Annotated in this window: 45 protein-coding genes and 2 tRNA genes; 23 read left to right on the top strand and 24 right to left on the bottom strand. The window is 35.9% G+C overall.

The window, feature by feature from the left end; translation table 11 throughout:
• The 3 genes from ACRD62_RS17435 to ACRD62_RS17445 form a co-directional block, all read right to left on the bottom strand.
• On the bottom strand, positions 1–148 hold a 148-nt coding region (locus tag ACRD62_RS17435; RefSeq protein ID WP_430821436.1), incomplete at its 3' end, for a GIY-YIG nuclease family protein.
• 53 nt (positions 149–201) lie between these two features.
• Positions 202–274 (bottom strand) — tRNA-Phe (locus tag ACRD62_RS17440).
• A gap of 105 nt (positions 275–379) precedes the next feature.
• Positions 380–455 (bottom strand) — tRNA-Phe (locus ACRD62_RS17445).
• A 177-nt stretch (positions 456–632) separates the two neighbouring features.
• Here ACRD62_RS17445 and ACRD62_RS17450 point away from each other — a divergent pair.
• From ACRD62_RS17450 to ACRD62_RS17460, 3 genes are read left to right on the top strand one after another with little or no spacing between them, the layout of a single operon-like run.
• The gene (locus tag ACRD62_RS17450) at positions 633–1,853 is read left to right on the top strand and encodes a M16 family metallopeptidase (RefSeq protein WP_430821388.1); all 1,221 of its coding nucleotides are present in this window, start codon (positions 633–635) and stop codon (positions 1,851–1,853) included.
• A gap of 2 nt (positions 1,854–1,855) precedes the next feature.
• On the top strand, positions 1,856–2,500 hold the full coding sequence (locus tag ACRD62_RS17455) for an O-methyltransferase (RefSeq protein ID WP_430821389.1): 645 nt from the start codon (positions 1,856–1,858) through the stop codon (positions 2,498–2,500).
• Positions 2,501–2,548: 48 nt separating this feature from the next.
• On the top strand, positions 2,549–3,043 hold the full coding sequence (locus tag ACRD62_RS17460) for a flavodoxin (protein WP_430821390.1): 495 nt from the start codon (positions 2,549–2,551) through the stop codon (positions 3,041–3,043).
• Here ACRD62_RS17460 and ACRD62_RS17465 read toward each other — a convergent pair whose 3' ends face one another.
• Positions 3,044–3,295, bottom strand: coding sequence for a hypothetical protein (locus ACRD62_RS17465; RefSeq protein WP_430821391.1), 252 nt, complete (start codon positions 3,293–3,295; stop codon positions 3,044–3,046). It abuts the gene before it with no gap.
• Positions 3,296–3,484: 189 nt separating this feature from the next.
• Here ACRD62_RS17465 and ACRD62_RS17470 point away from each other — a divergent pair, with 189 nt between their 5' ends.
• Positions 3,485–4,195, top strand: a complete 711-nt coding sequence (locus tag ACRD62_RS17470; protein WP_430821392.1) for a YebC/PmpR family DNA-binding transcriptional regulator — start codon at positions 3,485–3,487, stop codon at positions 4,193–4,195.
• 54 nt (positions 4,196–4,249) lie between these two features.
• Here ACRD62_RS17470 and ACRD62_RS17475 read toward each other — a convergent pair whose 3' ends face one another.
• Together ACRD62_RS17475 and ACRD62_RS17480 are read right to left on the bottom strand one after the other, a co-directional pair.
• Positions 4,250–4,846: a helix-turn-helix domain-containing protein gene (locus ACRD62_RS17475; protein ID WP_430821393.1), complete on the bottom strand. Its 597-nt coding sequence runs from the start codon at positions 4,844–4,846 to the stop codon at positions 4,250–4,252.
• A gap of 2 nt (positions 4,847–4,848) precedes the next feature.
• Entirely contained in the window at positions 4,849–5,673 is an 825-nt protein-coding gene (locus tag ACRD62_RS17480) for a hypothetical protein (protein WP_430821394.1), read from the bottom strand.
• 219 nt (positions 5,674–5,892) lie between these two features.
• Between ACRD62_RS17480 and ACRD62_RS17485 the strand changes: the two genes are divergently transcribed.
• Both ACRD62_RS17485 and ACRD62_RS17490 read left to right on the top strand, forming a co-directional pair.
• On the top strand, positions 5,893–7,263 hold the full coding sequence (locus ACRD62_RS17485) for a dipeptidase (protein WP_430821395.1): 1,371 nt from the start codon (positions 5,893–5,895) through the stop codon (positions 7,261–7,263).
• A 303-nt stretch (positions 7,264–7,566) separates the two neighbouring features.
• Positions 7,567–9,756: a glutamine synthetase III family protein gene (locus tag ACRD62_RS17490; RefSeq protein WP_430821396.1), complete on the top strand. Its 2,190-nt coding sequence runs from the start codon at positions 7,567–7,569 to the stop codon at positions 9,754–9,756.
• A 72-nt stretch (positions 9,757–9,828) separates the two neighbouring features.
• On the opposite strand, the gene elbB is transcribed toward ACRD62_RS17490, so the two are convergent.
• Complete coding sequence (elbB, locus tag ACRD62_RS17495; RefSeq protein ID WP_430821398.1) at positions 9,829–10,485, bottom strand: isoprenoid biosynthesis glyoxalase ElbB; 657 nt, start codon at positions 10,483–10,485, stop codon at positions 9,829–9,831.
• A 75-nt stretch (positions 10,486–10,560) separates the two neighbouring features.
• Between elbB and thpR the strand changes: the two genes are divergently transcribed.
• Positions 10,561–11,142 carry an RNA 2',3'-cyclic phosphodiesterase gene (gene thpR / locus ACRD62_RS17500; protein WP_430821399.1) on the top strand — a complete coding sequence of 194 codons (582 nt, stop codon included), beginning with the start codon at positions 10,561–10,563 and terminating at the stop codon, positions 11,140–11,142.
• Here thpR and ACRD62_RS17505 read toward each other — a convergent pair.
• From ACRD62_RS17505 to ACRD62_RS17525, 5 genes are all read right to left on the bottom strand, one after another.
• Positions 11,132–12,976 (bottom strand): alpha-amylase family glycosyl hydrolase, encoded by a 1,845-nt coding sequence (locus ACRD62_RS17505; protein ID WP_430821400.1) that lies wholly within the window; start codon positions 12,974–12,976, stop codon positions 11,132–11,134. The two genes, thpR and ACRD62_RS17505, sit on opposite strands and share 11 nt — an antisense overlap.
• A 166-nt stretch (positions 12,977–13,142) precedes the next feature.
• Entirely contained in the window at positions 13,143–15,455 is a 2,313-nt protein-coding gene (locus ACRD62_RS17510) for a family 65 glycosyl hydrolase domain-containing protein (RefSeq protein ID WP_430821401.1), read from the bottom strand.
• Between the two features lie 68 nt (positions 15,456–15,523).
• Positions 15,524–16,180, bottom strand: a complete 657-nt coding sequence (gene pgmB / locus ACRD62_RS17515) for a beta-phosphoglucomutase (RefSeq protein ID WP_430821402.1) — start codon at positions 16,178–16,180, stop codon at positions 15,524–15,526.
• Positions 16,181–16,194: 14 nt separating this feature from the next.
• On the bottom strand, positions 16,195–17,595 hold the full coding sequence (locus tag ACRD62_RS17520; RefSeq protein WP_430821403.1) for an MFS transporter: 1,401 nt from the start codon (positions 17,593–17,595) through the stop codon (positions 16,195–16,197).
• Between the two features lie 559 nt (positions 17,596–18,154).
• Positions 18,155–19,183 (bottom strand): LacI family DNA-binding transcriptional regulator, encoded by a 1,029-nt coding sequence (locus tag ACRD62_RS17525; protein ID WP_430821404.1) that lies wholly within the window; start codon positions 19,181–19,183, stop codon positions 18,155–18,157.
• 531 nt (positions 19,184–19,714) lie between these two features.
• Here ACRD62_RS17525 and ACRD62_RS17530 point away from each other — a divergent pair.
• The 6 genes from ACRD62_RS17530 to ACRD62_RS17555 all read left to right on the top strand — a co-directional run bounded on the left by ACRD62_RS17530 (position 19,715) and on the right by ACRD62_RS17555 (position 31,982).
• Positions 19,715–22,654 carry a SusC/RagA family TonB-linked outer membrane protein gene (locus ACRD62_RS17530; RefSeq protein WP_430821405.1) on the top strand — a complete coding sequence of 980 codons (2,940 nt, stop codon included), beginning with the start codon at positions 19,715–19,717 and terminating at the stop codon, positions 22,652–22,654.
• Between the two features lie 19 nt (positions 22,655–22,673).
• Positions 22,674–24,296 carry a RagB/SusD family nutrient uptake outer membrane protein gene (locus ACRD62_RS17535; protein ID WP_430821406.1) on the top strand — a complete coding sequence of 541 codons (1,623 nt, stop codon included), beginning with the start codon at positions 22,674–22,676 and terminating at the stop codon, positions 24,294–24,296.
• A gap of 11 nt (positions 24,297–24,307) precedes the next feature.
• Positions 24,308–25,348: a SusE domain-containing protein gene (locus ACRD62_RS17540; RefSeq protein WP_430821407.1), complete on the top strand. Its 1,041-nt coding sequence runs from the start codon at positions 24,308–24,310 to the stop codon at positions 25,346–25,348.
• 46 nt (positions 25,349–25,394) lie between these two features.
• Complete coding sequence (locus ACRD62_RS17545; protein WP_430821408.1) at positions 25,395–27,239, top strand: hypothetical protein; 1,845 nt, start codon at positions 25,395–25,397, stop codon at positions 27,237–27,239.
• 130 nt (positions 27,240–27,369) lie between these two features.
• Positions 27,370–29,199: an alpha-amylase family glycosyl hydrolase gene (locus tag ACRD62_RS17550; RefSeq protein WP_430821409.1), complete on the top strand. Its 1,830-nt coding sequence runs from the start codon at positions 27,370–27,372 to the stop codon at positions 29,197–29,199.
• The gene (locus ACRD62_RS17555) at positions 29,196–31,982 is read left to right on the top strand and encodes an alpha-amylase family glycosyl hydrolase (RefSeq protein ID WP_430821410.1); all 2,787 of its coding nucleotides are present in this window, start codon (positions 29,196–29,198) and stop codon (positions 31,980–31,982) included. The genes ACRD62_RS17550 and ACRD62_RS17555 overlap by 4 nt, the downstream gene beginning before the upstream one ends.
• Positions 31,983–32,017: 35 nt before the next feature.
• Here ACRD62_RS17555 and ACRD62_RS17560 read toward each other — a convergent pair whose 3' ends face one another.
• Complete coding sequence (locus tag ACRD62_RS17560; protein ID WP_430821411.1) at positions 32,018–33,439, bottom strand: sugar transferase; 1,422 nt, start codon at positions 33,437–33,439, stop codon at positions 32,018–32,020.
• A 66-nt stretch (positions 33,440–33,505) separates the two neighbouring features.
• Here ACRD62_RS17560 and ACRD62_RS17565 point away from each other — a divergent pair, with 66 nt between their 5' ends.
• The 4 genes from ACRD62_RS17565 to ACRD62_RS17580 all read left to right on the top strand — a co-directional run bounded on the left by ACRD62_RS17565 (position 33,506) and on the right by ACRD62_RS17580 (position 38,958).
• Positions 33,506–34,153 carry a protein-L-isoaspartate(D-aspartate) O-methyltransferase gene (locus tag ACRD62_RS17565; RefSeq protein ID WP_430821412.1) on the top strand — a complete coding sequence of 216 codons (648 nt, stop codon included), beginning with the start codon at positions 33,506–33,508 and terminating at the stop codon, positions 34,151–34,153.
• A gap of 12 nt (positions 34,154–34,165) precedes the next feature.
• Positions 34,166–34,807, top strand: a complete 642-nt coding sequence (locus ACRD62_RS17570) for an MBL fold metallo-hydrolase (protein ID WP_430821413.1) — start codon at positions 34,166–34,168, stop codon at positions 34,805–34,807.
• 137 nt (positions 34,808–34,944) lie between these two features.
• A complete protein-coding gene (gene gcvP, locus ACRD62_RS17575; protein WP_430821414.1) occupies positions 34,945–37,809 on the top strand; it encodes an aminomethyl-transferring glycine dehydrogenase in 2,865 nt (954 codons plus the stop codon).
• Between the two features lie 132 nt (positions 37,810–37,941).
• A complete protein-coding gene (locus ACRD62_RS17580; RefSeq protein WP_430821415.1) occupies positions 37,942–38,958 on the top strand; it encodes a DUF4097 family beta strand repeat-containing protein in 1,017 nt (338 codons plus the stop codon).
• Between the two features lie 139 nt (positions 38,959–39,097).
• Here the strand turns inward: ACRD62_RS17580 and ACRD62_RS17585 are convergent, their stop codons facing one another.
• The 7 genes from ACRD62_RS17585 to ACRD62_RS17615 all read right to left on the bottom strand — a co-directional run bounded on the left by ACRD62_RS17585 (position 39,098) and on the right by ACRD62_RS17615 (position 44,867).
• On the bottom strand, positions 39,098–40,078 hold the full coding sequence (locus tag ACRD62_RS17585) for a D-alanine--D-alanine ligase (protein WP_430821417.1): 981 nt from the start codon (positions 40,076–40,078) through the stop codon (positions 39,098–39,100).
• A 17-nt stretch (positions 40,079–40,095) separates the two neighbouring features.
• On the bottom strand, positions 40,096–41,145 hold the full coding sequence (locus ACRD62_RS17590; RefSeq protein ID WP_430821419.1) for an RluA family pseudouridine synthase: 1,050 nt from the start codon (positions 41,143–41,145) through the stop codon (positions 40,096–40,098).
• A 3-nt stretch (positions 41,146–41,148) separates the two neighbouring features.
• Positions 41,149–42,030 carry a PASTA domain-containing protein gene (locus tag ACRD62_RS17595; protein ID WP_430821421.1) on the bottom strand — a complete coding sequence of 294 codons (882 nt, stop codon included), beginning with the start codon at positions 42,028–42,030 and terminating at the stop codon, positions 41,149–41,151.
• 192 nt (positions 42,031–42,222) lie between these two features.
• Complete coding sequence (rpmH, locus tag ACRD62_RS17600; RefSeq protein WP_321408830.1) at positions 42,223–42,381, bottom strand: 50S ribosomal protein L34; 159 nt, start codon at positions 42,379–42,381, stop codon at positions 42,223–42,225.
• 131 nt (positions 42,382–42,512) lie between these two features.
• Positions 42,513–43,133 carry a 16S rRNA (guanine(527)-N(7))-methyltransferase RsmG gene (gene rsmG / locus ACRD62_RS17605; protein WP_430821422.1) on the bottom strand — a complete coding sequence of 207 codons (621 nt, stop codon included), beginning with the start codon at positions 43,131–43,133 and terminating at the stop codon, positions 42,513–42,515.
• A gap of 16 nt (positions 43,134–43,149) precedes the next feature.
• Entirely contained in the window at positions 43,150–43,758 is a 609-nt protein-coding gene (locus ACRD62_RS17610; RefSeq protein ID WP_321408835.1) for an RNA polymerase sigma factor, read from the bottom strand.
• Positions 43,749–44,867 (bottom strand): glycosyltransferase, encoded by a 1,119-nt coding sequence (locus ACRD62_RS17615; protein WP_489672250.1) that lies wholly within the window; start codon positions 44,865–44,867, stop codon positions 43,749–43,751. Before ACRD62_RS17615 ends, ACRD62_RS17610 begins: the two co-directional genes overlap by 10 nt.
• A gap of 210 nt (positions 44,868–45,077) precedes the next feature.
• On the opposite strand from ACRD62_RS17615, the gene tgt reads away from it, so the two are divergent.
• The 4 genes from tgt to ACRD62_RS17635 all read left to right on the top strand — a co-directional run bounded on the left by tgt (position 45,078) and on the right by ACRD62_RS17635 (position 49,443).
• Positions 45,078–46,208 carry a tRNA guanosine(34) transglycosylase Tgt gene (gene tgt / locus ACRD62_RS17620; protein WP_430821424.1) on the top strand — a complete coding sequence of 377 codons (1,131 nt, stop codon included), beginning with the start codon at positions 45,078–45,080 and terminating at the stop codon, positions 46,206–46,208.
• Positions 46,209–46,312: 104 nt separating this feature from the next.
• Positions 46,313–47,395 (top strand): LptF/LptG family permease, encoded by a 1,083-nt coding sequence (locus tag ACRD62_RS17625; RefSeq protein WP_430821425.1) that lies wholly within the window; start codon positions 46,313–46,315, stop codon positions 47,393–47,395.
• A gap of 165 nt (positions 47,396–47,560) precedes the next feature.
• Positions 47,561–49,105 carry an acyl-CoA carboxylase subunit beta gene (locus ACRD62_RS17630; protein ID WP_430821427.1) on the top strand — a complete coding sequence of 515 codons (1,545 nt, stop codon included), beginning with the start codon at positions 47,561–47,563 and terminating at the stop codon, positions 49,103–49,105.
• Between the two features lie 11 nt (positions 49,106–49,116).
• The gene (locus ACRD62_RS17635; protein ID WP_430821428.1) at positions 49,117–49,443 is read left to right on the top strand and encodes a biotin/lipoyl-containing protein; all 327 of its coding nucleotides are present in this window, start codon (positions 49,117–49,119) and stop codon (positions 49,441–49,443) included.
• A 63-nt stretch (positions 49,444–49,506) separates the two neighbouring features.
• Here ACRD62_RS17635 and ispE read toward each other — a convergent pair whose 3' ends face one another.
• A complete protein-coding gene (gene ispE / locus ACRD62_RS17640; RefSeq protein ID WP_430821429.1) occupies positions 49,507–50,325 on the bottom strand; it encodes a 4-(cytidine 5'-diphospho)-2-C-methyl-D-erythritol kinase in 819 nt (272 codons plus the stop codon).
• Positions 50,326–50,512: 187 nt separating this feature from the next.
• Between ispE and dnaB the strand changes: the two genes are divergently transcribed.
• Positions 50,513–52,048, top strand: coding sequence for a replicative DNA helicase (dnaB, locus tag ACRD62_RS17645; protein WP_430821430.1), 1,536 nt, complete (start codon positions 50,513–50,515; stop codon positions 52,046–52,048).
• Between the two features lie 114 nt (positions 52,049–52,162).
• Entirely contained in the window at positions 52,163–53,023 is an 861-nt protein-coding gene (locus ACRD62_RS17650; protein WP_430821431.1) for an SDR family NAD(P)-dependent oxidoreductase, read from the top strand.
• 32 nt (positions 53,024–53,055) lie between these two features.
• On the opposite strand, the gene rlmD is transcribed toward ACRD62_RS17650, so the two are convergent.
• The 3 genes from rlmD to ACRD62_RS17665 form a co-directional block, all read right to left on the bottom strand.
• Positions 53,056–54,465 (bottom strand): 23S rRNA (uracil(1939)-C(5))-methyltransferase RlmD, encoded by a 1,410-nt coding sequence (rlmD, locus tag ACRD62_RS17655; RefSeq protein WP_430821432.1) that lies wholly within the window; start codon positions 54,463–54,465, stop codon positions 53,056–53,058.
• Positions 54,466–54,639: 174 nt separating this feature from the next.
• A complete protein-coding gene (locus ACRD62_RS17660; RefSeq protein WP_430821433.1) occupies positions 54,640–54,831 on the bottom strand; it encodes a hypothetical protein in 192 nt (63 codons plus the stop codon).
• Between the two features lie 19 nt (positions 54,832–54,850).
• The coding region (locus ACRD62_RS17665; protein ID WP_430821435.1) for a DUF8693 domain-containing protein at positions 54,851–56,917 on the bottom strand (2,067 nt) is incomplete at its 5' end.

Genomic DNA, 56,917 nt, shown 5'->3' on the forward strand with positions numbered 1-56,917 from the left:
ATACCCAGTCATTGGTAAATTTGGTTGATGAGTTTGAGAAAAAGCCAGAGTTGTGCTGTTCAATTCTTAACTTTAGGTTTTGAGTTTGACCAATATAAAATCTGTCAAATTTCTCAGAATAAATTATATAAACGTGGTATTTGACCATGACTAAAAATACAAAAAAAAAAGGTTGACTTCTTTCGAAATCAACCTTTTAAGTGGTGCCACCTGGAATCGAACCAGGGACACACGGATTTTCAGTCCGTTGCTCTACCAACTGAGCTATGGCACCTTGTTATTTCTACCGAAGTAAAAATAACGAACAATAACCCTTTACCCTTTAATATTAGTTCTGTCCTCACAGAACTAACAAACCCTAAAATCAGTCTCTCAAGACTGGTGGTGCCACCTGGAATCGAACCAGGGACACACGGATTTTCAGTCCGTTGCTCTACCAACTGAGCTATGGCACCATTCTTTAAAAATCCCCATTTTTCGGGGCTTTCAGGAGCATTTCGTTCAAATGCGGTGCAAATATACGGAAAGATTCTTTACTACAAAATCATTTTTGAAAAATTACTTTTTCTTTTTTTGATGAGGTGTGCTAATTTACTTGATATTTAGTAATTTTGCGCCTCATAAATTTTTTAATGGAATATCAGAATTTCACTTTGCCAAATGGCATTCGCATAATTCATAAGCAGGATAAGTCACATGTAGGGTATTGTGGGTTGATCATAAATACCGGATCGAGAGATGAGGAAGAAAAAGAACATGGTATGGCTCATTTTATTGAGCATGTTGTGTTTAAAGGTACCAAAAAAAGAAAGGCTTATCATATTTTAAGCAGGTTGGATGACGTTGGAGGAGAATTAAACGCTTATACAACCAAAGAAGAGACATGTATTTACGCCTCTTTTCTGAAACAGGATTTTCAACGAGCCATTGAATTAATTCATGATATTACTTTTAATTCGGTTTTTCCGGCTAAAGAACTGGAAAAAGAGAAAGAGGTGATTGTTGATGAGATTAATTCATATAAGGATAGTCCGGCTGAATTGATATATGATGAATTTGAAGAAATGGTGTTTGCCAATGATCCAATGGGTAGAAATATATTAGGTACGCCTAAACATTTGAAGTCATTTGGAAAAAAACACATTCAGCAGTTCATTGATCGTAATTACAATACCGATCAGATGGTGTTTGCCAGTGTTGGTAATGTATCATTCAAAAAAATTGTAGCCTGGGCTGAAAAATATCTGGGTACAGTACCTACAAATCTGAGACAGTACAATCGGCCTGAGGTGTGTAAGTATATTCCTAAATCTTTGACAATTGAAAAGGATACCCATCAAAGTCATGTAATCATCGGGAATGTTGCTTACGATTTTAATAACCCCAGTCGATTACATCTTCATTTGTTGAATAATTTATTGGGTGGGCCTGGAATGAATTCAAGATTGAATATGGCATTGCGCGAAAAAAATGGAATTGCATATAATGTTGAGTCGAGTTATACACCTTATTATGGAACCGGAATTTTTTCGATATACTTTGGAACCGATCCGGAAAATCTTTATCGTTCCTTTTCAATTATTGACAGAGAGTTAAAGAAATTAAAAACGAAAGAATTAGGATCGCTGCAACTTCATAAAGCTATAAGGCAATTAAAGGGACAGATGGCTATTTCGGCTGACAATCGTGAAAACCTGATGTTGAATATGGGTAAAAGCTACCTTTTGTACGATCAGGTCGATAGTCTGTATGATGTGTATAAGAAAATTGATTCAATCACAGCTAAAGATTTGCTCGATATAGCCAATGAGATACTGGCAGATAATCAATTGTCGTATTTAATTTATCAGTAGAAATGGATTATTCTATAGAACTGGAACAATATATTTTAGATCATATAGACGAGGAAAGTGATGTATTAAAAGAGCTTAATCGTCAGACCCATATAAAGATGCTACAGCCACGTATGTTGAGTGGTCATGTTCAGGGACAGATTCTGAAGATGTTGGTGCAGATGATTGCTCCGTTAAATGTACTTGAAATTGGAACATTTACAGGTTATTCTGCTATCAGTATGGCACAAGGTCTGGAAAAAGAAGGAGCACATATCGATACCATTGAAATTAATGATGAACTCGAGCCATTTGTTGTTCCTTTTCTTCAAAAATCAGGTTTTGATAAAAAAATCACCATGCATATTGGGGACGCCTTGGATGTTATTCCAAAGCTTGAAAATAAATATGATTTAGTATTTATGGATGGTGACAAACGCGTCTATCCACAGTATTACGATTTAGTTTTTGATAAATTGAATCCTGGTGGCTATATTCTGGCAGATAATATATTATGGGATGGTAAAATAGTTCAGGAATTAAAAAAGAATGACCGTTATACTAAAGGAATTCTTGAGTTTAATAATAAGGTTAAGAACGATAGCAGGGTTGAAAAAGTAATACTGCCAATACGCGATGGAATTTTTATGATTCGGAAAAAAGCCTAAACTTTTTTAGGTAGAATATGTTTTCATCTAACATTAACCATTGAAATTATGAAAACTGCAATTTTTTACGGTTCATCACTTGGAAATACTCATTTTGTTGCTGAAAAAATTCAGATGCAATGGCCGGATGCTGATTGCAGATCGGTTATTGATTTGCGAAGTGATGATATTCTGAAATATGATTTTATTATTTTAGGAACATCTACCTGGGGAGTGGGTAATTTACAGGATGACTTCGAACTTTTTGTTGATTTATTATTGTCACTCGACCTGAGAGATAAAACTTTTGCTCTTTTTGGATGTGGAGATCAACAAACCTATCCCGATACTTTTTGTAATGGCATGGGTAAGCTTTATCATCTTATTGACGTAAAAGGGTGGAAGATTATTGGAGATTGGTCAACTGATGGGTACGATTTTTCTGAATCAGAAGCAGTGATTGATGATCGTTTTGTTGGTCTTGCTTTGGATGAAGATAATGAACCGGATATGAGTGATTACCGAATAAAGCATTGGGTTGCTAAATTACAGCAAGAGTTGTAATCAGGTGATTAATTTGTCAAGGTCCTGTTTTTCAAAAAGAGTAGGATAGTCTTCTAGAAAGTTTTCCATAACGATACGCATAACGGCCTCTCTCATAAATTTAGACTTATTGCCAATTTTGTACTTTTTGCAGTAAATTTCTATTGCCTGGTTCTCTTTGTCGTTCAGTAAAAAGGTGGCCTTGTGTTTTCTAATCAAAGCCTTATCGCGATTTAATATAGCTAATTCCTTCTTCTTGTCTATTTTAGTCATGCACTCATTCGCTTATGCTTCACAAAAATAGTAAAATACCTGCTATCTGAAAATTTCAATCGCTTTACCTGCCAGCAGAAATCCGACACCTGTGGTTTTTGAGTCAATAAATTTATTTTTGGAGTTTAAAAATTAAAAAATCAAACTTAAATTTGCATTTTTATTTAATACATCATTAATAATATATAAATGGGACGCGCATTTGAATATCGTAAGGCCACCAAGTTAAAGCGCTGGGGAACGATGGCCAAGACTTTTACAAAGATTGGAAAGCAAATTACAATGGCTGTTAAGCAAAGCGGCCCTGACCCGCAAAGTAATTCTCGTTTGCGTGTGTTAATGCAAAATGCCAAGGCTGCCAATATGCCAAAGGATAATGTGGAAAGAGCTATAAAAAAAGCTACTGCACATGATTCAGGTGATTTTAAAGAAATTGTTTACGAAGGATATGGACCATTCGGAACAGCTTTTATGGTTGAAACTGCTACTGATAACACTACCCGTACTGTAGCTAATGTTAGAAGTTACTTTAATAAATATGGAGGTTCGTTAGGAACAACTGGCTGTGTTGACTATATGTTTGAACACCAGTGTAACTTTAAAGTAGTTATGAAGGAGGGAATAGATCTGGAAGAGCTGGAACTGGAAATGATCGATTGTGGTATTGATGAGATTTTCGAAGATGAAGGATCTATCATGATTTATGGTGGTTTTGAATCATTCGGACCGATACAGAAATATCTGGAAGAAAATGGGTTTGAAATCGAAAAGGCTGAATTTGAGCGTATTCCTCAGGATACAAAAGAATTAACTGAAGAGCAAATGGTTGAAATTGATAAACTCTTAGCTAAATTTGAAGAAGACGATGATGTAACTAACGTTTTCAATAATATTAAGTAAGTTATCACTCAAAATATTTTGAAAGGCGGTAATCGAAATTCGGTTATCGCCTTTTTATAGATAATCAATCATGTTGAGTTGAATCAGTTCATTGATGATGTCTATAATTTCATTCATGTTTTCGTTTGGGATAGATGCTTTGTCTGAAATTTCTTCAATCGTTAAATACTGTCCGTCGGGGAAAGGCAGGTTGTAAAGAAAAAGTCCCTGGTGGGTTGTCAGGTGAATTTTCTTTTCTTTTCTATTTCTGTTTGAGCCAGAAACAATGGTAACACTACTGAATAATTTACCATTCCTTGCCAATGAAAATTGCATACCTGCATTTTGTTTTTCCCGAATTCTTACAGTTTTTATCCATTCAGTTTCTGTGTTACCAAACTCTTCCTCCAAATCGAGAGTAAATTGTATTTTGCTATGTGCTAGTTCGTAACGAAAGTATGGTCTTTTGCCTTCGTTCACCTCTTTTTTCGATAATATTTCAAGTTCAGACAAGGCCTCCAGAAATTCCTGTATTGTTTGAATGTGAAGTCCCAGTCTGGAAGCTGCTTCAGATGCAGATATCGTTTTGTAATTTATTAATAACCTGAATATGTCTTTTGCAAAACTCTTCGAAAGGTAATTGCCTAATATGGCCGCTTTTTCAAATTTCATAATTAGGAAAATAAACCAATTTTTACCGAATTTAATCTGTCTAAAATTCTAACCTTACTGCCATTCATATAAAAATCGGCAAATGTTATCATTAATTTACCTAATGATTCACACAGGTTATCAAAGGCAAGATCATCCCTGTAATCCAGATAATCTTTTTGAGAGATATGAACTGATACTTCACCATCAAAATCAAAAGCTATCCAGGTTTCTTTTAAATAATCGAATCCTGGGTTATATAAAATGGGATATTCTTCACCCATCTTAACCGGAACTAATACTATTCTGTTGGATTCAACATAGGTCATGCAAACCAGTATTTTTTTCAGGTAGTTTCCAAAATCTATCAAATCATATTTCGAATAGTTAACCTTGCCTGCTGGACGTGGCCTCTCTGTGTAGGAAGCGGAGCCTTCTTCAACATCCCATGCAGCTAATTCCATTATTTCCCTTCCTCTGTATTTAAGTTTTTTCTGAAAAACAAGATACATCAGCCAAAACAAGAAAATGTATACAAAAAGTAATCCCAGTTTAAATTCAATATTGAAGGATGGGGCAGGACCATTTAAATTTTCAGGCACCTGAATTGAAAGCATTACCAGACCAAGGGTAAGTAAATAGAAGGTACTTATCAGTAAATAGTAATTGTTTGTTTTATAAAACGACCAAAATCCGAAGAGAAATGCATAAATAATCATAAGAATTCCCAGGATCTTAAATGCTGTTTGGAGGTTAAAAACAATCAAACAAAAAAAGAAAACAATAAACGATACGATGGCAGGTACTAATCCTTTAATACTTCTGTCTGGTTTTAACTTGCGTGTCATGACTTTATAATTTAAAAATTATAAACTATATTATTAATGAACTATATAAATTTAATACTATATGATTAGTCTTGTCAATATATAATTAGAGTTATTTAGAGTTGAAAAATTATTTAGAATAATTTTAAAGAAGGTGTCAGAATATGAGATAAGTCCTAGGATGTTCTGTTTGATATTCTTAATTTTCAGGTTTTAGAAATAACAAGTAAACCAAATAATATGCAAGACTTAAAACAATACATTGAAGATAATAAACAACGGTTTCTGGATGAACTGTTTGAATTAATTCGTATACCTTCAATTAGTTCCATTGCTGATCATAAACCTGATATGATGAAGGCTGCGGAACAATGGAAAAAGATATTGCTGGATGCGGGTGCTGATAAGGCAGAAATAATGGAGACAGAAGGGAATCCGGTTACTTATGGAGAAAAGATTATTGATCCTTCGTTTCCAACTGTAATGGTTTATGGTCATATGGATGTAATGCCGGTTGATCCAATCAGCTTATGGGATACACCGCCTTTCGAACCTGAAGTACGCAATGGTAAAATCTATGCACGGGGTGCAGATGATGATAAAGGGCAAGCGTTTATGCATGCAAAAGCTTTTGAATATTTGGTTAAGACCAATCAGTTGAAATGTAATGTTAAGTTTTTAATTGAAGGCGAAGAAGAGGTAGGATCTCCAAATCTCCCAAAGTTTTGTGAAACAAATAAGGATATGTTGAAATCAGATGTTATACTGGTTTCAGATACAGGAATGATAGCGCCGGATGTTCCTACGATTACAACCGGACTTAGAGGATTGGCATATTGGGAGGTTGAAGTTACCGGTCCAAATCGTGATTTACATTCAGGATTATTTGGTGGTGCTGTGGCCAATCCAATTAATGTGCTGGCTCGTATGATTACTCAAATGGTTGATAAGAATGGACATATAACCATACCTGGTTTTTACGATGATGTAATTGAGGTATCTACTGAAGAAAGAGCTTTGATGGCAAAGGCTCCGTACAATCAGGAAGAATATAAAAAGGCCCTTGATGTTAAAGAACTTTATGGAGAAAATGGTTATACAACCAATGAACGCACGGGCATTCGTCCTTCTTTTGATGTATGCGGTATTTGGGGAGGCTATACCGGTGAGGGTGCAAAAACCGTATTGCCATCAAAAGCCTATGCAAAAATTTCCTCGCGTTTGGTTCCCGATCAGGATCATGAGAAAATTGCCGATCTCTTTATCAATCATTTCGAATCGATAGCTCCGGATTATGTAAAAGTTAAAGTGAAATCATTACATGGGGGACAGGCTTACGTTTGTCCGATTGATGTGCCAGCATATAAGGCTGCAGAAAAAGCATGCGAGACAGTATTTGGAAAAAAACCAGTGCCTGTTCGTAGTGGAGGGTCTATTCCAATCATATCAACTTTTGAACAAATTCTTGGTGTAAAATCTGTATTAATGGGATTCGGGTTGGAATCTGATGCCATTCATTCTCCAAATGAGAATTTTTCGTTGGAACAATTTTACAATGGCATTGAAACAATTCCTTATTTCTATAAATATTTTGCAGAAATGAATAAGTAAGTTATAATTTTTATCCCTTTAATTAAAAAAGGGTTTTTGAAATTATTCTAATAATATTTGAAAGTCATCTATCTGTTTTATAGGGTGGATGACTTTTTATTTATAAAAGAAATGAATTTATAATGTTGGTTTAATTACGGGGTTATTTCTTTATTCTTTCAAAAAAATATCTGTTTTGCTTGTAAAATGAAGCTTTTTTATATTGAAAAATAAAAAATTATCAAATTTGACCCTAAAAATGATGGTGATATGATAAAAAAATCTATTTTTGCTCCTGCTAACTCGATAAAAAATTAAGCGAATATGGCAAAACTTAGATTTCAAGCTCTTGGTGAGTTAATGAACAGGGAAGCAAAGCAAGTTGTGTTCCCATCGGCAAAGGCAACCGATTACTATGGAGAATTAGTATTTAACATGGATGCCATGTCAAAGTATCTTGGTAAAGATGCTTATAAAGCAGTAAAAGTAGCAATTGATAAGGGAGAATCAATTGACCGTAAGGTTGCTGATACTGTAGCTTCAGGTATGAAAGCTTGGGCAATGGAGCGTGGTGCTACACACTATACTCACTGGTTCCAGCCATTAACAGATGGAACTGCTGAAAAGCATGATGGTTTTATTGATTATGGGGACAATGGTAATATGATTGAGTCGTTCTCAGGTAAATTATTGGCTCAGCAAGAACCAGATGCATCTTCATTCCCATCAGGTGGTATTCGTCAAACTTTCGAAGCTCGTGGGTATACAGCTTGGGATGTTTCTTCTCCTGCTTTTATTGTAGGTACTACTCTTTGTATTCCTACTGTATTTATTTCTTTTACAGGTGAAGCATTAGATTATAAAACACCATTCTTAAAAGCTCTTTCTGCAGTAGATAAAGCTGCTGTTGGTGTAGCTCAATATTTTGATAAAGATGTTCGTAAGGTTCACACAAACCTTGGATGGGAGCAAGAGTATTTCTTGATTGATACTGCTCTTTACCAAGCTCGTCCTGACCTTATTGCAACAGGTAGAACATTAATGGGACACTCTTCTGCAAAAGATCAGCAGTTAGATGATCATTATTTTGGTTCTATTCCAGAGCGTGTTTCTAAATTCATGATTGAATTAGAAATTGAAGCTCACCGATTAGGAATTCCTGTAAAAACTCGTCACAACGAGGTGGCTCCAAACCAGTTTGAGGTAGCTCCTATATTTGAAGAAGCTAACCTGGCTAACGACCACAACTTGTTGTTGATGGACTTGATGAAGCGTGTTGCTCGTCACCACAAATTTGAAGTTCTTCTTCACGAAAAACCATTTGCCGGAATCAATGGTTCAGGTAAACACAATAACTGGTCATTATCTACTGACACAGGAGTAGTTTTGATGGCTCCGGGTAAAAATCCAAAAGGAAACCTACAGTTCTTAACATTCGTTGTAAACGCTATTGCGGCAGTTTATAAGAGTCAGGATTTGTTGCGTGCATCTATCCTTACTTCTTCAAACAGTCACCGTTTAGGAGCTAACGAAGCACCTCCTGCAATTCTTTCAGTATTTACAGGTTCACAGATAGCTGATACATTAGATAATCTTGCTGAGAAAATTACTGATCAGAAGATGACTCCGGATGAGAAAACAGCCCTTAAGTTGGGTATTGGTCGTATTCCTGAAATTCTTCTTGACAATACAGATCGTAACCGTACTTCTCCATTTGCCTTCACAGGTAACCGTTTTGAGTTCCGTGCGGTTGGTTCTTCATCTAACTGTGCTGCTCCTTTAACAGCTTTAAGTGCTGCAATGGCTCTTCAATTGGAAGAATTTAAGAAAGATGTTGACGAGTTAATAGCTAAAGGTGTTAAGAAAGATGAAGCTATTTTCCAAACTATCAAGAAGGTTATTCTTGAGTCTAACCCTATTCGTTTTAACGGAGACGGTTATTCAGATGAATGGAAAGAAGAAGCTGCTAAGCGTGGTTTAACAAATATCACTTCAGTACCTGAATCATTAACTAAGTATCTGGATGCTAATAGTAAGAAGATTCTTTGTGAAACAGGTATTATGTCTGAGCGCGAGTTAGAAGCTCGTGTTGAGGTTGAGATGGAGAAATTCATGAAGAAGATTCAGATTGAATCTCGTACCTTAGGTGATTTAGCTATCAACCATATTGTACCAACTGCTGTTGCTTATCAAACTGAATTAATTCACAACGTTCAAGGTATCCGTGATATCTTTTCAGAGAAAGAATTCAATGAATTAGCAGCTGCCCGTAAAGAGTTGATCAGAACTATTTCAGGACACATTACGGCTATTAAAGCAAAAGTGGCTGAAATGACTGAAGCTCGTAAAAAATGTAATGTTATTGAGTCTGAGACAGAAAAAGCATTTGCTTATGACAAAGAAGTTCGTCCTTACTTAGAAAACATTCGTTACCATATCGACAAATTAGAATTAATAGTAGACAACGAAATTTGGCCATTACCAAAATATCGTGAACTATTATTCTCTAGATAGTTTTAAAATACTACAAATAAAAAACGCATCGAGATTTATCTTGATGCGTTTTTTTATGGTTTAAATTAAATATTATATCATTTCAAGAGTTGCCTTTACAACATTTTCGGCTCCTTCGGCAATTTGAATAATGTTAGCATCAAGCATATAGCATGGTGTTGTTGCAATTTTATTAACAGTGTCAATAACAACTTCTCCATGGTTAGTTGGTTTGTGTATGGCTCCCATTTTTTCTATTGCATCAGCAGTTCCTTTATCTTCGCCAATTGTTACTTCAATTTTTCCTAATGCTTTGGCAACTACGGCAGGTGCAATACATAAGGCACCAATAGGTTTTTTTGCAGCATGAGTTTCCTTGATGACTCTCATTGTTTCTTCTTCAACACTACTTTCAGCTCCTTCAAAAGCAAAGGTGCTTAAGTTTTTAGCTGCTCCAAACCCTCCTGGCATTAGTATGGCATCAAAATCTTCAGCTTTATAGGAATCTAGAGGTTGAATAGCGCCTCTTGCTATTCTGGCTGCCTCAATCATTACATTGCGTGTCTCATTCATTTCGTCACCAGTAATATGATTGACCACGTGGTGCTGTTGAATATCAGGAGCGAATATTGTGTATTCGGCTCCGTGTTTAGCAATGGCTAACATGGTAAATACTGATTCGTGTATTTCGGCACCATCAAAAACACCGCAACCAGAAAGTATAACAGCTATTTTTTTTGTATCTGACATGTTTTGTATTTTTAGTATTTGATATAAAATTACAATTTTTTGTTTCTAAGATCGCATAAAATACAAACCTGTTCAATGAAAAGTAAAGATGATAATGATCGTAGAATATTTATAGGGGTACCTGTTCTTTTAGAACCTGATTTCATTAAAGACTTTTCTATTCTTAAAAACGACCTGAGAAAAAACAAAATATCATGGGTTAAAAACCATTTAATGCACATCACAATTCGTTTTATTGGTGATATATCGCAAGATAAAGTGATGAAGTTAAAAGATGATTTTGTTCGATTTACTATTGATGACAAATTTGATTTAAATACAGGAGGAATTGGCGTTTTTGAATCGAACAGAATTCCAAAAGTTATCTATGTGAATGTCATTTATCATGCACCTTGGATCAAACTAAATTCAGAAGTGAATAAAATGCTTGAAAAGTATAATATTGCTTCTTCCGATAAGCAATTTACTCCTCATCTAACTTTAGGAAGAGTTAGGTTAATAAAGGATAGTAGGTCATTTCAATTAATCAAAAACAAGTTTCAACCCGGATTTAAGTTGAAGCAGAAAGATCTTAGACTTTGTTTGTATCAAAGTATACTTACAAATGATGGACCTGTTTACGAGATATTGAAATCGGTACCGTTAATTAATCTTTAAGGTGTAAGATTAATATTGACTTTGGTTCGACCAGTAAGTTTGTAAAATCATCGAACGTTGATTCGCTCACAATATCATATCCTTTTGAATATTGACCAAGGATCTCGCTGTATTTTTTATTGTCGATTCTGATAGGTTCTTCCGTATTGTTGAAAAAAACAAATGCTGCTATACTGTCCTTTTGTCTGTAATATGCATATGTTCCATCTTCAGGTGCAAATTGAATAAACTTACCAGAAAACAGTGATTTATTTTTATTTCTCCAGTTGATTGCTCGTACGGCAAAATTGTAAAATTCATTTTCTTGCGGCGAGAAGCCTCTTTGTTCAATTCCGTTTTGACTATCTCCGTCCCAACCTCCCGGGAAATCTTTACGAACAAATCCTTTTCCTTTATTAATTGATCCGTCAAGGAGCCATTCTGTTCCATACAAAACACTGGGAATACCCCGGGTTGTTAGAACATAACCCAACATCATTATGGATTGGTCAAGTTCTTTATCTGCGTTGGAAAACAGGCGGGATAATTGATGATTATCTGCCATCACAATATTACCGAATGGATTCAGGTATTTATGATCCTGAGTTAATATTGAATACATTTTCTGAAGACCCTCATTATTTTCATTGAAAACAGAAAATGCATCAGCAAGAGAATTGGCAACCGGATAATCTGTAATGTGTACCTGTTGTTTATTGAATCCTGAAGATAGGGCAATTTCCTGCCAAAAATTCAAATTTGTATCGGTAGGAGAGTGATCAGAAATGATTGAGAGATTAGGATATTCATTATGAATAGCTGTAAACAATACCTTTAAAAAATCAGGTGTATTCCGATTGATTTCATAAATCTTTAATACGTCGGCATTTGAAGTCTCAATCCACCAAATACAGTTTTGAATTAAAAGGTTTTGTAAATTCTTATCACTTTGATTCAAAACAGGCATGTTTAATTCCTGCCAGGTACCAAAGGCAATATTTTTATCGTATTCAGATGAGTAAGGATCTGTTGAAATTACCTGGTGACTGGATTCATACTTATATTCCGATTTATGAAAGAACGATTTATAGGGTGGTTTCTGACTCCAGGGATGATATTTACCTAACTGGTGCAACACCATCGTTTTAATTACCTTCAGATTATTCTGATGAAATTTCTGAATCAGGTTTATGTAATCTGAATTATTTCCTAATCGTTTATCAATATTGTAATTGTCTGTAATCCCATTTCTTTGGTATGACATCGTCATTAGGTTACTTTCAAAAACCGGAAGAAGGTCAACGCAAGTAAAACCCATATTTGAAATGTAATTAACTGCCTTTGAGATACCTGCTAAGTCACCGCCATGCACTCCCACTGGATTTAATCGATCGTTGACTTCAAAATACCCATTGATTTTATCATTTTTACTATCACCATTAACAAAACGATCGGGAACAATCTGGTATATGATATCCTCGCTGGTTAACGATTGTTGTGTATAAGGTAATCTGTCTGATAATTGAAATTCGAAAGATCCTGTATTTGCTTTTGAATCTCTGAATAGAATAGGAATTTTGCCCGGACTAGCCTGGTTTGATATTTCAATTTCAATAAACAGGTATTCGGTATTATCACCAGAATAAGTTCTGATTAATTTAACTCCGGGATAGTTAATAGTTGCAATTGCATTACCACTGAAAGGAGCATTTGCTATTAGGGTAACTGTATTATTTTTCATTCCTGTCCACCAGTTGGAAGGAGTGACTGTAACATCAATATTTTTTCCAAAAACAAGGGTTGAAAAAAATATTGAAATTAGAGTTATGATGGTTTTTCTCTCTATTCGACTCATGGTTAAAATAGGTTGAAGCACTTTTTCAATATAATCATTATGAGTGAAAAAGTAAATGATATTCCCCGGTGCAATATTAATAAAAAAAGGAGTCAATTGACTCCTTTTTTCTCGAATTGCGTTGAATTTATGACGCTTTGATACTATTATTCATTAATAAGATGCTTTATCCTACATTTATTTCAACAGTTTGCTGAGGCTCAACTTTTATTAATTGATTGTACAAATACATTTCAACAGGATTGTTTGAATGGGATGCTACAGCAACCTTTTCTTTGGAAACAATTACTTCCAGGTCATTATTCATGAAGGTAATGCGGAAAGCATATTTTTTCCATTGACCAGGTATTACCGGATTAAGATAAAGTTTACCATCATAAACTCTTTTGCCACCAAAACCTTCAACAACCGACATCCAGGTCCCGGCCATGGATGTTATGTGCAGGCCTTCATGTGCTTCGTGATTGTAATCGTCAATATCCAGGCGCGAAGTGCGTAAATACATTTCATATGCCTTATCGATCATGCCAATTTTTGCTGCCAGAATAGAGTGAACACAAGGCGACAGAGATGATTCATGAACCGTCCTTGGTTCGTAAAATTCGAAATTCCTTTTAATGGTTTCCAAATCAAACTGTTCTTCAAGTACATAAATACCCTGAAGTGTGTCAGCCTGTTTGATATAACAACTACGAAGAATTCTGTCCCACGACCAGTGTTGGTTGATTGGGCGTTGTTTTGGATCCAGATCTTTCACAAGGATATGCTCCTTATCCATGTATCCGTCCTGCTGCATGAAAACATTTAATTCTTCATTGAAAGGGAAATACATTTTGTCAACTATATCTTTCCACTTTGCAGTTTCTTCTTCTGTTTTGAACTTTGTTTTGTCAACAATTTGGTTAAAAGCATCAATATTATTCTTCTTAACAATTTCAATGGCTTCTGAAGTATACTTCATACACCAGGTTGCCATTTTATTGGTGTACCAGTTGTTATTGATATTGTTTTCGTATTCGTTGGGTCCGGTAACTCCAAGCATTACATACTTTTTCTTTTCACCCGACCAGTTAACTCGCTGACTCCAGAATCGTGATATACCAATCAATACTTCCAGCCCGTACTCTTCAAGATATTTGAAATCGTTGGTGTGACGAATGTAGTTGTGAATTGCAAAAGCAATGGCTCCATTTCGGTGAATTTCTTCAAAAGTAATCTCCCATTCATTATGGCACTCTTCTCCATTCATGGTTACCATCGGATAAAGAGCGGCACCATCTTTAAAACCAAGCTTTCCAGCATTTTCAATGGCTTTGTCTAGCTGCTTATAACGGTAAATAAGTAGATTACGTGTTACGTTTGAAGGTGCTGTTGAAACAAAGAAAGGAATGCAATAAGCTTCTGTATCCCAATAGGTGCTACCTCCGTATTTTTCTCCTGTAAATCCTTTCGGACCAACATTTAATCGTTCGTCTTCGCCTGTATAAGTTTGATTTAGATGGAAAATGTTGAAACGAATACCTTGTTGAGCTGCAATATCACCTTCTATTTTGATGTCGCTATGAATCCATTTCTGTTTCCATTCATTTTTATGAGCCTCAAATAATTTATCAAATCCTTTATCAAATCCAGCCTTGGTAGATTTTTTTGTGGCAACCAGAATATCGTTTTTACTGTAATTTAACGAGCTGGTTACTCCAGCGATTTTCTCAATTGTAAATTGCTCACCTTCTTTAATTACTTTTTCAAAACGGTTTCCTACCCAGGCTTCTTTTTTTAGAATTTCGGGTTTGATACTGATTTCTACTCCCTGAATGAAGGTTTTAACCATCATGCCAAATCCAGCCCTAAAACCCAGCTTTTTTGTTTCAGTCACCAGGTAAGCTTCGCCCGGATGTGCTTCCATTTCTAGTAGATTCCAGAATTTTTCATCGTAATTGGAATCTTCGTTTTCTACATCTCCATCAAGATATGGAGTGAATGATATTTTACCTTCAAAATTAAGAGGAGTAACCGAATAGCGAATGGCACCAACTTCTGTATCGGCCATACTAAGAAAACGTTTAGCTACCACAGCAACTTTTTTGCCATCATCCATTATGGCTGTGAACTCTCTTAAAAGGTAACCTTCCTGCATATTCAGAACTCTTCTGAAATTTTCTGTTTTACAGGTGTATAAATCCAGAAAGTGGCCATCAATCTGAACGTCAATACCAATCCAGTTTGGACTATTTAATACCTTGGCAAAATACTCAGGGTATCCGTTCTTCCACCAACCAACACGAGTTTTATCAGGGTAATAAATGCCAGCCACATAGCTGCCTTGTAATGTGGGGCCGGTATAGGTTTCTTCAAAATTAGCTCTTTGTCCCATCTTTCCATTGCCAAGACTGAAGATACTTTCTGATGATCTGTGATGTTCAGGTTTAAAACCCTCTTCTATAATGTTCCACTCATCGTGAATTAAATATTCTATCATATTGTAAGTTTTTAAGGTTTATCTGTTGATTAAAATTGTATAAACACTTAAATCAATTCTTATCGATCTTAATTTTCGAGGCTCAGTAATTTATTATAATCCATTTGATGTAATCCGTCAATTACAATGTCAGCTTTACCTAATACATCAGTTGAACCAATTCCTACGCACTTCATTTTACCTGCTTTTGCAGCTTCAACACCAGCTTCAGCATCCTCAAAAACAACACATTCTTCTGGCTTAACATTTAGTTCTTCAGCTCCTTTTAAGAATACTTCTGGATCTGGTTTGGCTTGTGATACTTTTGTGCCATCGATGATAGCTTCAAACAAATAGGTGAGTTCCAGTCGATCCAGAATAGTCATTGCATTCTTACTGGCTGAACCTAAGGCTATTTTTATACCTTTTGTTTTTAATTCTTCCAGAAATGATTTGGCTCCGGGAAGGATTTCATCTGGTTGCATTTTTAAAATGAAGGTTCGGTAGTTTTCATTTTTTTTGTCGGCAAAGCGAATCTTTTCTTCTTCAGAAAGAGTTACACCTCCAATTTCTAATAATATCTCAAGAGAAGTCATCCGACTAACTCCTTTTAATCTTTCATTGTCTTCTTCAGTAAAGTCAAATCCAAGTTCCTTAGCAAGTTCACGCCAGGCAATATAATGATACTTGGCTGTGTCCACAATTACACCGTCTAAGTCAAATAGACAAGCTTTTATCTTTCCCATAATTTCGTTTTGATTTATGACTGCAACTGATTATTCGTTTTTACAAAGTTTACGGAGATAGCACCAAGTATCATACTGATCCCTGCTATTACTATCATTGAGATGGCTTCACCATCGAACCAATATTTAATGATTGGTCCGGCTATCAATCCGCTTATAATCTGTGGACCGGCAATGGTGAAATTAAAAATACCCATAAAAACACCCATTTTATCGGCAGGTATAGAGTCCGATAAAATAGCATACGGCATTGCCAGAATAGCGGCCCAGGCAATACCAATTCCTACCATTGGGAGCAACCACATTACGGCACTTGATGGAACATCTACTTGAGTAAATAATAAGTTTAAGTGAACTAAATCTCCTCCTTTTAAAAAGAATGTTGAGATATAGGCAATTCCACCAATAAGTAATGCAAAACCGTATATTGTCTTTCTGCCAAATTTATTGGCAAGGTTTGACATTTGAGTTGAAAAAATGGCTGCAAAGAGACTATAGCCGGCAAATAAAATACCTACCCAATCTCCCGCATCCTGAGCTCCTTTGGTAGCACTCTCACCAATTGCTTCACCCCAAACATGCTGAGATACTGCCGGCGTTGTATACACCCACATAATGTAAAGTGCAAACCAGGAGAAGAACTGAACAACTGCCAGTTGAATCATTGTTTTAGGAGTTATTTTCAACAACCTAAAAAATCCAACAAAGCCTTTGTACTGCGGATCTGTTTCATTTGAATTATCCAGCCCTTTATATTCTGCATATTCTTCAGGAGGATATTCTTTTGTCTTTATAACTGTCCATATTACTGAAAGAAGCAAAACACTTCCTCCAATGTAAAAGGACCAAATTACAGAAGGTGCAACAGTTCCAGGGGCAGAAGTATTGGCAATGTTTAGACCATTGGTTAAAATAAAAGGAAGAATGGATCCCAATACAGCACCGGCATTTATCAAAAAGCTTTGAGTTGAATAACCCAGGTTTCTTTGTTCTGATGGAGTCATGTCAGCCACTAAAGCACGGAAGGGTTGCATCGTAATATTGAATGATCCATCCATTAGAGCAAACATTAGCAAACCAAATAATAAGACTGGCATAAAGGCTACAACTGCTGATGCATTGGGCATCAAAAACATTGAGACTGCCGCCACAATTGCACCCCCTAAAATATAAGGGCCACGTCTTCCAAAACGGTTCCATGTTCTGTCGCTGGCTGAACCAACAATTGGTTGAACAACCAAACCCATTAATGGGGCAGCTATCCAGAATAAAGGTAAAGAATGTAGGTCTGCTCCTAAATTTGAAAGAATTCGACTAACATTGGCACTTTGAAGTGCAAATCCCATTTGGATTCCCAGGAACCCAAAGCTCACATTCCAAATCTGCCAGAATGATAGTTTTGGTAATTTCTTCATGTTATTTATTTATCAATGTTCACGATTTCAAATTGATTTATAATTTGTGCAAGTTAGGATGATCAATTACTAAATTGATAGCCTTGAATGACAAATGTGTAATAAATCAATTACGAATTACATTCACCAAATACTTTTCGTGATTTTAATTGTTGGAAATTTCAACAGAATATTATACCGTTCTCAAAACTGATGTTTTAAGTTAAAGGTATTAGCAGGTAAGTTACTTTCACATAAATCCGATACAAATGTAATCAATATGTATAAATAAGAATTGAAAATTTGTTGCGGTTGTTTTCTGTAAGATGGTAATTTACAGTGTAAATACAGATTGCAAACGATTGCGGAAATTGTAATTCTTTTTGATTTTATTGTTAATTAAATGATCTGCTGATTTTGCAAACGATTGCGAAATTGTGCAAAAACACATTCAAGTGATATTATTTAATAAGTAGAATAGAAAAGTATAGACTATATCTCAGTTCTGATCATTAGAAAGGCTAATGCAGAATTAAAGAACAGTTTCGAAAGGATTAACTGTTATGATTGAATATTTATATTAGATTGTTTTTCCTAGTTGAGAGGATGTTCTTTCTACTAGTTCAGGTGTAAATATTTTGGTTTCAAACTCACTTTCAATGGCTGTTTCTTCGATATGGCCAATCAACAGGTTCATGGCAGCCTGACCGATAACATATCCTTTTTGTTCTACAGTAGTTAAAGGTGGATAAGCAATATCGGCAATAGGTCCGTCCCCAAATCCTACAACAGCAATGTCTTTAGGTACATTGTATCCATTCCGTTGCAGTACCTGCATGGCAGCAATGGCAGTACTGTCATTTACAGCAAATATTCCATCAATGTCACTGGCAAGACTAATAATTTCATCTTCCTTTGCAAATACAGATTCCCTGGTGTCACACTTTACTACGAGCTGATCATTGCATTGAAGCTGATGCTCTTTTAATGCGCTACAATAGCCCTCTTTTCGGTTCTTACCAATTAATAAATGTTGCGGAGCAGATAGGTGCATTATTTTTTTACATCCTTTACTAATAAGGTGCTTAGTAGCTATGCGGGCACCTTCAAAATCATCAGCAATCACTCTGTCTGTTGAGATGGCTTCGCAAATGCGGTCGAAAAAAACGATCGGGATTCCATTGTCTCTTACATTTTGAAAATGAGAGAATTCATGAGTGTTTTTGCTCATTGATACTAATATGCCATCTACCCGGTTGTCAATTAATGCCTGTAAATCAATTACCTCCCTTTGATAATTTTCGTTGGTTTGGCAAATGATGGCATTATAACCTTTACTATAAGCAATGTCCTCGATACCACTAATCACTGTTGAAAAGAAGTGGTGCACTATTTCAGGTATCACAATACCAATAGTATTGGTTTTGCTACTTCTTAAACTTAATGCCAGGGCGTTAGGGCGATAATTTACTTTCTCGGCAAATGTCTGAACCAGTTGTTTTGTTTTTGGACTAATATCTGGATGATCTTTTAATGCCCTGGAAACAGTTGATGGGGAAATCCCAAGAACTCTTGCAATATCTTTAATGGTTATCGGATGTGATTTCATATAGTATACTTGGACAATTAAGGAGTATCCTTAATAATGCTCAAAAGCTAAAGATAATAAATTTGCCTAATTTTCTTTGAGATATTAGGCGGTTTACTGTTCGAAGAGTAAAAAAGATTTGAAATTTATGTTTGTTAAACAATGTTAATCATTACAAAGCTCTGAATTCCTTCATAGAATCTCTTTGATTTTATATTGTAAACATGAAATGTTGAATGAGTTTTTTATAGAGCCCTTTCTTTGCAATCGTTTTCGATAGATTAGTGTAAAAAAAGAAAACATGTTTTATATCATAAAAATGATTTTGCAATCGTCATCGCAAACGGTTGCAGAAGCTTTAAAAGGAAAATATTGTTTTCTGATGTTAAAAAATGTTTACTTTCTCATCAAATCTTTCTATGTTTGTAATGTTATTTCAATACGATAAACACTGTTTTAAAGGTATTAGCGCAGTTGCTAACTCATAAATCCACCGAAATCCTTTAAAGCGGATATCAAATGTTTATTAATAATCAAGAAAATCTATGTTTTATGAAAAAACAGTCTAATTTGTTTAAGTTACTGTTTCTTTTTCTGGCATTATTTAGTTTTCTGAATATAAATGCACAGGAAATGACTGTTACAGGTGTTGTAACAGATGCAAGTGATGGTATGCCTTTACCTGGTGTTACTGTAGCAGTAAAAGGTACCACAACCGGAACAATTACTACTCCGGATGGAGCATATACATTGAAAGTCAGCAAAGGACAAACTCTTGTTTTCTCATTTATTGGATATAAAAATGTTGAAACAATTATTGAAAGTCAGTCTCAGATTAATATTGCTTTAGAAGAAGATGTTATTGGGATGGATGAAGTGGTAGTAATTGGTTATGGAACTGTAAAAAAAGATGATGCTACAGGTTCTGTTGTTGCCATTAGCTCAAAGGATTTTAATAAAGGTAATATCACTTCTCCACAAGATCTGTTAGTTGGTAAAGCTTCTGGTGTTTCAATTACTTCAAGTGGAGGTGCTCCTGGAAGTGGATCTACGATTCGAATCAGGGGAGGTTCTTCATTGAATGCTTCCAATGATCCATTGATAATTATCGATGGTGTACCCATTTCAAATGATAATGTAAGTGGAAGTTCTAATATTTTATCATTCATCAACCCAAATGATATTGAAACCTTTAACGTATTAAAAGATGCTTCTGCAACAGCAATTTATGGTTCCAGGGCATCAAATGGTGTAATTATCATTACTACCAAACAAGGAAAAAAAGGACAGAATTTAAAATTCTCATACAGTGGTAATGTAGCAGTATCAACACCTATAAATTATATAGATGTTTATTCTGGAGATGAATTCAGACAAATTGCATGGGATAAAAGAGAATTGTTTGATGAAGAGGTATATAACCTTTTAGGATCTGCTAATACAGACTGGCAAAAAGAAATTTTCAGAACAGCTATTTCTACAGATCATAATGTAAGTGCATCGGGAGCCTTTAAAAATCTTCCTTATCGTGTGTCTATTGGTTATACAGACCAACAAGGTATTCTAGAGAATACAGATATGCAAAGATTTACCGGATCATTAAACCTGAATCCCTCCTTCTTTAATAATTCTCTAAAATTAAATGCTAATGCAAAAATTATGAGCACTAAGCATAATTTTGGTGACGAAGGTGCTATTGGTTCAGCTATTAATATGGATCCGACTCAATCAATTAAAGATGGTAATGCCGATACTGATGGATATTTTCAATGGCCTACATATGGAGCTAATTTAGGTACTCCAAACCCTGTTGAACAGGCAATGGCAGTTGACAATAAATCAGATATCTTACGTTTTGTTGGTAACGTTCAGTTTACATACGAATTACCATTTTTATCAGGTTTAAAAGCTAATTTAAATTTAGCAACTGATTATGCAGATGGTACAGGACATAATAACAGACCTGTAACTTCACCATCGACATTAACAACGCCATTTACTGGAAAATTAAATACTTATAATAGTACAGTAAAGAATAATCTTTTAGATTTTTATTTAGGCTATAATAAGATTCTTAATGAAAATCACAGATTGGATGCGACTGCAGGTTATTCTTGGCAACATTTCGAAAGAGAAGGAGATAGTTATACTGAAGGTATTGCTGATAATGTGGCACCTGTTACGGATTCTTACATAACAGAAAATTATCTTGTTTCTTTCTTTGGTCGTGCTAACTATACTTTAAAAGAGAGATATTTATTGACAGGAACAGTTCGTTATGATGGTTCTTCTCGTTTTGCAAATAATCCATGGGGCTTGTTCCCATCAGCAGCATTTGCATGGAAAATTAAGGAGGAGTCATTCTTGCAGGATGTTGATTTTATTTCAGATATGAAACTTCGTCTGGGCTGGGGGGTTACTGGTCAACAAGATATTGGAAGCGATTATCCGGCGCAAGCTCTATATAGAGAAGCAAGAGAAGGTGCATATTATATGATTAATGGACAATGGTTGCCTACGTTACGTCCAGACTCATATGATCCGGATATTAAGTGGGAAGAGACAACAACTCAGAATATTGCTTTGGATTTTGGTTTCATGAATAATAGGCTTAGAGGTTCTGTTGATTTGTACAAACGTGTTACTGAAGATTTGTTAAATGAAGTAACCATTCCTAGTGGTAGTAACTTCTCAAATACATTGCTAACAAATGTTGGTAGTTTAGAAAACCGAGGAGTAGAAGTTTCTTTGGATTGGGTTGCTATTTCAACTCCGGATATGTCATTGAATATTGGAGCTAATTTCACTTATAATAAAAACGAAATTACCAAGTTACTTTTAACTGATGATCCTGATTATATTGGAATCCTTTATGGAGATGCCTTTACAGGACAGAAACAAGTAACAAGAGTGGGAGATGCTGCATATTCTTATTTTGTAAATAAGCAAGTATACGACACCAATGGTAATCCAATTGAAGGTATGTATGTAGATATATCAGGTAATGGAGGAACTGTTAACGGTGATAATGAAGACAAGTATTTATATCATAATCCAGCTCCTGATTATTTATTAGGATTCTCATTCCGTTTCAACTATAAAGACTTTGATTTATCGGCATCAACAAGAGCTAATATTGGCAATTACGTTTATAACCAGGTTGCTGCCGGAGCATCATATGATCAAATGCAACAAATTGGTTATTGGAAAAATATGCCAAAATATCTAAGTGAAACTCAGTTTGTAAAACGACAGTTTACCAGTGATTATTTTGTTGAGAATGCTTCATTCTTTAAGGTTGATAATATTAGTGCGGGTTATAATTTTAAAGCTTTACAAGATAAACTTGATTTAAGATTAAGTTTTACGGTTCAAAACCTCTTGACGATTACAAATTATTCCGGACTTGATCCTGAAGTAAATGGCGGTATAGATAACAATTTCTATCCAAGACCTAGAACTTTCACTTTAGGGTTAAATATGAACTTCTAATAGATAAATTTAGGTAGATATGAAAAAATATATAATATCAAGCATTTTACTTTCAGTATTGTTAATTACGTCATGTGTTAATGATCTGGATGTTAAGCCGAAAGATGAAAATGTTATTCTTTCTGGTAATTTAGGAGATGATCCTTTGTATATGCAGCAAGCCTTAGCCAAAGTATACGCAAGTTTTAACCTGGCTGGTCAAGGAGGAAGTGGAGACTTTGGTGCAGACATTTCAGCATCTGATGATAATTTCTTTACAACAATGAGAGCATTATGGAATTTGCAGGAAATTACAACAGATGAAGCAATTTGTGCCTGGGGTGATGTTGGTATTGCAGATTTAAATACACAAACATGGAGTGCTTCCAATCCGTTTTTAACAGCTCTGTATCAAAGATTAAGTTTAAGTATAACTTATGCCAATGATTTTATTATTCAGGCAGGTAAAACTGATGTGGAAAATAAGGATCAATACATTGCTGAAGCTCGATTTCTAAGGGCAATGGCCTATTATTGGTTGATGGATCTTTTTGGAAATCCTCCTTTCACAACTGAAGCTGATGGAGTAGGTAAATTTTATCCTCAGCAAATAAAAAGAGCTGATTTATTTAATTATATAGTTACTGAATTAAAGGAGATTGAGCCTGATTTAGCTGAACCAGGAACAGTTTATCCTCAAGCAGATAAAGCTGCTGCATGGATGCTTTTGGCACGTACATATTTAAACGCAGAAGTCTTCACCGGGACTGCCAAATGGGATAGTTGTAAAATTTACACAACTAAGGTTATTGATAGTAATGTTTATGATTTGGCTGATGACTATCGTCAGAATTTTAGTGCAGATAATGATTTTCCACGTAACCCTGAAATGATTTTTGCCTGGGCAGTTGACGGTGTTAATGCTCAAGGATATGTTGGTACTACATTCTTAATTGAATCAAGTAGTGATGCAGTTTATATCCGTGCAGAAGATTATCATGGTCTTACTGAAAATACTAACTGGAATGGTAATAGATCAAGAAAAGATTTCATGAATCTTTTAGTTGATACAATTGCAACTTATGGAAATGTAGCTATTCCAGCTGATGATGCAGAATTTAGTCAGGCAGCTGATGGAAGAGTTTATTTAAAACAAAAAAGAGCTATAAATATTCCTTCACCTTCTGCAAGTGGCGATTATGGTATTGGTGTTTATAAATTCACGGCTACTAACCATGATGGAACACAGGCAGATAACTACCATCCTGCATATGCATCAACAGATTTCCCTGTTTTCAGATTGGCAGATGCTTATTTGATGAGAGCTGAATCTAATCATAATTTGGGTGAGGATGGTTTGGCAGCAACAGATATTAATGTTGTAAGAGAAAGAGCATATGGTGATGAATCTGGTAATATCTCAGCTTCAGAAGTTACAGATAGATTCATTCTTGATGAAAGAGGAAGAGAATTCTATTATGAAGCTCAGAGAAGAACAGACCTTGTTCGATTTGGACAATTTACAAACGGAGACTATTTGTGGCAGTGGAAAGGTAATTCTTACAATGGGGCAATTGTGGACTCATATAGAGATATCTTCCCAATTCCAGCTGAAGAAACAGCTGCGAATCCAAATATTGATCAAAATGATGGTTACAACTAAAATCTTGAAAAATGAATAAATCAATTATATTTTTATTATTAGGCTTGTTTACCTTCTTTGTTAGTTGCGAGAAGGATGGAGATAAGGTTGTTATACTTGAGTCTCCTGTTCCGCCGGCATTAACAAGTATGCCTGATTTGAGCCTTTCCCGTGATAAGGGAGGAGATATTTTAAAATTTGCTGCAACACCTGTAGATCCTGGTTTTGTTGCTTCTGCTAACTATTATTTAGAAGCAGCAGTGGCTGGAACTGGCTTTGCTGAAATCATTTCTATTTATTCAGGAACCAGTGTTGATGATATTACAATTTCTGTTAGTGAATTAAATACAATATTATTAAAGCATTTTCCTGAGGACCAGACTTCATCTGTAGATTTTAGATTAAGAAGTCAATTGGTTGTTGATGCAGGCACTGGAGCTCCTGGTACCGGAACTGATCCTTTCGAATATATTTCAGAAACTGTAACAGAAGATGTTAGCATATTTGGGTTTATGCGACTTGATTTTATTGATTCAGGTATGGATCAAAAAATCACTTCCCCATTAAGCAATGGAGTCTATACCGGATTTGCAAAATTATCTACTGATAATGCATTTAAATTATTTGATCCAGAAACAAGCATTACATACGGAGGAAGTGCTGGTACATTGGTAGAAGACGGAAATGGCATTGTAGTAGATGAAACTGGTTGGTATAATTTTACAGCTGATATTGTAGGAATGACTTATAATCCAGAACCTTATTTCATAGGTATAATTGGCTCGGCTACTCCTACCGGTTGGGATTCTGATACTGATATGGATTATGATCCTGCTAAAGGGTATTGGTACATTAATATTGACCTTATTGGAGGTGAGTTTATTAAGTTTCGTATGAATGATGGTTGGTCATGGAATATGGGACTGGCAGAAGGTGTAACCGGTGGTTTATCAGGAGCACTGCAACAAGGAGGTGTTGGAAACGATATCCCTGTTCCTGAAACTGGCAACTATACTGTAATCTTTACGATATTAAGTGATGATGCGGGTACCTTTGAATTAATTAAAAACTAAATCGTAGTGCTGCCTATCTTATTAGGCAGCTTTAAAACCGATTATTATGAAAAGAAAATCTTTAAATATACTAGCTGTATTAATCTCTTTTTCACTGGCTTTTGTTGCTTGTGAAAAAGATGACCAGGTAAAGCTTGATGCCCAGATGGAATCTTGGAAAATTGATGGTATTACATCAACATCTGCTGAATTAAGTGGTATGGTTGTTGCTCAAGGTGATGGTTTTACTGAATTTGGTGTTTGTTGGAATACTTCTGAAAATCCTACAATAGATAATTCAAGTCAGGAAGCAGATGAAGTAGATGGAGCTGTTTACTGGGTAACTGTAACAGGTTTAGATCATTTAACCAAATATTATTACAAGGCTTATGTGGTTCAGAGCGACGGTTCTGTTTTGTATGGTGAGCAAAAATCATTTACCACTTTGGCAAATATAGCAACAGTAACATTGAGCGATGAAGCAAATCTTACTGATAGAACTGTTGACCTAACAGGAAATGTAACTTATGATGGTAAAGCTGAAGTTACAGCTAAAGGTTTCTGTTGGTCAACCGAAGCTAACCCAACAGTAGCTAGTGATACTGTTCTAGTTGGAGCTGGTACAGGAGAATTCTACTACAGTATTATAGATTTAATGCCAAGTACTACCTACTATGTTAAATCATATGCAATAAACAGTGTTGGTGTAGCTTATAGTAGTCAAATCAGTTTTACTACATCTGTCGGTGTTCCGGTTGTTGAAACGAACGATGTTTCAAATGTGACAAAAACAACAGCATCAGTAGCCGGTGAAGTTATTCATAATGGAGGAAGTGATATTTCTGAGAGAGGTTTTGTATATGGTTTAACTGAAAATCCAACAGTGGCAGACACTAAGTTGGTTGATGCAGAAGTGACTGTAAGTACAATGTCTGTCGATATTGATGGACTTGAGCCTGGTGTAACCTATCATGTTAGGGCTTATGCTATTAATAGTACAGGAACTGCTTATGGTGATAATGTTGAGTTTACAACTGTACCAGATATTATTACTTGGTACCTTCCAGGAAGCTATGTTACTGCCAGTTATCCTGTTGGTGGTTATGACAATTGGTCACCAGAGAGTTCTCCGTACGTGCAGAATACATTATCAGTTGGTGATAAGTTAGAAGGTTATGTATATCTAGGAGTAGATAACAGCGAATGGAAATTTGCAACAGACAATACATGGTCAACCAACTATGGTGATGATGGTGCTGATGGAACACTTGAAGCAGGTGGAGCAAATATTGTTTCTGCTATGGGTTATTACAAAATAAATGTTGACTTATCTGTCTCACCTTACACATATACTGCTGTTAAAACTGATTGGGGCGTAATTGGTGATGCAACACCTGGTGAATGGGGAACAAGTACAGATCTTACTTATGATGCTGCTTCACAGACTTGGAGAGGTGTGGTTCATTTGAAAGCTGGAGGATTTAAATTCCGTGCCAATAATGCTTGGGATTATAATTATGGTAGTAGTGACGGTGTTAATCTTGTATCAGGTGGCGATAATATTACCAATGACGTAGAAGATGATTATGATTTCACTCTTGACCTAAGTAATCCAAATGAATATACCTATACCGCTTACCGCTGGGGTATTATTGGTGATGCTACTCCTGGAGGATGGGATACAGATACAAATATGAGCTGGGATTCAACCAATAAAGTATTTACTGTAACAGCTGATTTATTGGGAGGAAAGCAATTTAAGTTTAGAGCTAATGACGGTTGGACTGTTAATTTAGGTGGTTCATTAACTGCTCTTGAGCAAGACGGAAGTAATATTGACATTGCTGAGGATGGTAACTATACTATCACTCTAAATACAATGACTAATGTTGCTACAGTTGTTAAAAACTAAATAATACTTTTTACAAGGTAGTCCCATCAAATGGGGCTGCCTTTTTGCTTTTTAAAGTGCCATAGAACCTAGTAAAAGAACAGACTTGAAAAGACAAATACTATATATTGTTTTCTTTAATTTGTTATTTATGGACCTATCATCTCAAGTCATACTTCAGGGATTTTACTGGGACGTACCCGTGAAAAGCGAGGTGAAGGAAGGTATATGGTATTCTCATCTCGAAGAAAAATTAGACTATCTTCAGAAAATTGGTGTCACTGCTATATGGTTACCTCCACCGTCAAAGGGGAATTGGGGAATCTATGATATGGGGTATGGAATTTACGATCATTACGATTTGGGAGAATACGATCAGATTGGAACCATTAGTACCCGGTTTGGAACCCGTGAAAGCTTAAATAAATTAATTGAAAGTGCTCACAAGCATAATATCGAAGTGTATGCTGATGTGGTTTTAAATCACATGTATTCATTTCAGAATAAAGATTTGGAACCTAATCCAATCATAAAAAATTATCTTCTTAACCGAAAGAAGAAAACTGCCGGTTATCCGGTTAATGAATTAAGGTTTGGTTTGGATCTAAAACAAAATCAAACCATAACCATTCAAATGAGTAATCCAATTTATCCTAAAAAAATATCAGGATACAGACTTAAGGTCTCGGACGATCCATCAATGAATAATGCCAATAAAAAATTTCATCCCATATTGACAAAGAATACTGCTTTTGGATTTTGGGAAGGAATTGTTGATGGAGAAGAAAAAATCGAGTTTAAGATATATCAGAATCCGCAAATGAAATTATGGTTGCAGTTGGAAGTGTTGAATGAAAACATGAGCTGGGGAGATCAAACCAATGGATTAACCATTTCATCTATTGCTGATGAACATGGTGAGGAGCTCGAATGGAATCCATTTTCATTTACAGGTATACAACCTGCTTCCGGTAAAATGAAATGGAATTATTCTGATTTTCATCCTTCAGACAAGAATGATTATATAATGAACTACCCCGATACGGGTGGAATTGTTGCCAACTCAAAATTGTTTGGTCACGATTTTAATCACCGGAGTGAAAATGTTCAGGAACAATTAACTACTTGGGGAAAATGGTTATTGGACCAAGTAAAATACGATGGGGTAAGGCTTGATTTTGTAAATGGTATCGAACCTGATTTTATTAGAAGCTGGACAAATAATGTAGTAAGGGACTCAGCTTTTTGTGTGACAGAATTCTTTACCTATTCTGTAAATCAAATAGCAGATTGGAATAAGTTGGTTAATTCAGATAATAATGCCAAAGTGAAATCATTTGATTTTCCATTGAAAAAGGCATTGACTGAAATGTGTAATGATTCGATGGGTAAATTTGATATGAGTAGGCTGGTTAATGCAGGTTTAATCTCAAAATTATCAACTGATAAGATCATCACCTTTGCTGAAAACCATGACACAGGTAAAGAACATGATAAATGGATCAAGAAAGACTGGATACTGGCTTATTCATACATTCTGTTTCATCAACCCACACCGTGTTTGTTTTATTCTCATTTATTTCCTACCAGGCAGAATGATTTTAACAATAAAAAGCATGCTGTAATGGTGGATGGGTGTCTTCCTGAGAAAATAGAACAGTTAATCAGGGTGAGGTCAGTTTTGCAAGGGGAAAGTATTGTTGATTCTGCATTGGTTAATAAGAATCGTTATGTGGTAACCCGGGAAGGTATTGACAATTACAGGGGAGCCATTTTAATTTTAAATACTTCAGCAGAGGATGATGTTAAGTTTAAAATGGAATCATTCTTGAAGGACCATGAATTATTGGTAAATGTTTTGAATCCTGATATGAAGGTACTGGTCACTAATCAGACCTTTACTCAAAAACATATTGAAAGAGGTGCGTCTTTATGGATGCCAGTAACAGATTATGAAAAATTATTTAATATATCGAAATGAATAGGATTTACTTTTTAGGAATATTGATATGGTTGGCACAAGTTGTGAGTGCGCAGGTAGTAACTTCAAATCCTGCGATTCCGGTTGAAAGTGATCAGGTGATAATTACCTTTTATGCTGATCGGGGAACAGCCGGATTAGAAGGTTATACAGGCGATATTTACGCTCATACAGGTGTTATTACCGATAAAAGTACAAGCGATACCGACTGGAAATATGCGAAAGCAGACTGGGGTGTGAATATAGCCGACTGTAAACTTACTCAGATTGGTTCGAATCAATATACCTTAACAATTTCACCTACTATCAGGCAGTTTTATGGTGTGCCCGATGGAGAAAAGATCCTGAAGATGGCCTTTGTTTTTCGAAGTGCAGATAGTTCACTCGAAGGAAAAGATACAGGAGGAGGTGATATTTTTGTAAGTGTTTCAGATGCCGAGTTAGGGGTTGCAATTGAATCACCGGTGGATAAAAGTTTGGTGCCTGTTGGTGATGATGTTGTGGTGAGTGTTAACTCTATTTTGAGTGAACAATTGACATTATTTATTAATGATGTTGAAATTACATCTACTGCCGGAACTTCAATTTCTTATACCATATCAGGTGTTAGTGAGGAGCAATATCATATCAGAGCTGTAGCCACTTCTGGTGCAAATTCAGTTGAAGATAATGTGACTTTCTATACCAGAGATACGCCAATTAATGAAGCAAGACCTGCCGGTCTGAGAAGAGGAGTTAATAGAATTGATGATAATTCTGTGACTGTACTTTTGTATGCTCCTTATAAGGAGTATGTGTACTTAATGGGTGATTTTAATGATTGGACACCTATGAATGATTACCTGATGAAGAAAGATGGTGATTATTTTTGGCTGACGCTTACCGGCCTTACTTCTGGAGAAGAGTATGCTTATCAATATTGGATGGATGATGATTTAAAGATTGCCGATCCTTATACCAATAAAGTACTTGATCCATGGAATGATGGGTATATTGGTTCAGATATCTATCCTAACTTAAAAGCTTATCCTGAAGGTAAAACAAGTGGAATAGTGAGTGTTTTTTCAACTTCAGCTGATGATTTTCAATGGGATGCTACAGGTTTTAATGCTCCGGATAGACAATCATTGGTGGTATATGAACTTCTGATTCGTGATTTTACAGCTAATCAGGATATAAAGACAGTAACCGATACTTTAAGTTATCTGAAAAGACTAGGTGTTAATGCCATTGAATTGATGCCGTTCAATGAATTTGAAGGAAATGACAGCTGGGGTTATAATCCATCATTTTATTTTGCAACAGATAAAGCCTATGGAACGGTTAATGATTACAAGGCATTTATAAATGAATGTCATAAAAATGGAATAGCTGTGATTATGGACATGGTATTGAATCATTCTTTTGGTCAATCACCATTTGTTCAAATGTATTTTGATGGCGACAAACCTACTGCTCAAAATCCCTGGTATAATGTTGAGCATAACATGAAAAATCCGGATGCTCAATGGGGATACGACTTTAATCACGAAAGCCTTGAAACACAAGCTTTGGTTGACAGTATCTGTTCTTTCTGGATGAGTGAATACCAGATAGATGGTTTCCGATTTGATTTTACCAAAGGTTTTACAAACACTGTAACACCAGCCACAGGTGATAATAGTTGGGCCAGTAATCGGGATGACAGTCGGATTGCAATATTGAAACGGATGTCAAACGAAATATGGAAGAGGAAATCTGATGCGTATGTAATCTTTGAACATCTTTCAAATAATGATGAGGAAACAATTTTGGCCAATCACGGAATAATGCTTTGGGGAAATGCGAATCATGATTACAATGAAGCGACCATAGGATATGATTCTGATTTAAGCTGGACTTCATATGAAAACAGGGGTTGGAACGAACCTCAGGTGGTTAATTACATGGAAAGCCATGATGAAGAAAGATTGATGTATAAAAATCTATTATACGGAGCCTCTGAAGGTGATTATAAGGTTGCAAATAAAACCACGGCTTTAAAACGTGTGGAAGCAGCTGCAGTTATCTTTTTTAGTACCCCCGGACCTAAAATGGTTTGGCAATTTGGTGAATTAGGATTTGACTTAAGCATCAATCGCTGTACTGATGGATCAGTAAGTAATGATTGCCGATTGGCACAAAAACCGCCGGTTTGGCAATATCAGGACGATGAAGATAGAGCACGTTTATTTAATGTCTTTAAGCGTATGATTGACATGAAAACCGGTGAAGAGGTTTTTAATACGAGCGATTTTACAATGGATGTTTCGGGATCAGTAAAAAAGATTTCTCTGAATCTATCCGGTTCAGATGTAAGAGTAGTTTCTAATTTTGCATTAACTGCTCAAACGACCAGTATCAATTTTAGCTCAACTGGTTGGTGGTATAATGTAATATTGGGAGATAGTATTAATGTAACAAATACAGATGTTCAACTTACATTTCAGCCAGGTGAATATGTAGTTTACAGTCAGAAGAAATTAACCGGGTTTGATACAAATACATCAATTGATGATGATGTTAATGCATCTTCAAAAATCAATTGTTATCCAAATCCATTTACTGAGTCGGTACAGATAGAAACAAACATGACAGGTGAGAAGCTTCTGGAAATTTATTCAATCTCTGGTGCTTGTATAAAAAAGATTCCCTTTCAGGAAGACAAGATGAGAATCAATCTCAGTGAATTATCCATTGGTCAGTATATAATTCGAATAACAAATGGGAGTGAAGTAATTCACTCGAAGGTTTTCAAATACTAGCGATAACAAAAAGGTGAGTCAACAGATTCACCTTTTTATTTTCCTTCACCGCTAATCAATGTTTTAAGGGTGTAAATAATTATTTTAATATCTATCCAAAGCGAGAGATTATGGATGTATAAAATATCGTAGTTTAAGCGCTGAATCATCTGCTCAATATTTTCTGCATAGCCGTATTTTACCATTCCTAATGAAGTAATACCCGGTCTGCATTGAAGTATTTCACTGTATTGAGGGGCTTTTTTAGATATTTCATTAATAAAATAAGCTCTTTCGGGTCGTGGTCCAACAATTGACATCTGACCAATTAAAACATTCAAAAATTGCGGAGTTTCGTCAATTCTCCATCTTCTTAAAAATCGTCCGAATGAAGTCACACGAGAATCATTTATAGATGATAAAGCAGGCCCATTCACTTCGGCATCAATAATCATGGATCTGAATTTGATTATCTTGAATGGTTTTCCGTTCTTTCCAATGCGTTCCTGATTAAAGAAGACGGGGCCTTTTGAACTTTTTTTAATTCCCCAGGCTATAAATGGAAAAAATGGAATAAGCATTAGTAAGCCAATAAGTGCAATAACAATATCTATAATGCGTTTAATGAATTCTTGCCAAACCGGCATTTGTTTTCTGGATACAGCAATAAAAGGTGGAGCAACCAGGGATTCGATTCTGGCAAATCCTTTCACTATTGATTCCATATCAGGGACCAACTTGATGGAAATATCCTTCATTTTGGCAACAGAAATAAGGTTGGTGACCATTTTTTCTTTTGTTGAAGGAACTGCAATAATTATTTCGTCTGGTTGGTGTTCATTAATTAGTTTCTCGGCTTCATAATAACTTAATGCAGTATCATTTGTCTTGTTTAGTATATCATCAATTTTTATTACATCCGTTATTTTATTCCCGCTTAGATTACCTAATTGCAATAGTTCGGAATATGTATTTTTCAATACGCCATTTGATCCGATTAAGAGAGTTTTTAGTCCCCAGTAACCTTTATGCATTAATATCCTGAGTACTAAAATTAAAAGTATATGAGGAATATTTATACTAATGAGGGTAGTGATAAATAAACCTAAAAAAGTATTCCAAACGTTGGCAAAAGAAAAGAGGTTGTAAAAGCCATAGAAATATACAAATAAGCTTAAGAATGAGATTCCTATTCCACTAAATGTTTTTGAAATATGATTGGAAATGGAGAGATTGATTCGATTACGGTATAAACCAGACAAATAAAGAATGAAAAGTATATAACCAACTAATAATATAATTACTTCATTCTGATTAAGTAAGGCTTGAGTCGACTGAGCAAAATGGGTTGAAAAACTTGGTAATTCACTTTTGAGAGTCTTAACGGAAAATGTTGAAGACAAGATAATTATAATGATATCGGTAACTAAAAAATATAAATTAATAGATTTTTTAGATATGTTTGAAATGACCCCCATAAAATGCTTAACGAATGTTGATGCAAAATATTTCGGGAAAGTTAAAAAAAATTAATTTTGCCAACTATGGAGATGTTGGATTCTTTTAGGCATAAGGGCATGCGTCAACGATTGGTGCAGGAACTTGTTAGGAAAAATATTACAGATAATAAGGTATTGGAAGCAATTGGGAGGGTTCCCCGTCACTTGTTTCTCGATAGTAGTTTTGTTTCATTTGCATATCAGGATAAGGCGTTCCCTATTGCAGCAGGGCAAACTATATCACAACCATACACTGTTGCTTTGCAATCTCAATTACTAAATATATCTGCAGGAGAAAAAGTATTGGAAGTTGGTACTGGTTCTGGGTATCAGGCCGCTGTGTTAATTGAAATGGGAGTGAAACTCTTTTCAATAGAACGACAAAAAGAGTTATTTACTCGATCTACTCATTTGTTAAAACAAATTGGTTACAGCGGACGTTTTTTTCTTGGTGATGGTTATGAAGGACTCTCGTCATTTGCTCCCTTTGATAAAGTGATTGTTACAGCTGGGGCACCTTTCTTACCTGAAAAGCTATTGCTTCAAATGAAGATTGGTGGCATTATGGTAATACCACTTGGTGATAAAAAACAAGTGATGACTCGTATTACAAGGCTTAGCGAGGATGATTTTGAACAGGAGCAAATTGGAGAATGTGCATTTGTACCCATGTTAAAAGGAACAGTAAATTAAAAATGTAATAATATGATTAAAGTTGAAACTCTGCCAATTAATATGTGGCAGGAGAATACATATATTCTTTCTGATGAAACCAAAGAGTGTGTTATCATTGATCCGGGGTGTTTAACCGCTGAAGAGCGTAAATATGTAGCTGATTTTATTGATTCTAATGGATATACTCCGGTAAAATTATTGCAGACACATCTACATCTCGATCATGTTTTTGGCTCTGCTTTTATTGCCGAAAAGTTCAATCTTGGAATGGAAGCCAATGCCGGAGACGAATTTCTGATAGATCAGACAGTTACTTATGCACAGCAATTTGGGGTTGAGGTTGATAAAAATCCACCTGCAATATCAAATTACCTTAACGAAGGGGATGAAGTTACGTTTGGCAATTCTGTATTAAAGGTTATTGAAGTACCCGGACATTCACCGGGAGGAATTACCTTTTACAGTGAGCAGGATAAAATTGCCATTGTTGGCGATTCCATCTTTACTGGGAGTATTGGCAGAACCGATTTACCCGGAGGTGATTTCGATACATTAGTTGGTAATCTGAAGAATAAAATTCTTACCCTGGATGATGAAGTTCAGTTATTTCCAGGACACGGACCATCAACAACGGTAGGAAAAGAAAGAACAACTAATCCATTTTTGGTTTAAAATCCGACTAAGGAGATATGCTTTTTTCGGCCTTGTCGACTAAATAAATGGCAAATGTCATTGAATTTTACCCAATTTCTTCTTCTATTTGGGTTGTGATTTAAATGAAGTAATACCTAATTGATAAATAACAAAATATGGCAACCGATAAGTTTGTCTCTCGTCACATTGGTCCAAGAGAATACGAAATCAGTACGATGCTCGATCGTATTGGAGTTTCATCTGTTGATGAATTAATTGACCAAACCATTCCTGCATCTATTCGATTGGAAAAACCTTTGAATATTAGCAAAGGATTAACAGAACGTCAGTATTTTAGAAAGATTCATGATATAGCTCAGTTGAATAAAGTTTACAATACTTATATCGGGATGGGCTATTACGATGTTATTACCCCTGCTGTAATATTGCGTAATGTGCTTGAGAATCCTGTTTGGTATACTTCGTACACTCCCTACCAGGCAGAAATTTCACAAGGACGATTAGAGGCACTTTTAAATTTCCAGACAGTAGTAACTGAAATGACGGGGATGGAAATTGCCAATGCTTCGCTATTGGATGAAGCCACTGCTGCTGCTGAGGCCATGATTATGCTTTATAATTCAAGAAGCCGTAAACAGGTTAAAGAAGAGGTAAATACTTTTTTTGCCGATGATAATTTGTGGCCTCAAACCAAGGAGGTATTGATCACAAGAGCAAAACCTTTAGGTATTGATCTGCAGTTTGGAAGTATCAATGAGTTTACCTGTGATGGAAATGTTTTTGGTTTATTGGTTCAGTATCCAAATTCAAATGGATTAGTTGATAATTATAAAGAAATTACACAGCAGGCTCATGAAAATGATTGTCGGGTAGCGGTAGCTGCTGATTTACTCTCTCTTGCTTTGTTAACTCCTCCGGGCGAGTGGGGTGCAGATATTGTGTTGGGAACAACTCAACGTTTTGGTATTCCAATGGGTTATGGAGGTCCCCATGCTGCATATTTTGCCACCAGAGAAGAATTAAAGCGTCAGTTACCGGGGCGTATTATTGGTGTAACAAAAGATGCCAATGGTCGTCGTGCATTACGTATGGCTTTGCAAACACGAGAGCAACATATCAAGCGCGAACGTGCTACTTCCAATATTTGTACGGCACAGGCTTTGCTTGCAACCATGGCCGGATTCTATGCTGTTTATCATGGTAAAGAAGGTATCACCCGTATTGCTGAGCGTGTTCATTCTATTGCTTTTCAGATAGCACAGGAAGTTGAAAAACTGGGATACAAGCAGGTGAATAGTGAATTTTTTGATACAATTCGTATTGCTCTGCCTGAAGGTGTTAAGATTGAGTATATTGAAAGATACAGCCTGAAATTGGAAATGAACTTCCGCTATTTCGATAATGGTGATGTGGGAATTAGTATTGATGAAACAACTAACCTGGATGATATTAACTGGATTGTTGAGGTTTTTGCCAAAGCTGCCGGTAAAGAAGTGCCAAGAATTAGTGAGATAGGAGAAGAAAGTAATGTCAAGGATGATTATAAGAGAACATCTGATTTCTTAATTCAGGATATTTTTAAAAAGTATCACTCAGAAGCGGAGATGGTGCGCTACATCAAAAAACTGGAACGTAAAGATATTTCATTGACTCATTCAATGATTTCTTTGGGATCGTGTACCATGAAGTTGAATGCTGCCACTGAAATGTTACCATTAAGCTGGATTGAGTTTAATGGATTACATCCTTTTATTCCAAAAGATCAGGCTGCAGGTTATCATTTAATGATGGATGAGTTGCGTCAGGATCTTTCTGAAATTACAGGATTTGCGGATGTAAGCCTTCAGCCTAATTCTGGTGCTGCAGGTGAGTATGCAGGGTTAATGGTTATCCAGGAGTATCACCGAAGTCGTGGAGAAGAGCAGCGTATTGTTTCTCTCATTCCTTCATCGGCACACGGAACCAACCCGGCAAGTGCTGTAATGGCCGGAATGAAGGTGGTTGTGGTGAAATGTGATGATAAAGGTAATATCGATGTTGAAGATTTACGTGCGAAAGCTGAAGAAAACAAAGATGTATTATCTTGTTTGATGGTAACCTATCCTTCAACTCATGGAGTGTTTGAAGAATCAATCATTGAAGTTTGCCAGATTATACATGACAATGGTGGTCAGGTATACATGGACGGTGCCAATATGAATGCGCAGGTTGGATTTACCAGTCCCGGACGTATTGGAGCCGATGTTTGTCATTTGAACCTGCATAAAACCTTTGCCATACCTCATGGAGGAGGAGGACCTGGAGTGGGTCCGATTGGAGTAGCGGCTCACCTGGTTGAGTTCCTTCCTCAGCATCCGGTTGTTGATAATGAACGAAAAGGGATCACTGCAGTAGCAGCAGCACCTTGGGGTAGTGCAAGTGTATTGCCTATTACCTATGGATATATTAAAATGCTGGGTGCCGAAGGATTGCGCAAATCCACTGAAATGGCTATTCTGAATGCCAACTATATAGCTGCATCACTGAAAGATGATTATGGTATTTTATATACAGGAACCAATGGTCGTGTTGCGCATGAAATGATATTGGAATGCCGTCACTTTAAAGCTTCATCTGGTATTACAGAAACGGATATTGCAAAGCGTTTGATGGATTATGGTTACCATGCTCCCACATTATCTTTCCCTGTTCATGGAACATTAATGATTGAACCAACTGAAAGTGAGTCATTACAGGAGTTGGATCGTTTTATATCAGCTCTGAAATCCATTTATTCTGAGATAAAAGAGGTTGAAAGTGGTAAAGCTGATAAAGAAGATAATGTGTTGAAAAATGCTCCGCATCCGGCTTATAAAGTAGTTGCTGATGAGTGGACTCATTCATATGGAAGAGAAAAAGCAGCTTATCCATTGGAGTGGATTCGTGAAAATAAATTTTGGATTGATGTTGCACGGGTAGATGATGCTTATGGCGACAGAAATCTGGTGTGTAGTTGTGCTCCAATAGAAAGTTATATCTAAAGAAATAAAGAATTGACACTAATCAATCCCGTTGCCTTGGCAGCGGGATTTTTTTATTCTCAAAAAGAGGAAACTTTATCAGATGAGAGGCGTATCAAAACACCAGATATCAAATAATAATTGAAATAAGAGATGAGAAAAATTTACTTGTTTTTTGTAATGCTAATTGCCACAACTTCGGCTGTAACTGCCCAATCCCTGGAAAAGGTTTTTGAAGGAAATAAAGACTTTGAACAGGTTAGTTCTATCAAGGTGAACGGTGACTTTTGTAAGGTTGAATTTGTAAAAGGAGATAAGGTTAATGTTACTGCTGAATTAAGTGCCAATAAACAATTAGATGGTTATGCTGTATCCATGGATTTAGCTGCTGGAGTGTTAACGGTTAACGTTAATAAACCTGAGTCTGGATGGAGTTCTCATTCCGGTTTTGTAACTGTAACCATGCCTGATGGAATGAATCTGGAAGTGGTAACAAGTTCGGGATATATCAACCTGGCTGATTTTAAAAATACAAATCTGAAAGCTGAATCAAAATCAGGTAAAATTGTAGTTATTAATCTTCAGGGAAGTGCTGATTTATCAACAAAATCGGCCACAATAACAGTTGATAATATTACCGGTGAAGTGGCTACTTCAACTAAAGATGGTAATCAGACTGTAACGAATGTAAAAGGTAATGCCAAAGTTGTTGCCTATAACGGTAGTTTGATAATTGAAAATATTGAAGGTGCTTGCAGTGCTGAAACCACTGATGGAGCATTAACTCTGAAAAATATTAAAGGTCAAATGCGCATGAAAACCAACTCCGGTTCCATGAAATTATCTGATTCGGAAGGTACGATTACAACCACTTCAGGTGCAGGATCACTGAATTTCTTTAATGTTCAAGGTGTGTTTGATATCAATTCAGGCAAGGGTGATGTAATTGGGGCAAGGGTGAAATTTACTGAGTCATCGAGTATTAAAACGACAGAAGGTAAGATTAAGTTTAAGTTAGAAAATAGTAAAGAAGAATTATCATTTGCCTGTGTGTCAGAGAAAGGAATGATGGTAGTTTATGGTAAGGCAAAGAAGAAAAAGGTGAATGAAGGTAAAGGTTCGATTGTAATTACCACTTACAGTACAACAGGAGCTCAGAATTATTATTAGAACGATTAAATATTGAAGCACACAAAGGCTGATTCGGATATGTCGAGTCAGCCTTTATTTTTCATGATTATTTGCAAGTAAGATCAAAAAAAAAGACCAGCTATTAATAGCCAGTCTCCTTCGTGTAAGTATTTCAGTTTTATTTTCTGGCAATCTGATCTTCGATGATTTCGGTAAATACATCTTTAATATTCAATCCGGCGGCTGCAATCTGCTGAGGAATAAAACTTGTAACAGTCATACCTGGTGTTGTATTCACTTCAAGCAAAAATATTTTATTGTCTGATATAATATAATCAACCCTTACAATTCCTTTACAACCCAAAATGTCGTAGATGAGAGAAGAGATTGACTGGATTCGGTCTCTTACTTTATCTTCAATACGTGCAGGAGTGATTTCTTCAACTTTATTAGCTGTATATTTGGCTTCAAAATCGAAGAACTCATTCTTACTCACAACTTCGGTAACAGGAAATCTAACTTCATTTTCAAGAGTTTTATAAAGACCACAGGTTACTTCCATACCTGATATAAACTGCTCAATAATTACCTCGCTACTTTCACTAAAAGCTTTTTCAATGGCCGGAACCAATTCTTTGCCTTCTTTTACCTTAGAAACACCAAAGCTCGACCCACCGGCATTCGGCTTTACAAATAATGGTAATCCTAGCTGCTTGATGATGTCAGGAGCATTGTAACTGTGTCCTTTGCGAAGAAGGACAGAATCGGCAACAGCCACACCAAATCCTTTCAGGTAGGTGTTGCATGTAAATTTGTTAAATGAGATAGCAGCAGCTTCCACATCACAGGTGCTGTGTGGAATACCCAGCATCTTCAAATAACCTTGCAGTAATCCGTCTTCGCCAGGTGTGCCATGAATGGTGATATAAGCACAATCAATTGATACCTCAGAGCCATTCATCTGAAAACTGAAGTCATTTTTATCAATGGGATACTCAGTTCCATCAACCACAGCACACCATTTTTCTTCTGTGATTAAAATTGGGTAGCGATTGTATTTTTCTTCATTAATAAATGAAAAAACACCTTCTTTACTCTTTTCAGATACTACAATTTCTGAAGAGTAACCGCCATAAACGATGCCAATATTCTTCTTCATGTTATTATTATTGGAACTTAATCAAGATCGCGTCCGGCAGTGTAGTCTCTCCATTTTTCGATGGCCTGAACCATGTCATCAGGTAGCTCAGAGTCGAACGACATAAATTCTTTTGTTGTTGGATGCACAAAACCTAGTGTTTTAGCATGAAGTGCCTGCCGGGGCAGGATGTTAAAACAGTTTTGTACAAATTGCTTGTATTTGGTAAAAGTGGTCCCCTTTAATATCTGATCCCCTCCATATCGCTCATCATTAAAAAGTGGATGACCAATGTGCTTCATATGAACCCTTATCTGGTGAGTTCTTCCGGTTTCTAAACGACATTCAACCAGTGTTACATACCCCAAACGTTCCAGAACTGTATAATGTGTTACTGCCGGCTTACCTCTTTCTCCATCCTCAAAAACAGCCATCTGTTTTCTGTCCTTCAGACTTCTGCCAATATTACCAACGATTGTTCCTTCATCTTCTTTGGGTTGCCCCCAAACAATGGCACGATAAGTTCTTTTAGATGTTTTTTCGAAGAACTGACGAGCCAGAAAATTCTTAGCATGTTCTGTTTTGGCAATTACCAAAAGACCAGATGTATCTTTATCAATACGGTGAACCAAGCCGGGGCGAGGGTCCTGCGAATTAAAAAGAGGCAAATCTTTCAAGTGATAAGCTAACGCATTAACCATGGTTCCGGTATAGTTTCCGTGTCCCGGATGAACAACCATTCCAGGCTTTTTATTAAGAACAATCAGGTCATCGTCTTCATAAATGATATCCAGTGGAATGTTCTCAGGTATGATTTCGATTTCACGCGGAGGATACGACATTACGATGGTAATAACCTCGTTAGCCTTTATCTTGTAGTTAGCCTTTACGGGATTGTCATTTACTCTAATATTACCTGCAGCAGCAGCTTCCTGTATTTTATTTCTCGATGCATTTTCTATTCGATTAACCAAAAACTTGTCAATGCGCAGAGGTTTCTGACCTGGGTCAGCAACAAAGCGATAATGTTCGAATAATTCGTTACTCTCTTCAAATTCTTCAAATTCGTTCTGAATCTCCTCAGCCATAATCTAAAACTCCTCAATGTTATCACCTGCAGGTTTTTCAATAACAGGTGGATCAATTTTAATACTTTCAATTAAAAGACTATCGGTTGATAAAGTATCAGGTAAGATTTTTGATGAATCTGTACTCAGCCACACATCAATAGAAGATCCCAATGGAATACGTGATCCGTCTTCTGATATTGGTTTTTGTTTCCAAATGAATGCAAACAGCGAATCGTCGGGTGTTACCACTGTACTATCGAAAATGGTTGAGCCTAAATTTAGCGAAACAGAAACCAATAAATGGCGGGCTTCGTCGGCTGCCAAGCCTGTCAGATCAGGAATGTTTGTTTTTTTATCACTCAAGCCTTGTCCAAGCAAAAGGTCAATTACAGATCCCTTTTCAATTGAGGTTCCGGGTTCAATCGGTTTTCCTTTATAATGTTGCCCCAACACTTCGTTGGTATACTCACTTGGTATATAAATTAGTTCACCGGTTTTAAGTCCATATGATTCTAGAATAGCTTTAGCGCTTCGCAATGAATAACTGGTTAAGTTAGGAACCTGAACTTTTTCTGCTGAGTAGGCATTAATAGTAAAGTGGATGGTTCTGTTCTTTTTAACTTCAGTGCCGGCTTTAGGCAATTGTTCAACAACTGCTCCCGGCGTAAATCCTGTGATGTGAACAGAATCGATTATGTTAAATCGAAAATCTTTCTCTTCCAGTAATTGCTCAAATTGTTCCTGGGTAAGTCCTGTGCAATCAGGCACTGGTTGTGTTACGCCGTGATGTGTATAAATATTAAGGCTAATAAATGTACCAATCAGCAAAAGGGCTATTACACCAATTGCAATACCAAGGTTTTTAAGAAATACTTTGCTGATAAGAAATTTTAGAAATGGCATTTATTCACTGGTTTTTATTGAACATCCACAGCCTTTGGTGTGAAAGGATGTGTTTATTATCGGTAACCGATGTTCAAAAGTAATACAAAAAATGTAATCAAACGTTGTGTAAACCAAAGGGCATAAAAAAAGTAAAGAATCCAAAACAGGATTCTTTACTTTTAAATATTTTGAAGTATGCTTTCAGCTCAATTAAGCTTTGTGTCTTCTCTCGCTGGAAACAGTTAATTTCTTTCTTCCTTTAGCTCTTCTTGAAGCTAATACTTTACGACCATTAGCTGTTGCCATTCTCTCACGGAATCCGTGCTTGTTACGTCTCTTTCTGTTAGAGGGTTGAAATGTCCTTTTCATCGTTTTGTATTTTTATCTATACGACTTTATGCCTTTATCTTCGTTTTTCGGACTGCAAAAATAATTGAATTTTTTATCTTCCAAAAGAAAATCAGGAATTTTATCTCAATGATTTAACTCTTTTTTTAGAATTACATCGAAAGATGAATGATTTTCTTGGTTTCAAAAAATTCTTCTTCAAAATAATTACTTAAGGGAGTTACCGAAACCCGTTTTTTAAATTCATTTAACTCCTGATCGAAATCACCTCCTTTAAGATAGATAATTCCATTGGTAATTGCATTTTTATTATTAGGTAATATTTTGTTTCTACAGAGATTTACAAATGCTGGAAAAGCTGTTACAGCCCGGCTAATGATGAAATCATATTGATCTGGATGATTCTCAACACGCACTTGTTGGGCATTTACATTTTTTAATCCCAATTCTTCAGCAACCGCAGCAACAACCTTAATCTTTTTTCCTATTGAATCAATCAGTTGAAACTGGCATTCGGGAAACATAATAGCTAAAGGAATTCCCGGGAAACCTCCACCTGTTCCTACATCTAAAATACGGGTGCCATCGGTGAATTGAATAAACTGTGCAATTGCTAATGAGTGTAATACGTGCCTTTCGTAAAAGTGATCCATGTCTTTACGGGAAATAACATTGATCTTAGTATTCCATTCTTCATAAATTTTACCCAATAACCCTATCTTTTCCCTCTTTTCTTTATCTAAAAGAGGAAAGTACTTATCTATCAACTCCATTATTTTCTGAATGGTATTAGCCTAATTTAATATCCGAATTTTTTAAGGTGTTAAACAGTAATTCACGAGCTCTGAAAAGTTGTGCTTTAACTGTTCCAAGTGGTAAATCAAGCTCTTCTGCAATTTCTTCGTACGAAAACTCTTTGAAATACCTTAATTCAATTAAGATGCGATAACGAGGTTTAAGTTTTTTCACAACCGTACGCATCAGAACCTTTTTCTGTTCTTTAATAAGATTTTCTTCCGGGTCAGGAGTTTCATCTTTTAAATGAATAGGTTGGTCGTTTTCTTTGTCCTCGGTTATTCCACCATCAATTGAAACCAGATTATTTCTCTTTTTTCTAAGAAAATCAATGCAATTATTGGATGCAATTTTAAACAGCCAGGTACTAAAGGCGTAATTTGGTGAGTACTGATGAATATTTTTAAAGGCTTTACCAAATGCTTCAATGGTCAGGTCTTCGGCATCACTTTTATTATTGACCATTTTTAAAAGCATGAAATAGATGGCATCTCTATATCGTCCCATCAACTCAGCAAAAGCTTTTTGATTGCCTTTTACTGCGCTATCTACCAATTCTAAATCATATTTTGCCTTGTCCGATAGATTAGGATTTATTTCCATTTCTTCTTGTTTGCACTAAAAATGTTTTGAAGCCACACACTTCCTATAATTAATGGGATAACCGCATCAAATAACAAACTTGAGATAAATAGTTTTTCCTCACTTAATGCCTTGCCAGCCTTAGCCAGAACTATATATTGAACAATAATTCTTGACAAAATTAACCCCAGACTGACAGGTACAAAAATATGAAAAAAAAGTGAACAAATACCTAGCACCCAAAATATTTGCCTGCTTAAAGGCTCAAGGGTAAGCCACCATTTGATTTTAAATTTATAGTGTTTTGATGTGGTTAAATGTCTTGATTTTCGTGTTATCCATTCGCCAAAATCAGCTGGCGGTACTGAGATTGTTTGACTGTAGCGCGATATAGCAACCGATGTGTTACTTTCGGTAGCACACTCTTTTATAAATAAATCGTCATCACCCGATGCAATATTTAAATATTGTCTGAAAACATTTGATTTCTGAAAGAGAGACTTTTTATAGGCCAGATTTCTTCCAACTGCCATAAATGGTTTTTTGCGAAGAGCAAATCCCATGTATTGTGCGGTATTGAAAAATGTTTCGTAGCGAAGGAAAAGGTTGAAGAGTGACTTTTTCTTTTCAAACCGTCCATATCCAATTACAATCTCTTTTGAATCGGTAAACTCACTACTTAACTCCTTCAGCCATTGATCTGATTCAGGGTAGCAATCTGCATCCGTAAATACCAGATGTTCATTTTTAGCAGCTTTTACACCTAAAGTCAGGGCTAGTTTCTTGCCTTGATAAAACTGTTTGTTCTCTGGTATGGTTGTATAATAAAGGTTTTTATAGTCTTTCTTTAATTCTGCCAAAATCATATCAGAATCATCGCTGGAAGCATCATTAACCACTACAACTTCAAATTCAGGGTAATCCTGTTTAAGAATTAGAGGAAGAAATTGTTTTAGATTGCGGGCTTCATTTTTTGCACAAATGATTACTGAAAGTGCAGGTTTATGAGAAGAAGTAACAGATGGTTTTACAAATGCCACTTTTAACATAAACCATAGATAATAAAATATCTGTATTACCCAACTTAAGCCAAGCAAGCTTATAAAAATAATCTCAAAATTTATATTCACCGTCCTGTATTGTTTCTTCAAATTTGCAATAATTTTTTACAATCTTCGACGCAAGAGATTTATTTTTTAGCCGAAATATTTAAATGATTATAAAAAATGCCTGTTTATCAACTAGTCTCTTGTTGAGTTTCGTATATTTGCAGCCCTTTTTTGAATAAAGTAGTAACTTGAGAAATGATTTCAGGTTATTTGTTTGTAAAATAGTAAGATATGAAATTTGAGTTGCAGCATACTGATCCAAAATCCAGTGCAAGAGCCGGTAAAATAACGACAGATCATGGTGAGATAGAAACACCTATTTTTATGCCTGTTGGAACAGTTGGTTCGGTTAAAGGCGTTCATTTTCGTGATTTACATGAGGATGTTCAGGCTCAGATAATCCTGGGTAATACCTATCATTTGTATCTGCGTCCAGGGTTGGATGTTTTACGTGCTGCAGGAGGACTACATAAATTTAATGGTTGGAATAAACCAATTTTAACTGATAGTGGAGGCTATCAGGTGTTTTCGTTGAGCGACAACCGAAAACTAACAGAAGAAGGAGCTGTGTTCAGGTCGCATCTGGATGGATCGAAACATTTATTTACTCCTGAAAATGTTGTAGATATTCAACGTACTATTGGCGCAGATATTATTATGGCTTTAGATGAATGTCCTCCTGGAGATTCAGATTATAAATATGCCAAGCAATCAATGGAGTTGACTCATCGTTGGTTAAAAAGAGGTATTGATCGTTTCGATTCTACAGAACCTTACTATGGACATTCACAAACTTTTTTCCCAATTGTACAGGGTGCAGGCCATCGTGATCTGAGGACTCAATCTGCCGAATTTATTGCCGAACAAAATCGTGAAGGTAATGCCATTGGAGGATTGGCAGTAGGTGAGCCAACTGAGGTGATGTACGAAATGGTAGAGCTGGTAAATGGTATTCTGCCCAAAGATAAACCCAGGTATTTAATGGGAGTAGGTACGCCTGCCAATCTTCTGGAAAATATTGCTTTAGGTGTAGATATGTTTGACTGTGTCATGCCAACACGAAATGGCCGTAATGGTATGTTATTTACATCGGAAGGAATACTGAACATGAGAAACGAGAAGTGGAAAGATGATTTTTCACCAGTTGATCCAAACGGAACTTCATTCGTTGATCATCACTATACCAAAGCTTATTTGCGCCATTTATATGTTTCGAAAGAAATGCTGGCCGCTCAAATTGGAAGTATGCATAATCTTACCTTTTATTTATGGTTGGTTAAAGAGGCCCGAAAGCATATAATTGCAGGTGATTTTGCAAGTTGGAAAGAAATAATGGTGAAAAAGGTAACAACCCGATTGTAAATTCACATTTGGTCAGAGGCTTGTTTTTTAACTTTTTATTACACATTTTTTTTGTTCTTTTGTATTAGGCTCAATAGAGGCGTTGTTAAACTAAAACCGACGTTTTGAAGAAACTGGATCTATATATTCTCAAAAAATTTCTTGGGACTTTCTTTTTTGCAATTTTATTGATTATTAGTATTTCAGTTGTATTTGATATCACTGAAAAGGTTGATGATTTTATTGATAAAAGTCCATCGTTACATGCAATAGTATTTGATTACTATAAAAACTTCATTCCATATTTTGCCAACTTATTTACACCTCTTTTTGTATTTATAGCTGTAATCTTTTTTACATCAAAGATGGCTTATCAGACTGAGATAATTGCCATATTGTCAAGTGGTGTGAGTTTTAGGCGAATGATGTTTCCTTATTTTATGGGGGCAGCTATCATTGCTATTTTTTCGTTCATATTAGGTGGATATATTATTCCTCCTGCCAATAGAACAAGGTTAAAATTTGAGGCAACTTATATTAAAGATAAGAAGGAAGTTGGGTTGAGTAATATTCATATGCAGATTGAACCTGGTTTATTCGTTTTCTTAGGTAAATATTATTCGTATCAGGAGAAAGGAGATTATTTTAATCTGGAGAAATACGATCAGAAAAAGTTATTGTCCAAGCTGTCAGCACGAACTGTAAAGTTTGATACTGCTACTGGTAAATGGCACTTAAGTCAGTATATGATTCGTGAATTTAAAAACGATATAGAGCAGGTCATTTCTAAAGGCAGAGAGTTGGATACTTTAATTCCGAATATGAAACCGGCAGATTTCAAAGAAGAAAGAAAGTATTTTGAGATGATGACCAATCCTGAACTAAATAGTTATATTGAAGAACAAACCGCCCGTGGAGTAGGAAACCTGGAAGAGTTTTATATTGAAAAGTATAGAAGAATAGCTTCACCTTTTAGTGCATTTATACTTACCCTTATTGGTGTTTCATTGGCTTCCCGAAAAGTCAGGGGAGGAATGGGATTGCACATCGGGGTTGGCATTGGTTTAAGTTTTTCGTATATTTTGTTCATGACTATTTCAACCACCTTTGCCATTAACGGTAATATGAACCCCTTATTAGCCGTTTGGATACCTAATATTCTGTTTGCTATGATCGGAATATACCTCTATTACAGAGCACCAAAATAGTTGGTGTTAAGTTGATTAATGAAGATATGTAACATTCGGAATATGTTTAAATGAATGTTTTCCTTTTGTTAAAAAAATAAAATTAGTAATTATGCACCCTGAAAAATTATTGATCAGGGTAATGTTTGTCTTGGTTAATAGTAGGTTAAATCAAATTATTGGATTATGTCATTGAAAAAACACATCCTTGACCTTCGTAAAAGAAAGGAACAAGTTCAAAAGGGTGGTGGCGACAAAGCCATTGAAAAACAGGTGGCGAGAGGAAAACAAACTGCTCGTAACCGAATTTTGGCACTTTTGGATAGAGATTCTTTCACCGAGTACGATCTTTTTGTAGAACATGAAGCTCGTGACTTTGGTATGGACAAAAAACAGCTTCATGGAGATGGAGTAATTATTGGAACAGGTACTATTTATGGTGCTCCAATCTGTATTTATGCCCAGGATTTTACCGTAGAAGGAGGTTCTTTAGGATTAATGCATGCCCGTAAGATTACGAAAATTATGGATCACGCTCTGAAAATGCGTGTGCCTTGTGTTGGTATCAACGATTCAGGTGGTGCCCGTATTCAGGAAGGTGTGAATGCTTTGGCTGGTTATGGTGAAATTTTCTATCGTAATACCCTGTCTTCAGGTGTGATTCCTCAGATTTCTGTTATATTAGGCCCTTGTGCCGGAGGTGCTGTTTATTCACCAGCATTGACCGACTTTGTATTTGTTGTTGATAACATTTCGAAAATGTTTATCACCGGACCAAGTGTAATAGAATCTGTTTTGGGTGAGAAAATCTCAATGGAAGATTTGGGAGGAGCTCGTGTACATGCTGAAACAACAGGTAATGCGCATTTCTTCTCAAATAGTGAAGATGAGTGCTTTGAGCAAATTAAGAAGCTTATCACTTTTATTCCTTGGAGTAATACTAAGAGAGCGAAAACATTCCCTCCAAAACCACCTAAGTTTACAGGTAATATCGAAGATCTTATTCCAGCTGATCCACGTCAGCCTTATGATGTTCGTGATGTTATTAAAGCGATTGTTGATGACTCAGACTTCTTTGAAATTCAGGAGCTTTGGGCTGCCAATATAGTAATTGGTTTCGGTCGTTTGAATGGTGAAACAGTAGGTTTTGTTGCTAACCAACCATTGGTATTAGCTGGTGTATTGGATTGCGATAGCTCAGATAAAGCTGCTCGTTTTATCCGTTACTGTGATGCATTTAATATTCCAATTGTGACCTTGGAAGATATGCCAGGATACTTGCCAGGTGTTGACCAGGAGCATGCCGGTGTGATTCGTCATGGTGCTAAAGTTCTTTATGCTTATTCTGAAGCTACTGTACCTAAGGTAACAGTTATCTTAAGAAAAGCATATGGTGGTGGTTACATCGCGATGAATTCACGTCACTTGGGTGCTGACTTTATGTTTGCATGGCCAACAGCTGAGATTGCTGTAATGGGACCAGAAGGTGCTGCTAATATTATCTTTAGAAAAGAGATTGAAGAAGCGGAAGATAAAGATGTAATGCGAGCTAAGAAAGTGGAAGAGTACAAGGAGAAATTTGCGAATCCATTTGTTGCTGCAGCTAAAGGTTACATTGACTCTGTAATTGAGCCAAGCGAAACACGTGACTTGCTGCTTCATGCTATTGAAGTTTCAGCACATAAAGACGATCACCGTCCAGCTAAAAAACACGGAATTCCACCATTTTAACAGGAGGTTTTATGGCAAAACAAAAAATAGAAGGATTGGTCGATTTTGCTATACTTAGTATGAAGTATAAGACAAAATTAACCAAGAAATTCGAAAACCGTATTGTTTACGAAGATCCAAATCCAAATAACATTTTGTCCTACATACCCGGAACAGTTAATGAAGTGTTTGTGAAAGTGGGTCAGGAAGTTAAAGAAGGAGAATCATTAATGATTCTTGAAGCAATGAAAATGAGAAATCAGATTGCCATGCCTTTTGATGGAAAGGTGAAAGCCATTCATGTAAAGGAAGGTGACAGGATACCAAAGAATCATCTCATGATTGAGATTGAAGAATAAGAAAAAAGCTGCCTTGTGCAGCTTTTTTTATATCGATTTTTAAACTGATAATTCTATACTGAATTATTTCAGTTTTCCTTTCCAAACAAAATAAGATGGATCTACCAAGAATGTTGGCTCCTCTTTGAATAATCCAAAAACACTCGATCCACTACCAGACATTGCAGCGTAGACAGCTCCTTTTGAATATAGTAGGTTCTTTATTTCTTCAATTTCCGGATGTTTTTCGAATACACTTTTTTCAAAATCGTTTTTTATAACTGTTTTCCACTCTTCTATTGGAAGCAGAATGTCTTTATGTAACGAACGTGTTGGTTTGTCAGGTATAACACCGGCATATGCTTCAGGCGTGCTAACATGTATAGGAGGCTTAATCAAATAAAGAAAATACTTATTTAGATTTATTTGAATTGGATTAAGTATTTCGCCAATACCTGTTGCGAAGGCTTCTTTGTTATCGATGAAAAAAGGAACATCCGCACCCAGACCTGAAGCTTTGGTTTTAAGTTCCTCTTTGCTTAGTCCTAAATCAAACATTGAGTTCAGCATATTAAGCATAAATGCAGCATCAGAAGATCCACCTCCCAACCCGGCTCCAAAAGGTATTGCCTTATGCAAATGAATCTCAATGGGTGGTATATGATAATCTTTTTTAATCAGATTCAGAGCTTTTACACAAATATTACTTCCAGCGGCAGCATCTACTTTTATTCCTGAATTAAAGAGTTCATATTCAGTTTCTAAATTCTTATTGATAATTATCTCCAAAGCATCACATAAGGGGATTGGATAAAAAACTGTTTCGAGATTGTGGTACCCATCCGATCGTTTTTCAACCACGTTAAGACCGATATTTATTTTAGCATTCGGGAATTGAATCATCTGTATTGTTTTTGGCAAAATAAATGAATTCTGAAACAATATCATTATTTTTAAATAGTTTCGAATTTATTTGTTTGGGAATGAAGTGATATCATTTTTAATCCAATATAGTTGGTGATATGCTTTAAGTTTCTCGGATGTGATTAGTATATTTGTTCCCCGCTTTTTAATTCTCTAAAAATAATTAATGGCTAAACAACAGTTTAATAAGAATGCATTGATGAACAGTGAGCTCGGTAAATTACCTCCTCAGGTACTTGATTTAGAGGAAGCTGTTTTAGGAGCTCTTATGCTTGAGAAAGATGCCTTTGTGCAAATTTCGGAGCTTTTAAAGCCAGAGCATTTCTATAAAGAAGCTCATCAATTCATTTATCAGGCCATTATGAATTTGGAGGCTCACGAGCAACCTGTTGATATGTTAACAGTTACTCAGGAATTAAAACGTCTGGGCAAACTTGAAGAAGTTGGTGGTGCATTTTATGTGTCCCAACTAACGAGTAAGGTAGCGTCAGCAGCTCATATTGAGTTTCATGCTCGTATCATCTGGCAAAAGTTTCTTCAACGTCAGATGATACAAATTTCAAGCGATTTGCAAACCAAAGCATACGATGACGCTATTGATGTAAATGATTTGTTGGAAGAGGCTGAAAGTACCTTCTTTATGCTTTCTCAGGGTAGTATGAAGCGCGAAGCGGTTCAGATCAACCCTGTTATACAGGAAGCCATTGACCGTATTAAAGTGGCCGCTTCAAGAGGAGATGGATTAAGTGGGGTTGCCTCAGGATTCACAGCTCTCGATAGAATTACTTCCGGATGGCAGGGCTCAGCTTTGATTATTATTGCCGCTCGTCCTGCAATGGGTAAAACTGCTTTTGTATTATCCATGACACGTCAGATGGCATTAAATCATAAAATTCCGGTAGCTATTTTTTCACTGGAGATGTCAAACGTGGAATTGGTTAACCGTTTGGTAGTTTCTGAAACAGAATTATCGGCTGATAAAATTAAGAAGGGTAATTTGGCACCATATGAATGGGAACAACTTGATCATAAAATTCAGAATTTAATTGATGCACCTATTTATGTTGATGATACTGCGGGTTTATCCGTTTTTGAGTTGAGGGCAAAATGTCGCAGACTAAAAAAGCAGCACAATATTCAGTGTATCATCATTGACTACCTTCAGTTGATGAATGCCAGTGGGATGAGTCCCGGTAACCGTCAGGAAGAGGTAAGTATCATTTCAAGATCTTTAAAAGGGTTGGCCAAAGAACTCGATGTACCTGTTATTGCACTATCACAGTTGAATCGTGGTGTGGAATCACGTGCAGGTAATGAAGGTAAGCGACCTCAGTTATCCGATCTTCGTGAATCGGGTGCGATTGAGCAGGATGCAGATATGGTGTGTTTTATTCATCGACCCGAATATTATCGTATCACTGAGGATGAACAAGGTAACTCACTGATTGGTATGGCTGAAATTATTATTGCTAAGCATCGTGCCGGACCTACTGCTGATGTTCGCCTTCGCTTTAGATCAGAGTTGGCAAGATTTCAGGATGTGGAAGAGGATATATTTAATGATGAAGGTTTTGGACAGCAACCAGCCGCGCATAGCTTGCCTTCAAAAATGAATGCAGAAATGGATGATGGAGGAGGAGCTACTCATTTACCAGACTTCCCGGATATGAGTGCTGGCTTCGACAAAGATATGCCATTTTAATAAATTATTAGCTAAGCAGCTTTTCATCTTTTTAGTTGTCTTTAGTTTGGTTGTGCATAATCAATGAAAAATTATATTTTCATTGATAAGAATTTTATTCTTAGACCCCAAATTATGAAAGAAAACAGACCTATAGCTGTAATTACCGGACCAACAAGCGGTATTGGTGAAGCTTTTACCTACAAATTGGCAGATGAAGGTTACGATTTAGTTTTGGTTGCAAGGCATGAAGCTAAACTGAAAAAGCTTGCTGAGTCAGTTGAAAACAAATATGGAGTTGCTGTCCGAAAGATTGTAGCAGACTTATCCTTAAACAAAGATATTGAGAGGGTAGAGAAAGAACTTACCTTGTTAGACAGAATCGATTTACTTATTAATAATGCGGGCTTTGGTGTTGGTGGTTATTTTATTGAAGTACCATTGAGTAAGCAGATGGATATGCTAAATGTTCATCTTCATAGTACTATTAGATTTAGTCGAGCTGTAATACCAGTTATGGCAAACCAAAAAGTAAAAGGGAATATTATTAATGTAGCTTCCTTTTCAGTTTTTATTGATGTGCCTGGCAGTGTTATGTATAGTACTACAAAATCAGCAGTTGTACATTTTTCGAAGACTTTACAATATGAGGTGAAGGATTATAATATTAAAATTCAGGCACTTTGTCCGGTTTTTACGCCTACTTCCTTTCATAAATCTATAAATCGGGATTTAGAATTTATGAAGAATATACCAGATTTCTTTTGGACACCAAAGGAAGATGTTGTCTTAAGTTCGTTAAAAGCCCTTAACTCTTCAAAAGTCATTTGTATTCCAGGTAACTTCAATCGTATCATATACTGGTTTAATAAGCAACCATTATTTTCTCAATTAATTCATAAAATAACATTGAAATTAAACGGTAGAACGAAAATGCCTGATTTAAAAAATAAAGTGAAAAAAAGGAAGGTTAATGAACTCGTAGAAGTAGATTGAAATATAAAAAGGCGCCATTAGCGCCTTTTGTTTTATCTTCTTTCAAGTAAAACAACATTCTCAACATGATGAGTATGTGGGAACATATCTACCGGTTGTATTTTTGTAACCTTATATCGCATGTCAAGCATATTGATATCTCTTGCCTGTGTGGCCGAATTACAGCTAACGTAAACAATCCGATCGGGTGCTGAATTTAAGATGGTTTGCACAACATCAGCGTGCATCCCGGCTCTGGGAGGATCAACTATCATCACATCAGGATGACCATTTTTAGTCAAAAAATCATAATTCAAAACATCTTTCATATCACCGGCAAAAAAGCTGGTGTTCTCGATGTTATTGATTTTCGAATTCTCTATTGCATCTTCAATGGCCTCTGGAACATATTCAACTCCAACAACTTTTTTAGCCTGTCTGGCTACAAAATTGGCAATGGTTCCTGTTCCGGTGTATAAGTCATATACTACTTCATTGTTTTTAATGTCAGCAAATTCGCGCGTAACCTTATACAATTCATATGCCTGTTCTGAATTGGTTTGATAAAATGATTTAGGACCAATCTTAAATTTAAGTCCTTCCATTTCTTCAAATATATGATCGCGACCATAAAACAATTCAATTTGTTGATCTGTGATCGTATCGTTTGCCTTTGAATTGATCACATACTGCAACGAGGTGATTTGTGGAAAGGTTTCTTTGAGGTGTTCCAATAATTTCAATCGGTTTTCTTTATCCTCGTGAAACAGAGTAAGAATAACCATTATCTCTCCGGTTGAGGATGTTCTGATAATTAATGTCCTCAGGAATCCTTCCTGTTTCTTAAGATCAAAAAAAGTAAGGTTGTTTTCAAATGCAAACTTTTTAATCTCCAAACGAATTTGGTTGGAAGGATCTGACTGTAGGTGACATTTGTTAACGTCAATTACCTTATCAAACATGTTTGGGATATGAAAGCCAACACCATTGCGCTGTAGGTTCTCATCACCCGAACTCATTTCCTCTGCTGATAACCAACGATTATTAGAAAAAGTAAATTCCAGTTTATTTCGATAAAAATCAGTTTTTGCCGATGCTTTAATAGGCATTGATACCGGCAACTCAACTTTGCCAATTCGTTGCAGGTTGTTTAAAACTTCCCGCTCCTTATATTTTAACTGGTGCTCATAGGGTAAAGCCTGCCATTTGCAACCTCCACAAACACCAAAATGTTCACAGATTGGTTCTGTTCTTATTTCACTGTACTTATGAAAATGAACAGGATAGCCTTCGTAGTAATTTTTACGTTTTTTAGTTACCTGCACATCAACTATATCGCCTGGAATAGCTTTCTGTACAAAAACCACGCGGTCTTCAATTCGGCATAATGCTTTTCCTTCGGCTGCTACATCGGTTATTTCAACCTGTTTTAGCAATGGTTTATTTTTTCTTGATCTTCCCACAATGTCAATTATTTTCGGGCGCAAAAGTAATTAAAAATGAGATAAAATTCGTTAAGGTTATTAATTTCTGATTCAATAATCAATCATGGTTTAAATACGATTGTACATGTTATTGGCATAATCAAAAGTAAAAAAGAGTAGAAAAAGGAAACCCCGCATTTTGCGGGGTTTTTATTATTGTTCCTCGAAAGGATTGGATTCAAAACTGTTTTGTTCAAGTTGTTGATCTGTTTGAGCAGCTTGCCCTCTACCTGGACCTCCTGGAGCAGTATTGTTATCAGTCATCATAACCAAGGAAATTTCATTGTCAATTTCGAAAGTTACCATTTCAGGTTTGCAATATGTCCTTTTACTTTTTCTTTTCATAATAACAGTTCAAAGATAGTTATTTTATTAAAAGTTTTTGAGAAAAGACTTTTTCTTTAGAAATTATTTTAACAATGATCAATCCACTGTTTGAAACTGTTATTTTATTTGTTGTATTAGAATATAGAGTATTATTTAATATTATTTTACCAGTAGGATCATAAATTTCAAGGCTTGGATCAATTAAATCTGGAAGTTCTATATAAATGTTTTTATGGTCGTTATAAATATTGATTTGTTCATCATTCGATTGTGAAATTGACGTTGCAGTGTTATTAAAGTGTATTACAAATCGATTTTCATAAGTTCCTTTTTCTGTGAAAAAACTGTAAGTATCGCCACTTAATAGGACTGTTTCAGACGAGTTCACTTTATCTTCCAATACTATTTCTGCATTCTCAATATTATTGAATTTCACTATATCAATACTGTAAGTGCCAGCGGATGGAGCATAGTATCCAAGATCAATTGATTGATTTTTTAGTTGCTCTGGAATGGTGTTGATTGCTATAGGTTTATCATTTAACAGAGAATATAGTTCCAGTATGGATTGGTTATAATCCATAAACTTTTTATCTGAAATGTAATTACCAGATCCAATTGTTGCATTCGGATTAAATGCAATAAGTGTTTCATCCTTAATTCCATCCTTATTTACCCCTGCCAGTTTTAATGAAGGAACTTGTGTTTTAGATGATTTTAAATAGGTGTAATTATAGCTTCTTTGAGCTGATTTTGGAATTATTACACTTCCCTGAGTTTGAGCCTCATTAACTTGAACCCAAACTGCGTGCATGCTTGGCAGAATAGTTGGGTAATCTGAATTTAAATTAACATCACCTGATTCATTTATTATACCTAGTAATCCAGTGTCGTTCAATCTAAATTGAAAGTGATAATTCATATTATCACTGATGTCGAGAGAATTTAAATCAATTGCACATGGGTAAGGATTACCAAGAAGATTCCATCCATAGTTGTTATATGGAGAAGTTTCTCTATAGCAATTAAAAATGTATGATTCGTTAGTGTTAACTGTGCCTGAGAAAATTAATTCTGTGCCGGATGTACTCCAAACAACATATCCTTCTCCGGGATTATAGGGATCTGTAACACCCATCTGAACCCATTTGGTATTAGGTACAAATTTAAAAGACTGTCCATTTACCCCAACGTTCTCAGGTGTTGCACTTGTAACAGGACTTGAGATATAATAATCAAATGGTTCAGAACTTATGGTTTGATGTATTTTAACTTCTGCAGATGATGTATTTAAAGTTCCATTATTAAATAATATGCCATTACCAACAGTTTGATTGTTAGAAGAATTAAGCTCTAATAAGTTATTTACTGTCAAACTTCCAATGCTAGTGATCTCAAGAGATGCCCCTTCTTCAATAATAACTGAATTAAATGTTGCATCAATATCAATAGTAGGCATTAAACTGGCAGACTGTTGTATAATAGCACTGAAATTGCCAAGAGGAAGTGCTGAATTCCAATTGCCATCATCTGTTATATCAGTAGAGATTGCACCTGTCCAATATCTGAATCTGTCAGTTGTAAAATTCGAAACTGTAGATGTAACTTGTTCTATATTACCCGTAATGCTCTCAATGGCTGCGATATCTATCGTATAACTTGTGAAAGAAAGAAGATTGTCATTTGGTGTAATGATTATTTGATCTTTATTTGTGTTTATCTTAGCCGAATATGGTACGCTTAATCCACCTTGAGTAAAAGTGATAATATCTGCTAGGTTTGAATCATTCAATTCAGTTCCATCTAATTTCTGAACAGGTAAGTCAAAGTCAACAATGATTGGATCTGTAATATTTACCTGAGTTGCTCCATTTGTAGGGGTAATGGTTGAAACTGGGGCAGATATAACAGCGGTAAATCTCCATTGATTCACATCACTGATACCTTGGAAAGGTACACTGGTCGCTTGAGATACAATAAACCCTGGATCAATTGTAATATAATATATGGCACCTTCAACGAAATCGTTATGATTAACGTAAAGAGTCGTGCCTGAAGTTGTAGCATTTGCGTTACTTGTAGCAAAAGAAGCAAATTCAGTTCC

Source organism: Carboxylicivirga caseinilyticus (assembly GCF_050589785.1).
Classification (GTDB): domain Bacteria; phylum Bacteroidota; class Bacteroidia; order Bacteroidales; family Marinilabiliaceae; genus Carboxylicivirga; species Carboxylicivirga caseinilyticus.

What these genes read in the sequence shown, in the direction of transcription:
- ACRD62_RS17450 (WP_430821388.1), top strand. Translation starts at nt 633, where the DNA reads ATGGAATATCAGAATTTCACTTTGCCAAATGGCATTCGCATAATTCAT.
- ACRD62_RS17455 (WP_430821389.1), top strand. Translation starts at nt 1,856, where the DNA reads ATGGATTATTCTATAGAACTGGAACAATATATTTTAGATCATATAGAC.
- ACRD62_RS17460 (WP_430821390.1), top strand. Translation starts at nt 2,549, where the DNA reads ATGAAAACTGCAATTTTTTACGGTTCATCACTTGGAAATACTCATTTT.
- ACRD62_RS17465 (WP_430821391.1), bottom strand. Translation starts at nt 3,295, where the DNA reads ATGACTAAAATAGACAAGAAGAAGGAATTAGCTATATTAAATCGCGAT.
- ACRD62_RS17470 (WP_430821392.1), top strand. Translation starts at nt 3,485, where the DNA reads ATGGGACGCGCATTTGAATATCGTAAGGCCACCAAGTTAAAGCGCTGG.
- ACRD62_RS17475 (WP_430821393.1), bottom strand. Translation starts at nt 4,846, where the DNA reads ATGAAATTTGAAAAAGCGGCCATATTAGGCAATTACCTTTCGAAGAGT.
- ACRD62_RS17480 (WP_430821394.1), bottom strand. Translation starts at nt 5,673, where the DNA reads ATGACACGCAAGTTAAAACCAGACAGAAGTATTAAAGGATTAGTACCT.
- ACRD62_RS17485 (WP_430821395.1), top strand. Translation starts at nt 5,893, where the DNA reads ATGCAAGACTTAAAACAATACATTGAAGATAATAAACAACGGTTTCTG.
- ACRD62_RS17490 (WP_430821396.1), top strand. Translation starts at nt 7,567, where the DNA reads ATGGCAAAACTTAGATTTCAAGCTCTTGGTGAGTTAATGAACAGGGAA.
- elbB (WP_430821398.1), bottom strand. Translation starts at nt 10,485, where the DNA reads ATGTCAGATACAAAAAAAATAGCTGTTATACTTTCTGGTTGCGGTGTT.
- thpR (WP_430821399.1), top strand. Translation starts at nt 10,561, where the DNA reads ATGAAAAGTAAAGATGATAATGATCGTAGAATATTTATAGGGGTACCT.
- ACRD62_RS17505 (WP_430821400.1), bottom strand. Translation starts at nt 12,976, where the DNA reads ATGAGTCGAATAGAGAGAAAAACCATCATAACTCTAATTTCAATATTT.
- ACRD62_RS17510 (WP_430821401.1), bottom strand. Translation starts at nt 15,455, where the DNA reads ATGATAGAATATTTAATTCACGATGAGTGGAACATTATAGAAGAGGGT.
- pgmB (WP_430821402.1), bottom strand. Translation starts at nt 16,180, where the DNA reads ATGGGAAAGATAAAAGCTTGTCTATTTGACTTAGACGGTGTAATTGTG.
- ACRD62_RS17520 (WP_430821403.1), bottom strand. Translation starts at nt 17,595, where the DNA reads ATGAAGAAATTACCAAAACTATCATTCTGGCAGATTTGGAATGTGAGC.
- ACRD62_RS17525 (WP_430821404.1), bottom strand. Translation starts at nt 19,183, where the DNA reads ATGAAATCACATCCGATAACCATTAAAGATATTGCAAGAGTTCTTGGG.
- ACRD62_RS17530 (WP_430821405.1), top strand. Translation starts at nt 19,715, where the DNA reads ATGAAAAAACAGTCTAATTTGTTTAAGTTACTGTTTCTTTTTCTGGCA.
- ACRD62_RS17535 (WP_430821406.1), top strand. Translation starts at nt 22,674, where the DNA reads ATGAAAAAATATATAATATCAAGCATTTTACTTTCAGTATTGTTAATT.
- ACRD62_RS17540 (WP_430821407.1), top strand. Translation starts at nt 24,308, where the DNA reads ATGAATAAATCAATTATATTTTTATTATTAGGCTTGTTTACCTTCTTT.
- ACRD62_RS17545 (WP_430821408.1), top strand. Translation starts at nt 25,395, where the DNA reads ATGAAAAGAAAATCTTTAAATATACTAGCTGTATTAATCTCTTTTTCA.
- ACRD62_RS17550 (WP_430821409.1), top strand. Translation starts at nt 27,370, where the DNA reads ATGGACCTATCATCTCAAGTCATACTTCAGGGATTTTACTGGGACGTA.
- ACRD62_RS17555 (WP_430821410.1), top strand. Translation starts at nt 29,196, where the DNA reads ATGAATAGGATTTACTTTTTAGGAATATTGATATGGTTGGCACAAGTT.
- ACRD62_RS17560 (WP_430821411.1), bottom strand. Translation starts at nt 33,439, where the DNA reads ATGGGGGTCATTTCAAACATATCTAAAAAATCTATTAATTTATATTTT.
- ACRD62_RS17565 (WP_430821412.1), top strand. Translation starts at nt 33,506, where the DNA reads ATGGAGATGTTGGATTCTTTTAGGCATAAGGGCATGCGTCAACGATTG.
- ACRD62_RS17570 (WP_430821413.1), top strand. Translation starts at nt 34,166, where the DNA reads ATGATTAAAGTTGAAACTCTGCCAATTAATATGTGGCAGGAGAATACA.
- gcvP (WP_430821414.1), top strand. Translation starts at nt 34,945, where the DNA reads ATGGCAACCGATAAGTTTGTCTCTCGTCACATTGGTCCAAGAGAATAC.
- ACRD62_RS17580 (WP_430821415.1), top strand. Translation starts at nt 37,942, where the DNA reads ATGAGAAAAATTTACTTGTTTTTTGTAATGCTAATTGCCACAACTTCG.
- ACRD62_RS17585 (WP_430821417.1), bottom strand. Translation starts at nt 40,078, where the DNA reads ATGAAGAAGAATATTGGCATCGTTTATGGCGGTTACTCTTCAGAAATT.
- ACRD62_RS17590 (WP_430821419.1), bottom strand. Translation starts at nt 41,145, where the DNA reads ATGGCTGAGGAGATTCAGAACGAATTTGAAGAATTTGAAGAGAGTAAC.
- ACRD62_RS17595 (WP_430821421.1), bottom strand. Translation starts at nt 42,030, where the DNA reads ATGCCATTTCTAAAATTTCTTATCAGCAAAGTATTTCTTAAAAACCTT.
- rpmH (WP_321408830.1), bottom strand. Translation starts at nt 42,381, where the DNA reads ATGAAAAGGACATTTCAACCCTCTAACAGAAAGAGACGTAACAAGCAC.
- rsmG (WP_430821422.1), bottom strand. Translation starts at nt 43,133, where the DNA reads ATGGAGTTGATAGATAAGTACTTTCCTCTTTTAGATAAAGAAAAGAGG.
- ACRD62_RS17610 (WP_321408835.1), bottom strand. Translation starts at nt 43,758, where the DNA reads ATGGAAATAAATCCTAATCTATCGGACAAGGCAAAATATGATTTAGAA.
- tgt (WP_430821424.1), top strand. Translation starts at nt 45,078, where the DNA reads ATGAAATTTGAGTTGCAGCATACTGATCCAAAATCCAGTGCAAGAGCC.
- ACRD62_RS17630 (WP_430821427.1), top strand. Translation starts at nt 47,561, where the DNA reads ATGTCATTGAAAAAACACATCCTTGACCTTCGTAAAAGAAAGGAACAA.
- ACRD62_RS17635 (WP_430821428.1), top strand. Translation starts at nt 49,117, where the DNA reads ATGGCAAAACAAAAAATAGAAGGATTGGTCGATTTTGCTATACTTAGT.
- ispE (WP_430821429.1), bottom strand. Translation starts at nt 50,325, where the DNA reads ATGATTCAATTCCCGAATGCTAAAATAAATATCGGTCTTAACGTGGTT.
- dnaB (WP_430821430.1), top strand. Translation starts at nt 50,513, where the DNA reads ATGGCTAAACAACAGTTTAATAAGAATGCATTGATGAACAGTGAGCTC.
- ACRD62_RS17650 (WP_430821431.1), top strand. Translation starts at nt 52,163, where the DNA reads ATGAAAGAAAACAGACCTATAGCTGTAATTACCGGACCAACAAGCGGT.
- ACRD62_RS17660 (WP_430821433.1), bottom strand. Translation starts at nt 54,831, where the DNA reads ATGAAAAGAAAAAGTAAAAGGACATATTGCAAACCTGAAATGGTAACT.